The 44,206-nt window shown below is 36.6% G+C and carries 38 protein-coding genes and 2 pseudogenes; 8 read left to right on the forward strand and 32 right to left on the reverse strand.

What is annotated here, in order from left to right; all coding sequences use genetic code 11:
• A pseudogene (locus ACFXN8_RS19925) lies at window positions 1-563 on the reverse strand (hypothetical protein); the annotation flags it as partial.
• Window positions 564-811: 248 nt separating this feature from the next.
• Between ACFXN8_RS19925 and ACFXN8_RS19930 the strand changes: the two are divergent.
• Window positions 812-1,504, forward strand: coding sequence for a DUF2225 domain-containing protein (locus ACFXN8_RS19930; RefSeq protein WP_376074903.1), 693 nt, complete (start codon window positions 812-814; stop codon window positions 1,502-1,504).
• A gap of 49 nt (window positions 1,505-1,553) precedes the next feature.
• Here ACFXN8_RS19930 and ACFXN8_RS19935 read toward each other — a convergent pair whose 3' ends face one another.
• Window positions 1,554-1,790, reverse strand: a complete 237-nt coding sequence (locus tag ACFXN8_RS19935; protein ID WP_053484205.1) for a NifU family protein — start codon at window positions 1,788-1,790, stop codon at window positions 1,554-1,556.
• Between the two features lie 83 nt (window positions 1,791-1,873).
• Between ACFXN8_RS19935 and ACFXN8_RS19940 the strand changes: the two genes are divergently transcribed.
• On the forward strand, window positions 1,874-2,209 hold the full coding sequence (locus ACFXN8_RS19940; protein WP_376074904.1) for a YuzD family protein: 336 nt from the start codon (window positions 1,874-1,876) through the stop codon (window positions 2,207-2,209).
• A gap of 110 nt (window positions 2,210-2,319) precedes the next feature.
• Here ACFXN8_RS19940 and ACFXN8_RS19945 read toward each other — a convergent pair whose 3' ends face one another.
• Complete coding sequence (locus tag ACFXN8_RS19945; RefSeq protein WP_386847393.1) at window positions 2,320-3,384, reverse strand: NAD(P)/FAD-dependent oxidoreductase; 1,065 nt, start codon at window positions 3,382-3,384, stop codon at window positions 2,320-2,322.
• Between the two features lie 370 nt (window positions 3,385-3,754).
• On the opposite strand from ACFXN8_RS19945, the gene ACFXN8_RS19950 reads away from it, so the two are divergent.
• Entirely contained in the window at window positions 3,755-3,991 is a 237-nt protein-coding gene (locus tag ACFXN8_RS19950) for a YuzB family protein (protein ID WP_376074906.1), read from the forward strand.
• 365 nt (window positions 3,992-4,356) lie between these two features.
• On the opposite strand, the gene ACFXN8_RS19955 is transcribed toward ACFXN8_RS19950, so the two are convergent.
• Window positions 4,357-5,109, reverse strand: coding sequence for a TIGR01457 family HAD-type hydrolase (locus tag ACFXN8_RS19955; protein ID WP_386847394.1), 753 nt, complete (start codon window positions 5,107-5,109; stop codon window positions 4,357-4,359).
• Window positions 5,106-5,558 (reverse strand): DUF86 domain-containing protein, encoded by a 453-nt coding sequence (locus ACFXN8_RS19960; RefSeq protein WP_386847395.1) that lies wholly within the window; start codon window positions 5,556-5,558, stop codon window positions 5,106-5,108. The genes ACFXN8_RS19955 and ACFXN8_RS19960 overlap by 4 nt, the downstream gene beginning before the upstream one ends.
• Before the next feature lie 88 nt (window positions 5,559-5,646).
• On the opposite strand from ACFXN8_RS19960, the gene ACFXN8_RS19965 reads away from it, so the two are divergent.
• A complete protein-coding gene (locus tag ACFXN8_RS19965; RefSeq protein ID WP_386847396.1) occupies window positions 5,647-5,913 on the forward strand; it encodes a DUF3055 domain-containing protein in 267 nt (88 codons plus the stop codon).
• A gap of 246 nt (window positions 5,914-6,159) precedes the next feature.
• Here the strand turns inward: ACFXN8_RS19965 and ACFXN8_RS19970 are convergent, their stop codons facing one another.
• From ACFXN8_RS19970 to ACFXN8_RS20010, 9 genes are all read right to left on the reverse strand, one after another.
• Complete coding sequence (locus tag ACFXN8_RS19970; RefSeq protein ID WP_386847397.1) at window positions 6,160-6,354, reverse strand: hypothetical protein; 195 nt, start codon at window positions 6,352-6,354, stop codon at window positions 6,160-6,162.
• A gap of 64 nt (window positions 6,355-6,418) precedes the next feature.
• Complete coding sequence (locus ACFXN8_RS19975) at window positions 6,419-6,946, reverse strand: D-glycero-alpha-D-manno-heptose-1,7-bisphosphate 7-phosphatase (RefSeq protein ID WP_386847398.1); 528 nt, start codon at window positions 6,944-6,946, stop codon at window positions 6,419-6,421.
• 539 nt (window positions 6,947-7,485) lie between these two features.
• A complete protein-coding gene (locus ACFXN8_RS19980; RefSeq protein ID WP_376074916.1) occupies window positions 7,486-7,839 on the reverse strand; it encodes a YutD family protein in 354 nt (117 codons plus the stop codon).
• Window positions 7,840-7,870: 31 nt separating this feature from the next.
• Complete coding sequence (gene lipA / locus ACFXN8_RS19985) at window positions 7,871-8,794, reverse strand: lipoyl synthase (protein ID WP_386847399.1); 924 nt, start codon at window positions 8,792-8,794, stop codon at window positions 7,871-7,873.
• Between the two features lie 151 nt (window positions 8,795-8,945).
• Window positions 8,946-9,746, reverse strand: a complete 801-nt coding sequence (yunB, locus tag ACFXN8_RS19990; RefSeq protein ID WP_386847400.1) for a sporulation protein YunB — start codon at window positions 9,744-9,746, stop codon at window positions 8,946-8,948.
• A gap of 43 nt (window positions 9,747-9,789) precedes the next feature.
• Window positions 9,790-10,899, reverse strand: a complete 1,110-nt coding sequence (locus ACFXN8_RS19995; RefSeq protein ID WP_376074922.1) for an HD-GYP domain-containing protein — start codon at window positions 10,897-10,899, stop codon at window positions 9,790-9,792.
• Between the two features lie 38 nt (window positions 10,900-10,937).
• Window positions 10,938-12,305: a bifunctional metallophosphatase/5'-nucleotidase gene (locus ACFXN8_RS20000; RefSeq protein ID WP_386847401.1), complete on the reverse strand. Its 1,368-nt coding sequence runs from the start codon at window positions 12,303-12,305 to the stop codon at window positions 10,938-10,940.
• A gap of 98 nt (window positions 12,306-12,403) precedes the next feature.
• Window positions 12,404-13,225: a sulfite exporter TauE/SafE family protein gene (locus tag ACFXN8_RS20005; protein WP_386847402.1), complete on the reverse strand. Its 822-nt coding sequence runs from the start codon at window positions 13,223-13,225 to the stop codon at window positions 12,404-12,406.
• The gene (locus ACFXN8_RS20010) at window positions 13,225-14,082 is read right to left on the reverse strand and encodes a DUF72 domain-containing protein (protein ID WP_386847403.1); all 858 of its coding nucleotides are present in this window, start codon (window positions 14,080-14,082) and stop codon (window positions 13,225-13,227) included. Before ACFXN8_RS20010 ends, ACFXN8_RS20005 begins: the two co-directional genes overlap by 1 nt.
• A gap of 689 nt (window positions 14,083-14,771) precedes the next feature.
• Between ACFXN8_RS20010 and ACFXN8_RS20015 the strand changes: the two are divergent.
• A pseudogene (locus ACFXN8_RS20015) lies at window positions 14,772-15,365 on the forward strand (GNAT family N-acetyltransferase); the annotation flags it as partial.
• Window positions 15,366-15,436: 71 nt separating this feature from the next.
• Here the strand turns inward: ACFXN8_RS20015 and ACFXN8_RS20020 are convergent.
• From ACFXN8_RS20020 to ACFXN8_RS20030, 3 genes are all read right to left on the reverse strand, one after another.
• On the reverse strand, window positions 15,437-16,039 hold the full coding sequence (locus ACFXN8_RS20020; RefSeq protein WP_376074935.1) for a nitroreductase family protein: 603 nt from the start codon (window positions 16,037-16,039) through the stop codon (window positions 15,437-15,439).
• Window positions 16,040-16,139: 100 nt separating this feature from the next.
• Entirely contained in the window at window positions 16,140-16,739 is a 600-nt protein-coding gene (locus ACFXN8_RS20025; RefSeq protein WP_376074936.1) for a DsbA family oxidoreductase, read from the reverse strand.
• A gap of 284 nt (window positions 16,740-17,023) precedes the next feature.
• Window positions 17,024-17,461, reverse strand: a complete 438-nt coding sequence (locus tag ACFXN8_RS20030; RefSeq protein ID WP_386847416.1) for an Rrf2 family transcriptional regulator — start codon at window positions 17,459-17,461, stop codon at window positions 17,024-17,026.
• Between the two features lie 343 nt (window positions 17,462-17,804).
• Between ACFXN8_RS20030 and ACFXN8_RS20035 the strand changes: the two genes are divergently transcribed.
• Both ACFXN8_RS20035 and ACFXN8_RS20040 read left to right on the forward strand, forming a co-directional pair.
• Window positions 17,805-17,990: a hypothetical protein gene (locus ACFXN8_RS20035; protein WP_386847404.1), complete on the forward strand. Its 186-nt coding sequence runs from the start codon at window positions 17,805-17,807 to the stop codon at window positions 17,988-17,990.
• Window positions 17,991-18,705: 715 nt separating this feature from the next.
• Entirely contained in the window at window positions 18,706-19,578 is an 873-nt protein-coding gene (locus ACFXN8_RS20040; protein WP_386847405.1) for a ferritin family protein, read from the forward strand.
• Window positions 19,579-19,651: 73 nt separating this feature from the next.
• On the opposite strand, the gene sufB is transcribed toward ACFXN8_RS20040, so the two are convergent.
• The 5 genes from sufB to sufC form a co-directional block, all read right to left on the reverse strand.
• Entirely contained in the window at window positions 19,652-21,049 is a 1,398-nt protein-coding gene (gene sufB / locus ACFXN8_RS20045) for a Fe-S cluster assembly protein SufB (protein WP_386847406.1), read from the reverse strand.
• Between the two features lie 105 nt (window positions 21,050-21,154).
• A complete protein-coding gene (sufU, locus tag ACFXN8_RS20050; RefSeq protein ID WP_376074946.1) occupies window positions 21,155-21,583 on the reverse strand; it encodes a Fe-S cluster assembly sulfur transfer protein SufU in 429 nt (142 codons plus the stop codon).
• On the reverse strand, window positions 21,573-22,802 hold the full coding sequence (locus ACFXN8_RS20055; protein ID WP_376074948.1) for a cysteine desulfurase: 1,230 nt from the start codon (window positions 22,800-22,802) through the stop codon (window positions 21,573-21,575). The genes sufU and ACFXN8_RS20055 overlap by 11 nt, the downstream gene beginning before the upstream one ends.
• Window positions 22,802-24,109: a Fe-S cluster assembly protein SufD gene (sufD, locus tag ACFXN8_RS20060; protein WP_386847407.1), complete on the reverse strand. Its 1,308-nt coding sequence runs from the start codon at window positions 24,107-24,109 to the stop codon at window positions 22,802-22,804. Before sufD ends, ACFXN8_RS20055 begins: the two co-directional genes overlap by 1 nt.
• Before the next feature lie 18 nt (window positions 24,110-24,127).
• Window positions 24,128-24,907 carry a Fe-S cluster assembly ATPase SufC gene (gene sufC, locus ACFXN8_RS20065; RefSeq protein WP_376074951.1) on the reverse strand — a complete coding sequence of 260 codons (780 nt, stop codon included), beginning with the start codon at window positions 24,905-24,907 and terminating at the stop codon, window positions 24,128-24,130.
• A 965-nt stretch (window positions 24,908-25,872) separates the two neighbouring features.
• Between sufC and gltC the strand changes: the two genes are divergently transcribed.
• Window positions 25,873-26,775 carry a glutamate biosynthesis transcriptional regulator GltC gene (gene gltC / locus ACFXN8_RS20070; protein WP_386847408.1) on the forward strand — a complete coding sequence of 301 codons (903 nt, stop codon included), beginning with the start codon at window positions 25,873-25,875 and terminating at the stop codon, window positions 26,773-26,775.
• A 383-nt stretch (window positions 26,776-27,158) separates the two neighbouring features.
• On the opposite strand, the gene ACFXN8_RS20075 is transcribed toward gltC, so the two are convergent.
• The 10 genes from ACFXN8_RS20075 to ACFXN8_RS20120 all read right to left on the reverse strand — a co-directional run bounded on the left by ACFXN8_RS20075 (window position 27,159) and on the right by ACFXN8_RS20120 (window position 43,643).
• Window positions 27,159-28,205 carry a glycosyl hydrolase family 18 protein gene (locus tag ACFXN8_RS20075; RefSeq protein WP_376074677.1) on the reverse strand — a complete coding sequence of 349 codons (1,047 nt, stop codon included), beginning with the start codon at window positions 28,203-28,205 and terminating at the stop codon, window positions 27,159-27,161.
• Between the two features lie 20 nt (window positions 28,206-28,225).
• Complete coding sequence (locus ACFXN8_RS20080; protein WP_386847409.1) at window positions 28,226-29,977, reverse strand: polysaccharide deacetylase family protein; 1,752 nt, start codon at window positions 29,975-29,977, stop codon at window positions 28,226-28,228.
• Complete coding sequence (locus ACFXN8_RS20085) at window positions 29,974-31,836, reverse strand: glycosyltransferase family 2 protein (protein ID WP_386847410.1); 1,863 nt, start codon at window positions 31,834-31,836, stop codon at window positions 29,974-29,976. The genes ACFXN8_RS20080 and ACFXN8_RS20085 overlap by 4 nt, the downstream gene beginning before the upstream one ends.
• Window positions 31,837-31,841: 5 nt before the next feature.
• Window positions 31,842-33,278, reverse strand: a complete 1,437-nt coding sequence (locus ACFXN8_RS20090) for a polysaccharide deacetylase family protein (protein WP_386847411.1) — start codon at window positions 33,276-33,278, stop codon at window positions 31,842-31,844.
• A 10-nt stretch (window positions 33,279-33,288) separates the two neighbouring features.
• Window positions 33,289-34,614, reverse strand: a complete 1,326-nt coding sequence (locus tag ACFXN8_RS20095; RefSeq protein ID WP_376074673.1) for a nucleotide sugar dehydrogenase — start codon at window positions 34,612-34,614, stop codon at window positions 33,289-33,291.
• A 607-nt stretch (window positions 34,615-35,221) separates the two neighbouring features.
• Window positions 35,222-36,385 (reverse strand): dicarboxylate/amino acid:cation symporter, encoded by a 1,164-nt coding sequence (locus ACFXN8_RS20100; RefSeq protein ID WP_376074672.1) that lies wholly within the window; start codon window positions 36,383-36,385, stop codon window positions 35,222-35,224.
• A gap of 736 nt (window positions 36,386-37,121) precedes the next feature.
• Window positions 37,122-40,298, reverse strand: coding sequence for a hypothetical protein (locus tag ACFXN8_RS20105; RefSeq protein WP_386847412.1), 3,177 nt, complete (start codon window positions 40,296-40,298; stop codon window positions 37,122-37,124).
• Window positions 40,295-41,719, reverse strand: coding sequence for a glycosyltransferase family 2 protein (locus ACFXN8_RS20110; protein ID WP_386847413.1), 1,425 nt, complete (start codon window positions 41,717-41,719; stop codon window positions 40,295-40,297). Before ACFXN8_RS20110 ends, ACFXN8_RS20105 begins: the two co-directional genes overlap by 4 nt.
• Window positions 41,716-42,762 (reverse strand): HEAT repeat domain-containing protein, encoded by a 1,047-nt coding sequence (locus ACFXN8_RS20115; RefSeq protein ID WP_386847414.1) that lies wholly within the window; start codon window positions 42,760-42,762, stop codon window positions 41,716-41,718. The genes ACFXN8_RS20110 and ACFXN8_RS20115 overlap by 4 nt, the downstream gene beginning before the upstream one ends.
• Complete coding sequence (locus tag ACFXN8_RS20120; RefSeq protein WP_386847415.1) at window positions 42,759-43,643, reverse strand: response regulator; 885 nt, start codon at window positions 43,641-43,643, stop codon at window positions 42,759-42,761. The genes ACFXN8_RS20115 and ACFXN8_RS20120 overlap by 4 nt, the downstream gene beginning before the upstream one ends.
• Window positions 43,644-44,206: the final 563 nt, after the last annotated feature.

Below are 44,206 nucleotides of genomic sequence, written 5' to 3' on the forward strand. Positions count from 1 at the left end.
AGAGCAAGGGATTCTTTTACAAACAAATCTTGTTTGCGAATACGAACAGGAAGGGTTAATCCATTCCAAAAGACAATATTCTCTTTAAATCGAATGCCTGCTTTATTAGATTTCCCTTCTACAGAATGAAACATTCCATAACGTTTAAAGTGTGCTTTGCTCCCTTTAAATAGAACATCTTGAACCGCTTTCCAGACAGTAGAGGCGATTTTCTGAGAAGTATTGCTATCTATATGTTTTTTATAGTTATGTTGATGCTTTTTAATATACGCATGCAGTTGATATTCACTTAATCCAAAAGATTTGCGAATGATATCTAATTCTTTTGCGGTCTGCTTCAATTCTTTTGAATCATTCGATTTTTTCGCTTTTTGGTAGCAACGTAATTGTTTTCGATAGTGTTTTGATTCTTGCATTAAAGTATATTGTTTTACTGCATAAGACAAAGTTGTATTATAGAGTGTACGGGCAATTTCAAAACGATTTAATAGAATATCCTTTTGCCATGTATCTATAAGTAACTGGAGTTCTATAACAAAACAATCTTTCTTCCCTTTCGTCATTACCCGTCATTTCTTTCTTTTTTTTTTGATTATTCACAATATACAACATAAACGTATGTTCTATAAAGAAAAAAGCACTTCATTCCGCCCACCTCTGAAGAAGTGGGCTTCCTGAAGCTCAATTCTGTGACAAACCTGATTATTAGTAAAAATTCTAATATTTTTCACATTAATAGTATTTTTTATTCATGTTTATAAAATTTACATTGGTATAATAGTTGTAATTAGCGATGAAAGAGGTATCAAATATGGAGATTTCACCTTATTACGAAAAAAAAACTCAATGTCTTAATTGCAAAAAAGAATTTCCTACATTAAAAGTACGCTCTAAATTCATTAAAGTAGATCATACAGAAACAGATTTTCAACCTATTTATGCAGACGGTGTAAATGCCCTTTATTATAATGTATTTGTTTGTGAACATTGTGGCTTTTCATTTACAGAAGACTTTTCAAAATATTTTGCCCCTGGCACGCAAGATGAAATTCGCACACAAATTACTGAAAAGTGGGTGCACCATGATTTTAAGGGAGAACGTACTGTCTTCCAAGCGATACAAGCTTATAAATTAGCGTTTCTTTGCGGTACGATTAAAAAAGAAAAATTTGTCGCTATAGCTGGACTAACATTACGTCTTGCATGGCTATATCGCTCACTAAAAAACGAAGGGCAAGAGAAACGTTTTATGACAATGGCCCGAGATTACTATATGGATTCTTATTCAAATGAGGATTACAGCTCCACTCAAATGTCAGATGTACGAATTATGTATATGATTGCTGAACTGTCACGACGTATCGGTGACTTAGAGAATGCTACTCGCTTCTTTTCAAAGGTCATTGAAAAGCAAAGTATAGGTGGAGAGGCGAAAATCATTGATATGGCTAAGGAACAATGGGCTATTATCCGAGAAGAAAAAGAACACGCTCGACAAGTGTAAGAAAAAAAGTTCTAGCCTGAATGAATCAGCTAGAACTTTTTTAGTCATTTTAGAATACTTGTTCCACTTCAATAATACCTGGTACTTCTTCTAATAATGCGCGTTCGATACCAGCTTTAAGTGTAATTGTTGAACTTGGGCAACTACCACATGCACCTAATAAACGTAATTTTACAATGCCGTCTTCTACATCTACTAATTCACAGTCTCCACCGTCACGTAGTAAGAATGGGCGTAATTTATCTAATACCTCTTGAACTTGGTCGTTAATTGTTGTTTCTGACATTTGTCTCGACTCCTTTCCTTATAATGATTATAATGTTAGCAACAGAAAAAATCCAATATAGAATCACGGGGAGTGGGAATGCTATGAGTCAAGCGAAACCAAAGATTGAAATTTATGGAACAGCGGTAATCTGCGCGAGTTGTGTCAATGCACCATCTTCAAAGGATACATATGAATGGCTACAAGCAGCCATAGATCGAAAATATCCAAATCAAGGATATGATATTCGCTATATCGATATTGAAGGACCAATTGAGAATAAGCGCGATCAAGATTATGCTACACGCATTCAAGAAGATGAATTTTTTTATCCACTTGTCCTTATAAATGATGAAGTAGTGGGCGAAGGCTATGTGCAATTAAAGCCTGTATTTACTGCACTTGAAAAGCAAGGCTTTACGCCAGACGAAACTGTTTAATTCATGCACAAAGCCGATTCTGGATGCCATTATGCCGAGGCGTAATGGATAGAAAAAATAAGAGATTGTTTCGAAATAAATTTCGAAGCAATCCCTTTTTATATGACTTATTAATCATTTTGACGTTTGTAGTACCATAATAATCCTGATTTCATCAAGCGTGCGATACGTCCTGTTACTGTTGTATCTGCTAAATAAACAAAGCCTTGTTTTTTACCAAGAGCTCCCATGAAACCTTTTAATTTGATATCAGGCATTTTCTCGGGTAAGTTTTCGCCTTTCCAACGCATGCGAAGTACTTTCACGATTTGTTCTGCTTGTTCCTCTGCTAACTGCGCAGTTGGAGGTAAATCTGAAGCAGCACAGTCACCTACAATATATACATGCTCGTCATCAAGAAGATTGAAATATTGTGTTACACGCGGACGGCCTTGTTTATCTTTTTCAACTTCCAAATCACGAACAATTTTGACTGGCTGTACACCAGCAGTCCATACTACAGTATCGAGCACAATTTCTTCATCGTGATTGTAAATTTTACCTTGTTCGATTTTTGTAATATTTGAATTGGCAATAACTTCAACATTATGTTTTACGAACCAGTCTTTTACATATTTACTTAGCTTTTCTGGGAAGTCCTTCAGAATACGTGGACCACGGTCAAATAGCTTTATTTTCAAATCTGATCGACTTTCACGTAGCTCACTTGCAAGCTCAATACCACTTAAGCCAGCTCCTACAATTCCAACTGTAGAGCCTGCTGGTAAACCACAAAGTGCTTGGAATGTTGAACGTGATTTCGCCATTGTCTGAATGCTATATGTGTTCTCCTCTGCACCTGGTACACCATGATATTTATCCTCACAGCCAAGACCAACTACTAAATCATCGTATTCAATACGTTGTCCATCTTCTAAAATGACTACTTTTTCCGCACGATTAATTTCAACAACTTCTCCATATACAGCCGATAAACGTTCATGCTCCGGGAAGCATACACGAATTTCTTTATCTGTTGCAGTCCCTGCTGCTAAAGCGTAAAATTCTGTTTTTAAACTATGGAAAGGGGCTCTGTCTACTATCACAACTTCTGTATCTAATGGAAGGTTTGGTAATAATCGAAGCATGACACGCATATTGCCGTAGCCGCCACCTAAAAGTACTAATTTTCCCATAATAGTCTCCTTTTATATCTCTTATATTAATTGTTCACAAAGTATCCACAAATGAGTATAACCGATTGTGAGAAGTTTCACAATATCATAATGCAATTTTGTGAAAGATTTCACAAAATGAATGATAACTTGCCTTTTTCGAACGATTTTTGAGTCATTTGGACTTCGATAAACCGTCGTTATTGTTCGAATTTTCCTTAATTATCGTTTCCTTTTCTTCACTTTTGCAAAAATAGTTTAACACTTTAGCTTGCTATCGTATTAATGCGACCAACCTTACCACTGAAAATTTGCTTTTATCTCACGGCCAACTCAAATCATTGACGAATGTTTTAAAAGCGAGTAGCATTACTTTGGTGAGGTGACACGTATGAATCCAATGGTTGAATTTTGTATAAGTAATTTAGCAAATGGCTCTCAAAAAACTTATGAAGTACTAGAGCGCGATCCGAACATCGACGTTTTGGAATATGGCTGCCTTAGTTACTGTACAAAATGTTCAGAATCATTTTATGCAATCGTCAATGGTGACTTAGTTGAGGCTGATTCTCCTGAAGAGTTGACGAAAGCCATTTATCAATTTATCGAAGAAAATCCATTATGGTAATGAAGGTGTAATACCTCATTCATATAATGATGAAACGCTTACTACTAAATTTGAACATATAAAAAGGATGTTATGCCAAAAAAATCGACATAAGCATCCTTTTTTTATATTTTAGGCTTTGTATGAAAGAAGAATCAATTATACCTCGGCATAATTGCGTCCGGAATCGGCTTTGTGCTTAGGCCTGCAGATGTTTTTTGCGCGAAAGCGTAGCGGCAGCAGCACCGACGCAGGTCAGTTAGCCGTTATCGCATGGATGCGATGATTTTAGGCTAACATCCTATATTGAACTCCTTTCCGATTCTGTGACATCCGCCGGAGGCTTTAACTTCTTTCAGGGGTGTTTGGACATCCCCTGAAAGAAGTTAAATTAAAGCTTCTACCACATAAGTAGGTTGCTGCTCCTTCTCAAGTACAACCTTTGTTGGTGTAACACCTGTATTCACATGGATTGTATCACAGCCAAAACGAATCCCACACATAATGTCTGTGTCGTAATTATCGCCAATCATCACCATTTCAGCTTTCATAAAGCCATGCTCTGTTGCAATGGCTTCAAGCATTGCAGGGGATGGTTTACCGATATAGAGTGGCTCAACGTCTGCAACCTCACCTACTAATCGGGCAAATGACCCATTACCTGGGAGAAATCCATGTTCCGTCGGGAATTTAATATCTTGATTCGTAGCTATAAACGTTGCCCCATTTTGCACAGCAACCGTCGCCTTCGCAAGTGCCATATAATCTAGATTTCGATCAATCCCCATAACAAATACCTCTGGCGCATCCTCGGTAGGTTCAATACCTTCATTAAATAATGCTTTACGAATACCATCAGAACCTAACATGGCTACTTTTTTGCCAGGGAAATTCAAGGCTACATATTTCGCTGTAACTAATGCACTGGAGTAAATATGTTCTAACGGTGCATTCACACCTATAGCACTTAAAGCTTCCTGCAGCTGTTCTCTTGTCTTAGAAGAATTGTTTGTTACGTAAAATGGCTCGATTCCTGCTTGTTGTAGCCGATGTATAAAAGTAATCGCAGAAGGAATGCCGTCCTTCCCACGGTACACTGTACCATCTAAATCAAAGCAATATGCCTTGTAGGTTTTCATTGATGATCCTCTGGTAAAAATGCAGAAACAGGGCCAAGTTCATTTGTTACATAACTATTCACAGCTGGTGAGAATTGCTTTAATGCTGGTAAAGTCGCTGTTAATACATTAACAACTTCCTGAACATCTACATCTGTAAATTCACGAACAAGCATTTTACGTAAGCCAACTACTGCTTTTAACGGTGCTTCCATTTCAGTAGATACGACTTTTTCATCGATTAAAATATCAATAATATCCTCATAGCTTCCTGGATCACGCATAATGAAGCCGTCAATCATTAAGTTTCCAACATCCATCATTGACTCCATCACATTGTGACCAATTCGCTCGATTGCTAATTTCTTAATATCGTTTTCTAGCCAGCTATCTTCTGACTCTAAAATAGCTAATAGCCCATCTAAGTACTGTAAATTTTTTGTGATTTTATTACGATCTACAAAATACACAAGGAAAGCCCCCATTCAAATCTTTAAAAGTTGATAGTCATTTCTCTTCTATAGTACCATATCTATAGGACTGGAAGGAGATTAAAAGATGGAACGTTTTTTTTTATATGATGATGTAGAAGATACAAAAACACGCTTTGTTAGTTTTGCTGGGGACAAGTTACGTTATGATTTAGCCATTTTGCAATCGGGTCGTTTCTTTGGAAAAGTGCTTGTCATGGATATCCAATTTGGACGCTTTGCTATAATTGGTCCAGATGATGTAGAAGAGCCTGGCTATCTTGAGCACGTATACAATCGAACAGAGGAAGATACAATCGAGCTACGTGAATATTTACGTGAATTATTAAATTAACACCCTTCTATTTGGGTGTTTCAACTTGTCAATAAAAAGAAATTAATAAAGCAATTATGCCTCGGCATAATTGCTTTATTAATTTCTTTCAGCGAGTGTTTGGACACCTGCTGAAAGAAGTTAAAAATTCAACACAAAAAAATTCCGCTTTTCTGTAGACATAGGATATCCTTTACGCACTGTTCAACAGAAATATGGCGGGATTTTTTATAAGTATTTTAAATTGAGGAGCATTGTATCGTGCACCTACTTTTCATTATTTAATTTAGCAGGATTATCCTTATTGCGAGGCTTGTCTTTGTTTTCATTGTCGTGTTGTTTTTTTGCTTGTTGATTTTGCCCAATTACTGCTAAATCATCAACACTAATATCAAAGCCAAATCCATATTCTTCTCGATCTAACGATTTTTTATTTTCTTTAGTCAAATTAATCACCTCCAATAAATAAATTATCCTTTTTTACATGATTTATACGTTTCGTCTTTCCACTTCAACAATACTAGCTTTATGCTGTTGCATCCTTAATAATCCAATCAGCAGCACTAATTAAATCTGGAAAAACCGCATCTGCTAGCGGATCTTTCTCACCTAAAAATACGCCTTTCGTTCCCGCTCGTTTGCCTGCTATGATATCTGTATCTATATCTCCCACCATGTAGGATTTTGCCAAGTCTATATTATATTTTTCAGCAAGATCAACGATTAATTTACTATGAGGTTTACGGCAAGCACAGCCCGATTTAGGTTTATGGGGACAATAGACGACTTCGTGAATAGTGGCTCCTTCCTTCTTCAATTCTTTTACCATATGCTCATGTATTTTTTGAAGCTTCGTTTCTTTCATATATCCCAATCCAACGCCACCTTGATTAGTAACTACAAATATATAGTCGAAGTATTTATTCAATTTTTTTATAGCTTCTGGAACATGCGGTAGGAAATAGAGCTCATTAGGTTTGTTTACAAATTTAACGCGATCCGTTAATACTTCATTAATGACCCCATCACGGTCCAAAAATACAGCTTTTTTCATCTAAACAACACACACCTTTAATATAAATAAAACTAGAATTAATGTTAAAATCCGTTCTTTTTGATTCATCACCAAAAGTTGGAGATATTATTTGTTAAAGCGTATACCCTGTAAATAAGTTGATTGGAGTGGAAACTGGGCGGCTCCTTGGGGATCAGCAATAGAGGAACGAAGGCTAAAACCATCACATCCTGTGATAACGCCTTCGTGACCAACATCGTGCTGTTGCTGTCGCTTCGTTGCACTACGCTTTCGCGCAAAAAACATCTGTTGGCCCGAGACCCTGCAGCGAAGCGATTAGGGGAACGAAGGCTAAAAGCATCACGTCCTGTGATAACGCCTTCGTGACTAACATCGTGTTAGCCCGACGCCCCCAGGAAGCTTTGCTCTGTGCGAAAGCGTAGCGACAGCAACAACAAAGCGCCCAGTTGGAACGGAAATCAACCTCACGCTATGCCATATTTTTATTATTACCATTTTTTAAAAACCTATCACTTCAAAGTAAAAACCTGATGCAATTTGCATCAGGTTTTTAACGTTTATTCTGCTATTTGTTCATTCTCAACAATCTTTGTCACTTGACTTCCTTCACTTACTACAGCTACTGGCTGCTGAGTGGATTTTCCGGATTTGCGCAAAACGAAATAGGCACAGCCAAAATTACAATACTCGTATAGGTAATCTTGTAGTGTACTAATCTTTGTATCGAAAGTAGCTTTCTGATTTTTATCGTCAAAAAAGCCTTTTAAGCGCAATTGATTATAGCCCCAGTCACCTACAATATAATCATATTTGGCTAAAATATCCGAGTATCGTTCCTTGAACACTTCTTCTTCGAAAGCTTCTCGGTAATCTGTAATAAGCTCGTATTCATATCCTTCAATATTGATCAAAGGGACATCACATCCATTTCAACATTTGTTTTTACAGTTCTGTTTGTAATTGACGTTCTTTTGTTGCTTCGTTAACTTGTTCGTCAGCATGATAGCTACTACGTACAAGCGGACCAGCTTCACAATGCTTAAATCCTTTTTCCATTGCGATTTTACGCATTTTACCAAACTCTATCGGTGAATAATACTTTTTAACAGGTAAATGCTTCTTCGTTGGCTGTAAGTATTGACCAATTGTCATAATATCTACGTTAATTGCGCGTAAATCATCCATAACTTCTAAAATTTCTTCATCTGTTTCACCTAAGCCTATCATTAAAGATGACTTCGTAGGGATGTCTGGTTGCATTTCTTTTGCCAAACGTAGAAACTCTAATGAGCGTTCATATTTTGCACGAGCACGTACTCTTGGCGTTAAGCGACGCACTGTTTCAATATTATGATTTAAAATATCTGGCTTCGCATCCATTAAAATTTGAAGGTTCTCTTTCAAACCTCCTAAATCGGACGGTAAAACCTCAACAGATGTAGCTGGACTTTTACGACGAATCGCACGCACGGTTTCAGCTAATACTTGCGCACCGCCATCCTTTAAGTCATCACGCGCTACCATTGTAATAACAACGTGCTTCAAGTTCATAATAGCTACAGAATCTGCTACACGTTCTGGCTCATCTAAGTCTAATTCATTTGGTAAACCCGTTTTAACAGCACAAAAACGACAAGCACGCGTACAAACAGATCCAAGAATCATCATTGTTGCTGTACGTCGTTCACCCCAGCATTCATGAATATTCGGGCAGCGCGCTTCCTCACATACTGTATGCAGATTTTTTTCTCGCATGAGCTTCTTTAGCCCTTTATATTCATCATTTGTGTTTAATTTAATTTTTAACCAATCTGGTTTTCTTAAATATTCTTCTTTTTCTTTGCTTGTAGGTTTACAAGATGTCATACGGATATCGCCCCTATCAAATATGTGCATTTTATATTACTATCTTCACTGTTGTCAATGTAACATAATAAATGAACTCCAACAACTATCATAATCAATTTTGTCCTCGGCAACATTGCGTCCAGAACCGGCTTTGTGCTTGCACAAAGAACTACTTTTTAGGAGAGACAGGTACTTGAATTGAAGGTGCCTCTTCACTACCATTTGAATACACATTTGGAACTGCCCCCCTTACTAAGCCCATTGCCACCGGAATATCCTGAGTAACTGTTGTAGTTTTACTAGCAAATGGGACAATAATTTGCACATTTACTTCTATATGAATCCCTACCGACATATATGCGCTATTTATACCATATTCCTTTATTGAAGAAGTAACTTCACTATGCACATTGCCAATTACATGAAAGCGTATCGGAATTTTAGGTCCTAAGTTCCCAATTAAAGGGATATTAGCCGCCTGACTCAACGGCATATAAAAAACTACCCCATTCCCTTCATTAATCTTGTTATAATCATATTCAACATTATCAAGATTTGGTAAATGCGACAACTCCCCTTGCTCTGCCTGCTCTAAATACAATTTTACTTGATTGACCGTTTCTGTTCGAACCCGATTAATCGTTTCTGTATTAATTTTCAAATCAGAGCTGCCACCAGAGTTGCTACTAGGGGCTACTTCTACAAGAATATCATTAACATCCATAACACTTGATGTACGAGAATCAATGGCTTTACTCACAACGGAAGATGCAATCTTAGCCGTTTGTATTTCAGCATAATCTAAGTAGGTCGGCATAAGCTTCCCATTTAAATAATAAATAAATAAAAAAACACCGATAATCATGAATACAACTACTAGGGTTAATCTATTCAACCGACTGCCCTTTTTTCTATAGTTGCCGTAATTACTATATGATCGTAATTTCATCCTTTTTCGAGGGAAAAACAAAAAATCTCCTCCTGTTTCATAAAGTATGAACAGGAGGAGATTTTTATTCTATTTTCCATGGTACCACATAATCCACTTCAACACTTTCAATGCTTACGGTTGGGTAGTCCACTAAATTAATTTCATATGTAGCTGCTAATATTTGATTTTGCTCCTCAAAAATACGAATCCACGGTGATGCTGCATCCAATGTATATTGTCTTGATACAATACCTCGACGTCCGTCCGATAATTTTAAAATAACACCGTTAGGATAATGGACAACAGACCTTTTTAATGCTTTTACAATACGTGCATCGTATATAGTTCCAGAGCCTGCTTCTAGAATTGCTAGGCCCTGAGAAGGTAGCATTTTTTCACGATATACACGACTTGTGGTCACCGCATCAAAGACGTCTGCTACACCAATAATTTTTGCAAACGGATGGATTTCAAAATCAACTAAGCCCCGTGGATAGCCACTCCCATCAATCCGTTCGTGATGTTGGAAGGCACAATGTGCAACAATCAATGATATGGAATGTAAATTACGTAACAAATCAAAACCATATCGAGTATGCTGCTTCATCGTTTCAAATTCCTCACACGTTAGGCGTCCAGGCTTAGTCAGTATTTCTTTCGGCACCATAATTTTCCCTATGTCATGTAGCAAAGCGCCAATCCCAATTAAACGTAAATCCTCGACTGAGTATCCAAGCTCTTTAGCAATCGCTATCGAATAAAGAGTGACTTGAAAGGAGTGTTGATATAAATATTCATCAAATAAATACGCATCTGTTAGTATTGTTAGAATTTCATCATTGCCACTAACTACCGATAGTAACTCATCTACAATTGAGACAATTGCCTTTGATTGTTGGTCAAGCACATAAGAGGCATTTACTGGATTTAAACCATTGATTGATTGGAAAGAATTTTTAATGGTTGAAATCGTTTTATTTCGAACAACAGTTGGGACTGTTTCCTGTACCTCAATACCTTCAGAAACTTTATCGTCAATATATAAATAATGCGTATTTAATTGTTGAAGTCTTTGTATGATACGTTCATTAATGACAACATCTTTTTTTAAAAGAGGGTGTCCCGCCTCATTCCAAATGGTTCTTGCTAATACCATTCCTTCTTTTAATACATCGATTGAAATTAACCGCATGACCTTTTCCCCAATCCATTCTAAAAGCGTTTTATCTACTATTGCTTAAAGAATCTTTGCCCATAATCTATCATAATGTTTCGTAAAAATTCTGGTAGAATATATTTTTTCTTAGCATATTTAAAACTTGGATAAAAATAACCGAACGTAAACAAATCAAGTGTTACTAATTTATAAATTCGATCGTTATCTGCTAGCTTCCCATTGATCAGTAATTGGCGATCTTCATTCATTGAAAAACCGTAAGTTAACATCTTCCCGAAGATAACGCCTCTAAACCCTAATCCTTTTAGCTCAATATAGGGCCATTCTTCATTTTTAGATTGCTGAAAAATTTCTTTCATTTCAGCAACTGATAATTCAATCGTACATAAATTTATAGGATGTGGGAAAATTCTATGCAAATCTAGTGCCGTCACTGTTCCCTTAGGTAAACCATCTAAAAAAATACCCGCGTTAAATAACGCACAATCTGCTCCACTTTTCTCTAAAATAGCCCGCGCGAACAAATCGGATAATTGCGAATAATGGAACCATTCTTTGTTGTACGATTTTTTTGTAGTGAATACTGGCATATCGAGTAATCGTTTGCCCTCATTTTCTAAAAACTGAACGATTTCATGTTCATTTTTAACCGTAGGCAAATCTTTATTATGAATCAGAAAATCCTTTTTTTCAACAATTTCCCTCATTTTTTTATCATAATTTAACACAAGATGGCCAGTATATTGACCAAATTTCCCTCCACCTGTTAATAAAACGCCATTAATTAGCTTTCCATTTGGTAGAACATGATGAGTATGTGAGCCGAATATAACATCTATTTCTGGGCATTCCTCAGCTAAAAGCTCATCCTCTGTTATCCCTAAATGCGACAAGCAAACAATAATATCTACTTTTTTACGAAGCTGATAGGCTAAGTGAATGAGTGTGTTTCGTGCCTCGTCTATCTCCCAGTTTAATTCCTTATAATAAATTTCAAACATAGCAGTTGCTGCAATCACTGCAACCTTTGTGCCATAAGCAGTTGTTAATACAACATACGGCTTCATCCACGCTGGATTTGTTCCATGTGAAGCATTTACATTGGCCACTACTACGTCAAAAGCTGCCTCATCATATAAATGATAAAGCTCCTCATGGGACAATGTTATCCCTTCATTATTACCAATTGTCACTACGTCGTAGCCGGCTTCATTCAATAACTTCACATTGCCCTTACCAATTGTTGCTTCTGTATAAATATTTGAACGATCTAAATGATCGCCGACATCAAATAAATAACTTGTCTCTCCCATGATTGTAAGTTTAGTACGCATTTCTTTCACATGGCTTTGCATTCGTGGCCAATATTTAAAATGACTATGCAAATCATTCGTATGAAAAACATGAATTTTTTCCAGCAATTAAGCCACCTCTTCTTTAAAATAGCTTCCTTTTCTGTATAAGAATTGCTATTAACGTCACCTTCACTTTTCGGAACTATAGACATCTAAAATAAATATTACAATAAACCATCGATAATGGAACGAATTCCTAATAATAATAAAATAACTCGAAGTGCTACTACAAGCGTATCTGATTTAATTCTTTTATTTAATGCTGCCCCTAGCTTTGCGCCAATATAAGCTCCTGGAATAACAGGAATCGTATAAAGCCATGGCACATTACCCAAATAAATATGACTCGCTGAATTAACAATCGACGATAAAAATACCATGAACATCGATGTTGCCACTGCAACATGTGGTGGGAATAAAAATAAAATAATCATGGCAGGCACCATCATCGAGCCTCCACCGATACCAAATAATCCAGAGGCAAAGCCAATGCCAAATGTTAATGCAATGGCAAACCAAATTGGATACCCATATATAAAGGTATTTCCTTCTTTATCTTCGAACTCTCGTTGCAGACCGTTTTTTACAAACCATTCTACTGGTTTCAATTTATCACGTACAAGTAATATCGTCGCTAAAATAATAAGTAAAATACCAAAATATAAATTAAATGATGGTAAATCTAGCCCCTTATTTACCCATGCACCCAACATTGTGCCCGGAATACTCCCTATAAAAAATATCCAACCGCTTTTATAATCAACTGTTTTAGATTTCATATAGCTTAATGTAGAGGCAAGTCCAGTGAAAATCATCATGACAACAGATAAACCAACCACTTTTTGAGGAGTGATATCTGGAATCACCCCTAGATTTAACCCAACGTATAATGTCGCTGGAACTAAGATAACTCCTCCACCAAGCCCAACCAATGAGCCAATTACTCCAGATAATAATGCAATAATAACTAAAAGAAAAAACTCCATTATAGTTCCCCTTCAAACATGTTTAATTGTTTAGGTGCTAACCCTACATCATTAATCGCTAAAATTCCTTGTAACTCTTTTGCATTTTTAGCAGCATGTAGCCCTGAGTTATTATTAAATAATACATACAGGTCCTGTACTTCTGACTGGAGATGTTTTATATGCTGTCCAAGCTGTTGCAATTCTTCACTATTATAATCATATAAAAAACGAACCTTCCGCCAATTTTCGGCATTACCAGTATTGCGCCATCCATGAATGTTACGTCCATGAATACGTATAAGTGCCTTCGTTGCAGTAACAGTAGGATGAAGTGGAACAGAGCCTACGCCAGCCTGTGGTTCATCACAAATTGTATGAATGAATTGATGCTCTCGTAAAAAATCCATTGTTTGCTGCACTACATTGTCCGCATACCATGTTCGATTGCGAAACTCAATAGCTACGTCAAAGCCTTTAAGCTGCTGCCTAATATACACTAGATATTGAACATTTTTAGTCTGACAATCAAACCATGGTGGGAATTGTGCTAGTACCATCGCTAGCTTCCCATGACGTTTAAATTCATTGGCACATTCGATAAAGGCATTAAACATGTCATTCTTCGATTCAAACGGTATGTCGCCACGTAAATGACCAGTCATTCCTTGATAAGCCTTCACAACAAACCGAAAATTTTCGGGTGTATCCTCACACCATTTCCGAACATTTTCTTTAGAAGGTATGGCATAAAAAGAGGTATCTACCTCTACCGTTAAAAAATGACCTGTATAATCGAATAATTTGTCCTTTGAGGCAGTCACTCCACTATAAAGTGAAGGATGATCACCCCAACCAGTTAATCCAACTATAATCATGTGACTCCCTCCTCTATGTACATTATCATAGCACACACTTTCTAATGAAATATGAACGTATCGTAAAAAAACACACCTTATAAATATAGATAGCAAGATGGATATTACCATCATTTACCTATATGATAAAGTAAAGGATTATCATCATAGCGTGGGGTTGATTTCCATTCCGGCTGGGCGCTTTGTTGCTGTCGCTTCGCTTTCGCACAGTTAAAACATTGTTGCTGTCGCTTCGCTTTCGCACAGTTAAAACATTGTTGCTGTCGCTTCGCTTTCGCACAGTTAAAACTTTGTTGCTGTCGCTTCGCTTTCGCACAGTTAAAACTTTGTTGCTACCGCTTCGCTTTCGCACAGAGCAAAGCTTCCTGGGGGCGTTCGATGAGCCGCTTCACTCGCGATGCTCGCTCCAGGGTCTCGGGCCAACAGATGTTTTTTGCGCGAAAGCGTAGTGCTAACGTAGCGGCAGCAAAAGGGTTTCATTCTGTGCGAAAGCGTAGTCCAACGAAGCGACAGCAACAGCACGATGTTGGTCACGAAGGCGTTATCACAGGATGTGATGGTTTTAGCCTTCGTTCCTCTATCGCTGATCCCCAAGAAGTCACCCAGCCTCCACTCCAATCAACCTAAGCACATGGTATACGTTTTAATAAATGTCATTCCTAACTTTTAGTCAAAATATAGCAAAATTAATGCGAAAGGATAGTGATGTAGAACTACAGCAAAATGAATTTTACAGGTGTAAAGAGCTGCTGAATGAGCAAGGTCAATTAGAAGCAAAAGCAGTCGTAGAGGGAGTGAATCCTGGACGAATATTTGTGGATAATTTCGACACACCACGTACAGCACTTATTTGGTTAGGCAACAACGATGGATTTTTATTTATAGGGAATGAAAATAATGAACAGTTTAATAATCTAATAAATGATTTTATTGATCAGGTAATTGTACCAGAAGCGAAAAAAGTGGGATTGCATTACTTCGAAGGCATTGGTAATCATCAAAAGTGGAATCAAACGATTGAAAAAATATTTAATCATCGTGAACTTGGTAGTTGGAAGCAAAGAGTATATAAGCTTCATCAAGAAAACTATAAAGCAAATAATGAGCTAGATATTAAACAAGGCTATACTGTTTTAAAAATCGATAACACTCTGTTTGAAGATAACACCATTAAAAACCCCGCATTTTTACAGTCTAAAATATTATCGTGTTGGTCTTCAGCTGAGTGTTTCTTGAATAAAGGAATTGGGTACTGTGTCGTTTACGATCATCACATTGTTAGTCACTAATACGGTGAAACCCCGTTAAGTGAATCATGTCCACTTAACGGGGTTTCATTGTAGTTAGATGTTAATTAATAAAACTTCACTACATCTTCAAAAGGTAAAGAAGTTTTTTCTCCTGGTTGTTCATCTGGTTCACCGAATGGCATTTGAGCTACGAGGCTCCATTCTGCAGGAATATTCCAAGTTTCTTTAACTTCCTCGTCAATAATTGGATTATAGTGCTGAAGAGATGCGCCAATTCCTTCAGTAGTTAAAGACATCCATGTTGCATATTGTAACATTGCATTTCCTTGATGAGACCAGAATGGGAATTGCTCTTTATAAGAAGGAGCGTTTTCTTGCATTTGTTTGATTGTAGCTTGGTCTTCAAAGAACAAGATCGTTCCTACGCCATCTTTAAAGCCTTGTAAACGCTCTTCCGTTGCAGCAAAGTTTTCTGCTGGAACACGTGCACGCAATGTTTCTTTGACAATGTTCCAAAACTTTTCGTGTTCATTATCCATTAAAACTACTACACGTCCACTTTGCATATTAAATGAAGATGGTGCCTGTACACTGATTTTTAATAGCTCTTCAATTTTTTCTTTTGTAATCGCTGCGTTCTTTTTCACTTTACGGATTGAACGACGATTAATAATTGCTTCTTTTAAATTAGTTGTTGTTACTGACATTTGTATTTCCTCCAAATTTTAATTAGATTCATTTATCTACATAGATTTTTACAAGTAGCTTTATTTTATACATTATTGTTTAAATCCAAATTTACATTACCTATTTCTTTAATTGCTGATCGATGACTTGTGCTATTCTTTCTTTACTAGCTAATCCTTGGATCATTTCATCACCAATAATTAATGTAGGAACAGCCGTAATATTCGCTTCTTCATAAGCATGCTTTAAAGCTTCTTGATGTGCTTCACGATACTTACCTGAAAGTAAAGCTTCTTTGAATTCTTCTTTAGGCAGACCTACCTCATTCGCTAATTGAGTTAATACTTCTACATCCTCAATATTTTGTTCCTCTTGGAAAAACGCTGTGAAAACTCTATGATGAAATTCATTTCCTTTTCCATGCACCTTAGCGAATTGATATCCTTCAAAAGCTAAATTTGTATAAGGATGTGGAGATACACGCGGTAATCGCATATCAATCCCTAGCTTTTTGGCTGTAGGGAGAATATAGGAATCCCACGATCCCAATTTAGCAGGCTCTTTCCAAGGATCAATTTTTGGATATGGTTTAGGTCTTAATTCAAACGGCATCCACTCTATTTCAAGATCCTTTTCTTTTGCAATTTCATCTAATGGCCCTTTCCCTAAAAAACAGAAAGGACAAATAAAATCCGAATATGCTTTTATTTTAAGAGTCATCCAATAAAACCTTCCTTTCTCTCTCAGTTGTAACCGTTTTAGTTACAACCAAGTCAAATAAATAATGCATTCAGATCAATTATGCCTCGGCATAATTGCGTCCGAAATCGGCTTTGTGCTTAGGCCTGCACGATGCAGGTCAGTTAGCCGTTATCGCATGGATGCGATGATCTTAAGCTAACATCTCTAAGAACTCCTTTCCGATTTCCGTGACATCCGCCGGAGGCATTAACTTATTCCAGCGGGTGTCCAAACATCCGCTGGAATAAGTTAAAAGAATGCATTTATTGTGATTGTTGAATTTCATGGATTAAAGATGTAATCACGTGTTCCATAGTAATATTGGCTAATACTTGTTCCATAGCTTCTTGTGCTTGCACTAAAATTAGCTCTAACACAGCCTGTATATTGGCACCTATAGGACAATCAGGATTTGGATTTTCATGTAGATGAAATAACTGCTCTTCTTCTACAACTTCTACTGAACGAAAAACCTCTAGCAAAGTGATAGTATCTAAATCTTTGACTAAAGAAGCTCCACCTGTCCCCCGGCGCACTTGCACTATACCTGCCTTTTTAAGATAGGATAATATTTTCCTAATCACTACTGGATTTGTATTTACGCTTTCTGCCATAAATTCCGATGTGCAAATGGTCGATGGATTTTGTTTGATGATTGATAAAATATGGACAGCGATTGTAAAACGACTGCTAATTTTAATCTTCATCACCTCCAGCTGTAACCATTATAGTTACAACAAAAAAAGAAGTCAACTATTTTATAAAAAATATATTACAGCATGAAAAAATTCATCTACTGTTTGCCGGTCCACTTTTCATTAGAGGGTCCGCCATGTTTACAGGACTCTCTCTTCTCATAAAGATATAAGAGCACTAGGCAATAACCGAAACAATCAGACTACAAATACTACCTATATAACGTTATAATTACTGCATAATATAGGCCATTCTCTAGCAAAATTTCTTCTTGCTTTACTGCTTTTAAGTTGCACTATTTAGCTTAATATTCTAACATTTTAAAAAAGAAAATAAGTGGGGATGCAAATGTTCATTATTATTGGTTTGGGTATCTTCTTCCTAATCATTCTCGTCATACTTTGGCTATTACCATTGAAGTATCAAAAAATTGAATGGATTGAAACGAACGCAAAGATTATCGAAAGTGATTTTTCACACCGAACAGTCGGCCATGAGATTAATATGCAAAAGGAGAATCAAAGCGTAGAGTAAAGTTGACAGTACAATTTACGTCATTACAAAATAAATCAATCACTGTCACGAGCAAAGTATGGACATATACGAAAAATCGTGCTTTTTTTGAGGAAGGACAATGGGTGACGATTCTTTATAATAAAAAGAAGCCTCAACAGTTTAAACTCAAATATCAAATATAGAAGGCATTACTGTGTTAAATGAATGGGAGATAATTCTTTTTTCCATCGATTGAATCATCCTAAAATAAACATCAACATTTCAAAAGCATTTAAAAAGTTTTGTTCACCACAAATAAAGCCCTTTTCGGCGACTCCCCCTTTCTTTATGATGTTCATCCGTCTGTTCGATGGTTCTATCAGGTGGTGAAAAGCAACGTTTATCACTGGTGCGCGCATTTTTAAAAGATGCTCCAATTTTAGTAGTTCGATGAAAAGAAGAAATTAGGAACTACTTGAAGAATGTTTTATAAATACTAAAAAACAAATAGTTAAAACCCCAAGCGAGTAATTTGTTTCTACAGTCGCAAACGGATTACAAAAAAATCCAGTCATATACATTTTCAACGAAATTTAATTTTTTTGTTCTCTTAGTAAACGATGCTCCTTTTTATTTAGATACTAAGTCTTGTTGAATTAACACCCAACCTAGGCAACACAAGAAATGACTTTGCACAATTACCTATACACAAAGCATAAGATATGTTGATGATTAAAGGTAAAGGAGGACAATCATGTATCCAAATCCATACTATTATCATTATGCTCCACAGTATAATGGTAATTTTCAACCCATCAATGATACACAACTAATAAATGATATACAGAAGGCAATTAATGGTGAGTATAGTGCTATTGTTTGTTATGAAAAATTAGCCAAAATGGCGACTACTGAGGATGAAAAGAATAGAATACTTGAGATACAAAAGGATGAACAAAGTCATCTCGAGGAATTTAGCAAAATTTATACAAATTTAACAGGAAGAAAGCCGTCTTACCAAATAATCGAGGAATGCCCCGACAACTATAAGGCAGGAATCGAATTTGCTTTTAAAGATGAACAAGAAACCGTTGATTCTTATTTAGATATAGCAGATAAAGCAAATGATCCAATGATTAAAGATAGATTTCGACGTGCAGCAGCAGACGAGCAAACTCACGCTGTATGGTTTTTGTTTTTTTTTCAAAAAGGCCCTGATGTAACACCTATAAATAAGCAAACTCAAAATTACGATCATCAAAATACATTACATCCTTCTACATTTACATCCCCTCCAATGTTCGGTGAAAACTTAACTCAATCAATTTTTAATAATTTTCTCGGAAACTTTAACTATTTTACTAATACATTAGGGCATATAAATGCTTTATCACCACTTTTTGAACGTAATTGGGTACCGTTACCTAATGATGAGTCGCAGTTAATCGTAACAAACTTAGAAGACAATAAAATAGCATATATGGCTAGGCGTCAGAAAGAGCTAGACAATATTTCTATGTACGAAACGTTTCTAGCTTTTAATGTTCCCAATGATTTTCCAACCGTTTTTTCTCAACTTTATCCCGACCCTTCGAACGGCCAAAATAGCATTAAGTACTTACCTTAAAGATCAAAAAAGGAGACGAACTTAGAAAGTTCGTCCCCTTCACTCTAACATAGAATCAAATCGGTAGTTTTTATTATCCGATTGAACCTTCCATCTCAAACTTGATAAGGCGGTTCATTTCTACAGCGTATTCCATTGGTAATTCTTTTGTGAATGGCTCGATGAAGCCCATTACGATCATTTCTGTCGCTTCTTCTTCAGAAATACCACGAGACATTAAGTAGAATAATTGTTCCTCTGATACTTTTGAAACTTTCGCTTCATGCTCTAAAGAAACATTATCATTTAAGATTTCGTTGTATGGAATTGTATCTGAAGTAGATTGGTTGTCCATGATTAACGTATCACATTCGATGTTAGCACGTGCACCACTTGCTTTAGGGCCGAAACGAACTTGCCCCATATACGTTACCTTACCACCTTGTTTGGCAATCGATTTAGAAACGATTGTTGAAGATGTGTTTGGTGCCATATGAATCATTTTCGCACCTGCATGTTGGTGTTGACCTTTACCTGCTAATGCGATGGATAATGTCATACCACGAGCGCCTTCACCTTTAAGGATACAAGCTGGGTACTTCATTGTTAACTTAGAACCGATGTTACCGTCGATCCATTCCATCGTACCGTTTTCTTCAACAACTGTACGTTTCGTTACTAGGTTGTAAACGTTGTTTGCCCAGTTTTGAATCGTTGTATAACGGCAGTATGCATCTTTACGTACAACAATTTCTACTACTGCTGAGTGTAAAGAGTTTGTCGTATAAACAGGAGCTGTACAACCTTCAACGTAGTGTACGTGAGCGCCTTCATCTACAATAATTAACGTACGTTCGAATTGACCCATATTTTCAGAGTTAATACGGAAGTAAGCTTGTAATGGCGTTTCCACTTTTACACCTGGTGGTACATAGATGAATGATCCACCTGACCAAACAGCTGAGTTTAGTGCAGCGAATTTGTTGTCAGTGTAAGGAATCACTTTGCCCCAGTATTGTTTGAAAATATCTTCGTTTTCACGTAAAGCCGAGTCCGTATCTTTGAACACAATACCAAGGTCTTCAAGATCTTGTTTCATGTTGTGATAAACAACCTCAGATTCGTACTGAGCAGATACACCCGCAAGGTATTTTTGCTCTGCTTCTGGAATACCTAATTTATCAAAAGTAGCTTTAATTTCATCAGGTACTTCATCCCAAGATTTTCGTGTAGCTTCTGATGGTTTTACGTAATACGTAATTTCATCAAAATCTAAATCTCCTAGGTCGCCACCCCATTGCGGCATTGGTTTTGTATAGAAAGTTTCAAGTGCTTTTAAGCGGTATTCAAGCATCCACTCTGGCTCTTGTTTCATAGTAGAAATTTCACGGACGATTTCTTCAGTTAAACCACGTTTTGAACGGAAAATTGATACGTCCTTGTCATGGAATCCGTATTTGTAATCGCCAATATCAGGCATTTTTTTAGCCATCGTTTCTCCTCCGTTCATGAATCATTGTTATTTTGTTTAATGCTCGATACCCTTACTTCGAGTGAAAGCACAAAATAGTAGCTTTCACTCAAAATTAGGATTCATTTATTGTTTTACACCTTTTTCCATTGCTTTCCAAGCTAATGTCGCACATTTAATACGTGCAGGGAATTGAGAAACACCTTGTAGTGCCTCAACATCCTCAAGGTCATATTTATCGCTATAGTCTTCACCCATCATCATTTTAGAAAAAATATCAGCAAGCTCTAAAGCTTCCTCAATTTTTTTACCTTTGATAAGCTGCGTCATCATTGAAGCAGAAGACATAGAAATTGAACAGCCTTCACCGTCATACTTCGCATCTTCGACAATACCGTCAGTCACTTTAAGCGTTAAGTGAATACGGTCTCCACAAGTCGGATTGTTCATATCAATCGTTACAGCATCGTTTTCAATAGATCCTTTATTACGAGGATTTTTATAGTGATCCATAATGACTGAACGATATAGTTGATCTAAATTATTAAAAGACATCGCCAAAATACTCCTTCGCAGAACGTAACCCTGCAACTAGGCGGTCAATATCTTCCTCTGTGTTATACAGATAGAAGCTTGCACGCGCTGTCGCTACTTGTTGAAGACATTTCATTAGTGGCTGTGCGCAATGATGTCCTGCACGAACAGCAATACCGTTCATATCAAGAACCGTTGCCACATCATGTGGATGTACATCGTCTAGGTTAAACGTTACAAGGCCACAACGCTTCATCGGGTCACGTGGGCCGAAAATTTTAAGTCCGTCAATTGTTTCAAGCTGATCCATCGCGTAGCCTGCAAGCTTATGCTCGTGCTCCGCAATGTTATCTAGCCCAATTTCAGTTAAGAAATCAATAGCGGCTCCTAAACCTACTGCACCTGCAATAATAGGAGTTCCACCTTCAAATTTCCACGGTAGTTCTTTCCACGTCGACTCATGAAGTCCAACAAAGTCAATCATTTCGCCACCAAATTCAATTGGCTCCATCTTTTCAAGGTGTTCCTTTTTACCATATAGTACACCTATTCCAGTTGGTCCGCACATTTTATGACCTGAGAACCCTAAGAAATCTACATCCAAATCCTGCACATCGATTTTCATATGTGGTGCTGCTTGTGCAGCATCAGCTACCATTACCGCACCGTTAGCATGCGCGATTTGAGCGATTTCTTTAATTGGGTTAATCGTTCCAAGGACGTTTGACGCCATTGACACCGACACAATCTTTGTTTTAGGTGTAATTGTTGCACGAACCTTTTCTAGGTTAAGTGTGCCATCTGCTTCAAGCTCAATATATTTTAGTGTTGCATTTTTTTCCTTTGCTAGTTGTTGCCAAGGAATAATATTGGAGTGGTGCTCCATGTGGGTAATGACAATTTCATCACCATCAGCCACATTAGCACGACCATAACTTGCTGCTACTGTATTTAAAGCAGTTGTAGTACCGCGAGTAAAAATAATTTCTTGTGTCGAAGTAGCATTAATAAAATTACGAACCTTTTCACGTGCACCCTCATACTTGTCAGTAGCACGATTACCTAATGTATGCACACCACGGTGAACATTAGAATTATCGAATTCATAATAATGCTTCATCGCTTCAATCACTTGAATAGGTTTTTGAGAAGTTGCTGCGCTATCAAGGTAAACAAGCTTATGACCGTTTACTTCCTGATTTAAAATTGGGAAATAGCTTTTAATGTCTTTATTCATCATTAGCGAACTTTCCTTTCAATAACCTCCGTCAGTTGCTTTTGTACGCCTTCGATTGGTAATTGCGTAACAACTGGCGCAAGGAATCCATGGATAACAAGGCGCTCTGCTTCTGCTTTCGAGATACCACGACTCATTAGGTAGTAAAGTTGTAGTGGATCCACTCGACCAACAGATGCTGCGTGTCCTGCTGTTACATCGTCTTCATCGATTAATAGAATTGGGTTTGCATCGCCACGAGCTTTTTCAGAAAGCATTAACACACGTGATTCTTGTTGTGCATCCGCTTTTGTTGCACCGTGTTCGATGTAGCCAATACCGTTAAAGATTGATTGTGCCGCATCTTTCATTACACCATGCTTTAAGATATGACCATTTGAGTTCTTACCCCAGTGACGAACTTCAGTAGTGAAGTTAAGTTTTTGTTCACCGCGACCAACAACGACTGTTTTTGTATCAGCATGAGAACCGTCACCGATTAAATGTGTAATGTTTTCAGAAATCGTATCTGAGTCATTCATTAAGCCAAGCGCCCAATCTACTTTCGCATCACGAGCTAGTCTTGCACGACGATTTACATAAGTAGTATATCCTTTCGCAAGTACATCAACCGCACCGTAAGTAACTTGCGCATTGTCTTGAACGACTACTTCTGCAATAATATTTGCTTGACCTTTTGCCTCTTCAACTTTTGAAATATATGTTTCAACATACGTTACAGCTGAATTTGCTTCAGCTACAACTAACACGTGGTTATATAATGAAGCTTCTGCGTTATCGTTTAAGAATACTACTTGAAGCGGCTGTTCGATAACTACATTTTTAGGTACGTATACGAACACACCACCATTAACAAGTGCCGCATGAAGCGCTGTTAATTTATGCTCATCCACTTTTACAGCTTCAGTCATAAAGTACTTCTTAACAAGGTCACCATGTTCACGAATTGCCGTTAAAATATCTGTAAAAATAACACCTTTATCAGCTAGTTCTTGTGATGTTTTAATGAAAGCTGGTGTGTTATTGCGTTGAACATAAAGGTTTTCTTGTGCCTCAAGATCAATTAAACCTTTTGCTTCTTCTGGTAATGCATCAAGTGAAGCGAATCCTTCACTGTCAACTGTATGAGTTGGGAAATTTAAGAAATCCCATTTTGTAATATTTGTTCTGTCTGGTTTTGGCATATCTAAACCAGTTGCTTTGTCTAGTGCTGCCGCGCGAAGCTCTGTAAACCAAGCCGGTTCTCCCTTTGCTTCTGAGAACGAGCGCACGTCCTGTACTGTTACAGGCAAGTTAAGTTCCACTGTCATGCTAGTTCGTCCTCCCTCTTATGCTTCTTGTTCTTCAGTTTCTTCTTCGATACCTAATTCTTTTTTAATCCAGTCATAGCCTTCCGCTTCTAAACGTTGTGCTAATTCTTCGCCACCTGATTTAACAACACGACCTTGCATCATTACGTGTACATGGTCTGGTGTAATGTAGTTAAGTAGGCGTTGGTAGTGAGTAATCATTAAGCAGCCGAAGCCTTCTCCACGCAATGCATTGATTCCTTTTGAAACAACTTTAAGTGCGTCAATATCAAGACCAGAGTCAATTTCATCTAAAATTGCGAAAGTAGGTTTAATCATCATTAATTGAAGAATTTCGTTACGTTTTTTTTCACCGCCAGAGAAACCTTCATTTAAATAACGTTGTGCCATATCCTCATGCATTTCAAGGAATTCCATGTTTTTATCTAATTCACGGATAAATTTCATTAGAGAAATTTCATCGCCCTCTTCACGGCGTGCATTGATAGCTGAGCGTAAGAAATCAGCATTTGTTACACCAGCGATTTCAGAAGGATATTGCATAGCTAGGAATAAACCTGCTTGAGCACGCTCGTCCACTTCCATTTCAAGTACATTTTCGCCATCAAGTTCAACTGTACCAGAAGTTACTTCATATTTAGGATGACCCATGATTGCAGAAGCTAGTGTTGATTTACCAGTTCCGTTTGGTCCCATGATTGCATGAATTTCATTTGTATTGATCGTAAGGTTTACGCCTTTTAAAATCTCTTTACCGTCGATTTCAACGTGAAGATCTTTAATAACTAAAATTGACATGAAAATACCTCCATAGTGTGTTCAGTGAATGGTGAACCATTCCTTAATTATCATCATTCTAATCTTAACTGAAAATCGTTCTCTATGCAAACCATTTCAATCACTTTCATTTTTCTCTGAAACAATCCTTAAAAATAAAGAGTTTGTAAGCATTTTCAGATTATTACTAATCGTTATTGACAATGAGAATCAACTTTCCTCATTTTCAATGAAATAAATCTAATTGAGAATGGATTTCATCTAGCTACATAGTGGAAACCTCTCAGGAATCGCTAATTGTAGCGGTTTTGTGACAGAAATGCAGAAAGAACAGTATCAATACTATAACCTTTTTTATTAGAATGGAATCAAATAAGGGAAAGAAATCTAGTAGGTATTTTATTTTGCTCAATGACATTTGTTAAAACGTGCAATTTATATTGATTGACCTTCGTTCCGGCTGGCGACTCCTTGGAGATTAGCAATAGAGGAACGAAGGCTAAAACCATCACATCCTGTAATAACGCCTTCGTGACCAACATCGGTGCCGCAACGGAAATCAACCACACGTTATGGTGATGGTTGAATTTCCAATAAACTTTGCTCCATCATTAAAAGTTAAGGATGACATTTTGCTAAAACGTATGTCATGCGAATAAGTTGATTGGAGTGGAGGCTGAGCGACTCCTCGGGGATCAGCAACAGAGGAACGAAGGCTAAGAGCATCACATCCTGTGATAACGCCTTCGTGACCAACTTCGTGTTGGCCCAAGCGGCTCATCGGATGCCCCCAGGAAGCTCTGCTCTGCGCGAAAGCGAAGCGACAGCAACAAAGCGCCCAGCCGCAACGGAAATCAACCACACGTTATGGATGAGCCTTAATTGATTTAGACATCCGTTTTTAATTACAATCATTTTTCATCTTAAATAGTATATAATTGAGGTATAATCAATCGATTTTTTCGATTAATAGAGGTGAATATCTAGTGGAGTTACGTCAATTACGTTATTTTGTTGAAGTTGCTGAGCGGGAACACATTTCAGAAGCTGCCGAACATCTTCATGTTGCTCAATCTGCAATAAGCCGACAAATTGCTAATTTAGAAAATGAATTAGGCACACCACTTTTTGAACGTGTAGGACGCAATGTTAAATTGACACCGATTGGAAAAACATTTCTCGAGCACACCATTACTGCTTTAAAAGCTATTGATTTTGCCGCAAAGCAAATTGAAGAATATTTAGATCCTGCTAAAGGTACGATAAAAATCGGTTTTCCAACGAGCTTGGCTAGCTATGTATTGCCAACTGTTATCTCAGCCTTTAAGCGTGAATATCCAGATTTGCAATTCCAGCTCCGTCAAGGCTCCTATCGTTTTTTAATCGATGCAGTCAGAAACCGCGAGTTAAATTTAGCTTTTTTAGGCCCTCTTCCACCGAAGGACGAATCGATTCGTTCAACAATATTATTTACCGAAAATATCGCTGCATTACTGCCAGCAAAACATCCATTAGCCAAAAGGGAAAGTATTCAGCTTGCTGATTTACGTAATGATTTATTTGTGTTATTCCCAGATGGCTATATATTACATAAAGTAGCTATGGATGCCTGTCGCGCTGCCGGCTTCTTACCAAACATCATCTCTGAGGGTGAAGACTTAGATGCACTAAAAGGTCTTGTCGCTGCAGGCATTGGGGTTAGCTTATTACCAGAAAGTTCATTATATGATTCGGCTGCCCGCTTCACAGTAAAAGTACCGATTGTATCACCTACAATTCCAAGAACAGTCGGTATTATTTCACCTGTAAACCGCGAAATTGCTCCATCAGAAAAAATATTTTTAGACTTCGTTACCACTTTCTTTTCACGTCTTTCTCAATTCCAATAAAAAAAATCGCCGTATGTGGCGATTTTTTTTGACTTAAGGTGAGTCTATCCGTGAGATTGGCTGTTCTATCCATGATTTTGTCTGTTCTATCCATCATTTTGGCGTTCCTATCCACGACTTTGACTGTTCTATCCATCATTTTGACGTTTCTATCCACGACTTTGGCTGTTCTATCCGTCGCTTTGGCGATTCATTCCGTCACTTCGGCTCTTCTTTCCGTCGCTCTGACGTTTCTTTCCGTCACTTCGGCTCTTCTTTCCGTCGCTCTGATTTCCATCCGTCACTTTGGCTCTTCTTTCCGTCGCTCTGACGTTTCTTTCCGTCACTTCGGCTCTTCTTTCCGTCGCTCTGATTTCCATCGGTCACTTCGGCTCTTCTTTCCGTCACTCCTCTGATTGTTCATTAATCCATTGTAACGTTTTTGAGCCTAGACCTCCGGCGCGCCATAAAACAACCTCATTGTAGCGTCTCTTTTGCACGTATGCTGTCCATTTTTCAAGTGTTTCCTGATCGGCATACCAAACTTCATGCTTCACTTTTTGTTCATCTACATACGTGAAATATGCAGCACCACTTGCTTTATCGCGTTGTTTAACCGCTTTCGTTTTGTTCAGTAATTCCTCTGCCTCTATCTCTGTTAAAGCAACTGTTTTGCCTTGGTTCACCCATTCAAATCCGCCAGTTGCAAAAGCAATCGCTAGTTTTTGATTGGACTTCTTACTGTTTTTTATTAAGTCATTTAAAAATGAAAAGGTTGCCTTTGCACCTGGACCACTATGATATCCGTGCACATTATAAGCCATCACTGTATATTTAGGTCCATCTGGCAATTTCACATCAAACGGGAAGCTAGGTTCTAGTACGACATGTAATGAAATACCCTTTTTTGATAGCTGTTTATAAAGCTCCTCTAGGAAACGGACATACCCAGGGAGGTCCTCTTTAGCAATCTTTTCATAATCAATTTCGATACCTTTCACATTGTATCGTTCAACAACTTGCATAATATTATCAATATGTCGCTGCCTAAATGACGCATTTTGAAACAATCGATGCAATAACGTACTATCCTTCTGAACTGATGGGGCGTTATCTGTAACAGTATCGTTAATTAACGTAAGTATCACATTATGGGATACATCAAATTGTTGCTGTGTTTGTTTCAACATTTCTATCGCATCTTCTGTTAGTAATAATTGGTCACTCTCATTAAAATAAGCACCAAAAACGCGAATGTCTTGTAAGCCCTGTTCTGAATTTCCCACATCCTCGATGGCAGATTTGATTTGCCATTCAGGTAACCAAATAGATAATTGAAGCTTTTCTTTGTTCTTCAACGGCTCTCTCGCCTTTACAGGTTCTTCTTTACTATTACTACAGGCCGTGATAATTAGTAGTGCTAGACAGATAAACAAAAAAATTTTTTTCACTTAATTTAGTTCCCCCCGTTTTAGAAGGTTTCAATAAAGAAATCAACAACGTTATTAAATAAAGTCATTGTTTTGTGCTTTACTTTATCGAAGTTCGTGTATTGGTTAGTAAAAAGTGTATGATCGTTAACATCTGTAATCAAAATATCTTCGATGATTGTATCATAAATATCATCTGCATACTGTTCATGCGAAGTTTCTTTTTTGCTGAACATCGCACCAAATCCAATTTGTGACCCTTGAATGTCAGGATTTACTTGTATTGTTTTGGATAATACTTTATCTACATCTATCTTTATTTTATCCTTATTAACAGCAATATTAAATACTCTTGTGTTTGTTAGATTTCGTGGATACTCTTCCTTATCAATTCTAGAGCCTTTTTGCGTAGCCTGATAATCGTATACAGTAGCCTTATTAAATGCATACTCTTCTTCATTCCACTTTATTTCATTTAACGGGAAACGCTCCTTCTCAACAACGCCTGATTTTGGTAATTTTTCAGAAACAACAATCTCATTATCTATTAATGCCACCCGAATATAGCTATTATTTTTTTCATCGTAGTTTAAATAAATAGATTGTTGTCCAACGACATTCCCTTTAAAGGCAAAGTTTATATTATATTTCTCTGGAAGTGTTTCCTTCAATACTACCCGACCTTCACTAGAAGGTGCTGATGTTATAATAATCTCATTATTTTCATATTCTGCTGCACCATTCTTTACAGACCATTCTTTTGCCCGTTTAGGATCTCCGACTTCAAATTCTACATTTTGCTTACTAGCTTGTCGGATTTTCATCATCAAGTGATTGGTAGACCAATAGGGCGATACTTGTAATCTACTTAAGTTGTAGAGATTAGCATCCGCATTATTATATGCCCCTAGCTCCAAATTGAAATGCATTTTAAATTTATCTTTAATTTGTTTATTATTCGCACGTTCAACTAACGAATCCATATTATTATAAAGTGAGTTGGCATGCATAATCGCATAAGCCTTAGGAACTTCTCCTAATTCCTCCTCATAAATATCTTGCATTAGCTTGTAATCTTTTTGGATACGTTTTTCCATTTCCTGTCGCGTTTCACTTGGAATCATATATTGATTGCGAATGAAGTCCATTAAATAATGATTATAATATTCAATAGTCGTTTTATTCGGCACATTATTTTCATCTATAACACCTAACGACTGTCCTTTATTATTATAAATATTAATATATGTTAGACGGTACCCATTAGAGCCCAACTCCCAATAGCCACTTTTCTCCATGAGTAATAAGTCTTTCGGTTTTAAAAATTTGTTGTCCCGTGTATCCATTTTATTGGCGTACGTAAACATCGTAGCTTTATAGTTTAGATCCTCCATGATATTTTGAGCAAATATACTAGAATCTGTCCGTCCATCTTCAAATGATAAAAACAAAGCTTTTTCTGGCAACGGTTTGTCTTTCTGATAAAAATCTAAAATATCTTGCTGAGTAATTGTTTGATAACCCTGACTTTCAAGTAATGCTAGTTGTTTTTTTAAATTCTCTTTAGATACGTATTTGGGAGATTCACCTCTGCTCACACCAAAATAAGATAATGCGATGAAACCATCTTTATTTTCTAAAGGAACCGTTTCCTCTTCCCTTTTTTCTGTTAAAAACACTACACGTATTAAAATAATCGCTAAAAATATAACGATAATCGCTTGTACAATGGATCGTATTATTTTCCTTCGATTTTTTTTAGCTGGATTTAATACAACATTTTTTTCACTCATTTCTTCTCACCCATTTTTCTATTTAGAATCGAAAATCGGGATTTTCGTAACTTTTGTTTTTCCAATTTCTTTTCTTTGGCGATGATGTCTTGAGGTGTTTCTCTCGTACCCCACGTTGATTTCCAAAATGTAACCCATGCAACAGGCATTTGCCACAGCAAAATAAATTCATAGAAAAGTACAAAGATAAAGCCAAATGTCCATAACTTACTTTTTCTAAAGAAAAGATGGGCCAAGCTCATTAACATTGCCATCAATAACAAGCCCATTAAAAACGTTGTTGGAAAAACGCCATGCATAATTGGCACATAAAGTAGATTGTAAACAACAACAATAGGGGCTGCTATTGGTACGATTAAACCGATGATGAAGAAAAGAAACATAAAAGGTTCCTTCTTCCACATAAATAAAAATGCCCGTAAAGATTCTCGTAGCCATGATCGTTTCCATCTCATTTGTTGAGATAAAAAGACTTTTGTGTCTGATGGAACAATTGTAGAACATACAGCATTGTCCTGGTATCCCGTTCGATGTGTTTTTAAAATATAGTTTGTCATACTACGGTCATCCCCGAATGTTGCGGGTTGTCCAAGAAATTTTTGGTTTAACCATGCTGTCTCATTCTTTAAAATAAGCTCTTTTCGATAACATGCTAATGGACCAGATAAGCAAGTTACTGTATCAAACCAAGACTCAGCAGCTTTCATTATTCGAAAGGCTATATAATAGCGAACGGTTTGCAATTTTGTCAGAGCATTTGTAAATTTATTTTCAACTTCTGTTCTTCCAGCCACACCGCCCATTTTAGGATCTTGGAAAGGCTGCACTATATTTCGAATAGCATGAGGTTCTAAAAAACTATCTGAATCTACGAAAACGACTAATTCGTGTTTAGCAAGATGTACTCCTGCCACTAAAGCCTCACGCTTCCCTCCATTTTGAGGTAGCTTATGGAAACTTAAGCGATTCTTTGTTTTAAATCGCTCACCCTCGCTATGAATAAGTTCAATCATTTCTTTTGCTTTTTCCTCAGTTCTATCTGTTGAATAATCATCTACAACAATAACTTCTAATTTGTCTACAGGATAATACTGATTAATACAGCTTAAAATTGTTCTATGAATCCATTCTTCTTCGTTAAACACTGGAATAATAATAGAAACGCCCGGTTCAAATTTAGGATTTATCGGCACATTCCTATAGAAAATACCGAATAAATATCGACTTAAAAGAAATGTTGCAGCAATAATACTATATAGATATAGGAATTTATTGAATCTGAAATAAATAACACTTTCAGCCCTCATTAATATCACAATAAGAGAAACAATCAATAGAAATAAACTTGCCACAAAAATTGATAGTCCCCAACGTTTTTTAGTCATATAGTCATTTAAAGGCTGTAAAAATTCACATGCATAATAGCATCTAGTTTCACCATCTACTTCTTTCGTAAAATGACGAACAACTTTCGCTTTTACCTTTACCTTAGATTCATAGCCCTCCGGCATCGCACCACCAGGTATAGTAAATTTCATCGTAATAATTTCATCTATTAAAAAATTATCAGGACTATTTGAAAATATAAGGATACCTGTAACCGAAATATCCTCCGCATAATGTTTGTCACTAACCTTTTGCTTTGCTCTTTTAATTTGTACTTCAAAATTAGTTTCATAGCGTAAACTTAACAGCTGTAAACGATATATTTCATTGACATCTGTAGGATCGATTTCTTCCTTTTGATACGAAGCACCTCGTCGATTAACGAGATTTCGTACATTTTCTGGATCAGGAATATTCGATAAAATGCGTCGATCAGAGCGTGGTATCGTTAAAATCTCTTTTTTCTTATTCATGATTATCAATTCACTTTCTTGTTTGAATCTTCTTCAATCCAAGTCGACATTTTTGCAAAGCTATACCCATCTTTTTGCAACTTTTCAATGATTACTGGTAGTGCTTCAACTGTTTTTGTACCATCTAAAACGTGCATAACAATTACTTTTCCTGGAGCAACTCTACTCATCACGCGATTATAAATATCTGAAACGGTATATTCTAAATTCCAATCGAATGATGCAATATCGTACATAGCAATCGATTTGACACCTGTTGCGGCAATAATTTTTGCTGATTCTTCATTAATAGCACCTTTATTAGGTCTGAAATACAGCAAAGGTTCTTCCTGTATGGCGTATGTTAACGCCTTATGTGCCATCACGACATCCTCTTGTAATTCTTCCGGCGTCATGGTCGTAACATCAAGGTGATTGTAGGAGTGGCTTGCAACCTCATGGCCTCTCTCAACAATTAATCGCGCTAATTGCGGATCCTTTTCCACACCTTTGCCAATTAAAAAGAATGTAGATTGAACATGATACTTATCAAGAACATCCAAAATCTCTTTAAGTCTCTCCTCACTCGCCCAATCATCAAAGGTTAAAGCAACTTCTTTTTTGGAAGTATTTTTACGATAGTACATATTCGGTTTTACATTTTCATAATCCGGATTTACTTTAATAGCATCATAGCCTTCAATTTCCTCTAAGGATTTTACTAAATATTGTTTATCCAAAACGTCCGTTAATGTAGAAAAAACGTATCCTTTTTCTTCGCCCAAATGAGACAATAGTGGAATAACATCAATAATCGCAGGATTAATGTACGTGTTTAAATGAATGATAGATCCACTATCGATAAAGCGATGAATATAATCCATTATTTCTTCAGCACTTTGCATATTTCGATCTTTTGGATTAACGGAAGATCCTACGACTCCCTTCATATTAATGGTTTTAGTTGCTAAACGCATATTGTCCGTTGAATCACCAGAACGACTACGAACGTATTTAGGTGTATACCCTAATTTCTCTTTAAAAACTTCATTCGCTAAATAGATTTCTTTATAAGTTTCTTCATAACTCAAATCAGTCATTTCGGAAAACGTCAATGTTCCATTTTCTACCTCATGACCTTTAGCTAAAATATCCTTCACTAACTCAGGATCTTGTGCCACTCGCGTACCTTCTACGAAAAATGTTGCCTTCATGTTAGATTGATCCAAAGCCTTTAATAATTTTTGCATTGTTTCATTGTCTGCAAGTCCATTAAAGGTTAAAGCTACCTTTGGAATAAGAATTTTTGCGTGACTATAAAATTCACTCATCGTCCCATCATGTTCCTTTACCTTAACTGCTGAATCAACTGGTTGAACCTGATTAGTTTGAGCAGACGATTGACATCCAGCTAAAAATAAAAGGAATAATAGACTACATATTTTTAGTCGCCTCGCGTTCACAGAACCCCTCCTATAATTTGTAGTATTTTTTATTCTCGAACAAATAATGGGTATTGCGTGTGTCAAAAATTAAAGCAGCGTGTTGATCAATCAATGAATAATCAATAGTTGTATGATTCGTTAAAATGACTACAGCATCTGCTTTTTGAATTATTTCTTTTGTAAGCGAAACGGTGTTAAACATGTAATTACCAACTGTAAATGTATCAATAAATGGATCGATAACTTTTAGACCACACTGCTTGTCCTTTAATTTGTCAATGACATTTAATGCTGGTGATTCTCGATAATCATTAATATTTGGCTTATAGGAAACTCCAATAACTACAATTTCTGCATCATTTATCTCTTTTCCTTGCACATTTAAATAGTTTTCAAGTCTTGCAACTACAAAGTTCGGCATGGAATCATTAATTTTATCTGCGGTCTCAATTAATGTTGCCGCAATACCATGTTGCTGGCCAGCCCATAATAAATATTTAGGGTCTACTGGGATACAATGACCACCTACTCCAGGGCCAGGTGTAAATGGCATAAAACCATAAGGCTTGGTCGAAGCTGCTTCAATTACTTCCCACACATCAATATCCATCTTATAGCAAATCTGACTTAATTCATTGACAAGGGCAATATTAATTTGCCTAAATGTGTTTTCTAGTAACTTTTCCATTTCAGCAACCTTTGGACTTGTTACCGTAAACACCTTTGTACTAATCACCGTTTCATAAAAAAGTTTGGCAACTTCTAAACAAGCTACTGATACTCCGCCAACTACTTTAGGCGTATTCGAAACTGAAAAATTCAAATTTCCAGGGTCCACACGTTCAGGAGAATACGCTAAAAATATATCCTTTCCAATAATAAAGTTACCTTTTTCTAGGATTGGTTGAACTACTTCTTCTGTTGTTCCAGGGTAAGTTGTACTTTCAAGAATAATTAAAGTATTAGAGGATATGTTCTGTGCGATTGCATTAGCTGCATCAACAATATACGAGATATTAGGTGTTCCATCTGCAGTCGTAGGTGTCGGTACACAAATAATAATGATATCTACATGTTCAAGTTTAGAAAAATCATTTGTCGGGTCAAATTTCTGTTCATTAACGGCTTTCTCTATGATTGTGTTAGACATATCAGCAATATAGCTATCACCGCTTTTTAATTTAGTAATTTTTTCATTGTCTTTATCGAAGCCAATTACCGCAAAGCCTTTATTGACGATTTCCAAGGCTAATGGGAGCCCCACATAACCAAGTCCAACAACTCCAATTGTTGCACTTTTTGTTTTGATTTTATTTGATATAGCTAATTCCCTTGACTCAATTTTTATCCCCATAAACAAATCACTCCTTTGTCTAATATTTTAAAAATTTCAGAGACTACTTTCTACAATTGCTAATTCTTTTACGATTCATTTTTTGCACATGTAATCCCCCTCATCACATCCATTCCAAGTAATATTATCCCGTAATTTGAAATACGAACTTCTCCAACACATATATAGTACTAAATAAAACCAAACATTTTCTATACAATTTCTATTTAAAATGAAAAAATAACTATTTTACTGAAAACCACTCTCCTAACTACATCCACATTCCATTTCTTTAGAACTATATATTTTCGATAAATCCCTACATAACATGTAATTGTATTAAATTTAACCAAGTAAAAACTGTTATTTTTTTTCACAAAAAATATTTTTACTAGTTTTTAAAAAATAAATGTTATCTAATTAACTATTAAATCCATAAGAAACGCTTTATTATCACCATTAGCTATTTATCTTGAAAAGTAGCGCTCTCTAATTAATCATTAAGAGAACTCCAACATATGTTCTTTGAAAAATCGGTTATTATTTTGCAACTAACATCCTAAGCAAAAAAAAATCGCCGTAACAGGCGATTTTTTTTTAGTGATTCTATCGTTCACTCTGATGTTTATTAATTTGTTTTTTTGTTGAAACGATCGACAATCATGGCTAATGCACCATCTCCCGTTACATTTGTAGCTGTACCAAAGCTATCTTGTGCTAAGTACAGTGCGATCATTAGCGCAACCATTGTTTCATCGAAGCCGAGCATTGTTTGCAGTAAACCTATCGCTGCCATGACTCCTCCTCCTGGGACACCTGGTGCAGCAACCATCGTAATACCTAGCATAAAGATAAAGCCGATATATTGTGCAAAACCTATATCCATACCGTTCATCATCATAACACCTAAAGAACAAGTTACGATTGTGATCGTACTACCTGATAAATGAATGGTTGCAAACAATGGGATTGTAAAATTCGTTACTTTTTCTGAAGCTCCTGTTTTTTGTGATTGTCGCAATGTAACCGGAATAGCTGCAGCTGAAGATTGTGTGCCTAATGCTGTAAAATACGCAGGTAGCATAGTTCGAAGTAACATAAGTGGATTTTTCTTATTTAAAGTTCCCGCAGCAGTGTATTGCACTAGCAATATTACCCAATGCATCACAATTACAAGTGCGAAGACAATTGCGAAGACAGAAAATATTTTTGCTACTTGTCCTCCATATGTCATGTTCAAGAAGATCCCGAAAATATGAAATGGTAAAAGTGGAATAATCACAAATGAAATTACCTTTTCAATGATTACATTAAACTCTTCAAAACCACGTTTCATCACATCGCCTTTGATGGCAGTCATACCAATCCCTACGATAAATGCAAAAATTAATGCTGACATCACACCCATTAATGGAGGCATTTCAACTTTAAAGAATGCCTGTGCTAAAAATTCCTCTGGGTTTTTCATGCTTTCCATAGCACCATTTGATATGAAGTTGGGTAACACATTTCGCGCTACCAAAAAGGCGAACATCCCTGCAATGATTGTTGAGAAATAGGCAAAGAATGTTGCCAAGCCTAATAATTTCCCTGAGCCTTTCCCAAGCTGAGCTATGCCCGGAGCAATAAATGCAATAATAATAAGTGGTACAACAAAATTTAAAAAATTACCGAATAAGCCATTAAATGTTGCAAATATACGTACAAATGGCTCTGGCATAAAGCTTCCAAGTATTACCGCTAACAAAATAGCGACAATAATTTTTGCCAATAGACCAAATTTAAACTTCACGATATTGTCCTCCTAAAAAAAACAACTGTCTTTCTCGAATGTATTATTAGTAATTTAACATAAACAGTTGCAAGAATATACAGCTTGCGTAATAGGCGGAATTATAAAATATTTTTCTATTTTCAAACAAAACAGCTCATCACCATAACGTATGGTTAATTTCCGTTCCGACTGGGCACTTTCCTAGGGGCGTCCAGTCTTCACTCCAATCAACTTATCTAAAATTAACAAATGTCATCCATTACTTTTGGGATGAGCCAAAAAAAAAAACTTAGAATAGGTAAAAACTCACCTATCCTAAGCCTCCATTTAACTTCTTTCAGCAATTATTTTAGTAGCGAAAGCAAAGCGTCAGCTACAGAAATCTCCACCTCTATTATAGGTGATGAGATGAATGCGGATTTAAGCTATTTTTCAACGATTATCCAAACACCCGCTGAAATAGAGGAACTCAGTCTAAGAACGCCACGTCCTGTGGCAATTTATCTGTGCGAAAGCGAAGCGACAGCAACACACGACTGAGTAACCAACATCGTGTTGGCCCAAAGCCTCCGGCGGATGTCACGGAATCGGTAAGGAGTTCAATATAGGATGTTAGCCTAAAACCATCGCATTCATGCGATAACGGCTAACTGACCTGCATCGGTGCTACTGCCGCTACGCTTTCGCGCAAAAAACATCTGCAGGCCTAAGCACAAAGCCGATTCCGGACGCAATCATGCCGAGGCATAATTGATTAATCTTTAAATAATTTTTGTAAAATATAATATGATTGTTTTAAACGCTCTTCATACTTAGGCGTTTGCCATGATTCCCATGAATACGCTGAAAGAGCAGGTAAGACATGGTCTTTTGTCTCAGGTAAGGATTTTACAACTTTGCCCTCTTTATCTACAAAGACCGCACCAATATAAATATTATCGACTTTCGTCGAAGCTGTCTCTCCATCTTTATATAAATCTCCCATAAACTCACGCTGGCTTGGATCTTTTGCTTGAATCAGTAGCCAAGGAATTCGTAGCTCAATCACATTATCATCCGTCCACGTATAGTCTACTAACGAATTATAATCTTTTGCTTTCGGATTAGCATTCCCTTGAAGCAGCTTCCCTGTTTCATAAGAACTAAAATCGGTAGTCCTATTTTGCTCTGGTAAGTACAGCTGTTTATTTAACACATAATAAATCGGTGAAAACTTACCACTATTTTTTGTGGGAACTGCCATACGAGGCGGAATCATATTTAAACTATGACCGTAAAAATAATCATAAAAATCATAGTATTCATCTATGACAACTCGAGAGTCTCCACTTTTATTTAATTCCACCATAAAATCTACGCCATTTGAAAACGTCATGTCTTTTATGGATGTTGCTGAAGTATTCCCTTGATTTGGTACTACATCTAATAAAATACGGGGTGAGGCTTTTTCTAAAACATCACTTTTTAATTTGAGATACAAATATCTTTCATCATAATCGACAGCAAAATCTGTTGAGTCAGAAGGTGAGGTATTGTACATTTGTGTACCTTTCCACTCCTTTGTATCGCCGTCTACTTTTACTTTCAATCGATCAAAGCTTAGTACGCCAAATTGCTGTTCATTCGTTTGTGCATTAGACCAATACGGTCGACGATTTGGATCATCATAATCCATCGTGTTCCACGTCCGCTTAAACCACTCGTCTTGCCATGTAAAGATAAGACCTCCGAGCAAGCCTTCATGCATAATATCTTCATATAAATGTTGAAGCGTTTCACCTTGCTGCTGTTCGGACATATGGCCCTGATTCCAGCCATAAACATTTTCATGTGTCATACCACGAGCTGCAGGGATTCCAAACTCCGCAATAAGAACAGGCATACGATGAGCTTCATGTAAGTCTTTTAAATATCCTGCATAACTATTTTTATTGCCCCGGAAATCTTTATAATTTAAATATTTTTGGTCGAAGTTAAAGAAGTCAGGGTAATAAGGATAAACATGATAGGAAGCAAATTGGCCAGGTGCCTGCATCTCACCTTTCGTATAGATGACATTTGGATTTACGCCTACCAAATCTTCATCCTCAGAAGGCTCAGATGGATGGTCTAATAAGTCAGTTGTTACCCAGTTTGTGAAACTCATTGGACGGATCCAATTATATTTATCCTTCTCGTAAACAGTAATAAGATCCATTTGCTCCGCTAACCAATGCTCAAATGGTGCAGCATTTTTCGTTTCAAAGTACTTCCCATTGTAATCGCCTATATTAGCATGTTTCTCGTTCGTACCAACAACCATATGCGGATACCATTCGATTCCTAGCACCCAGCCTATTATATATTTTGAAACATCCACATCATATAATCCTGAGGCATGTCCTGTCACTGGCTTCACATAAGTATTACCGTGGATAACGTCCACCATTCGCTTCATTTCAAGTTGAAAATCCTCTAAGGTAGCTTCATCATAGGCATCTAATGAATCAACCAAGCCTTCCTCATTAATCCATACACCATGCAATACATACAGTGGTTTATCTGGATTTTCTTCATTGTATTTTGCAAGGGCCCGATAAAAACCTGGCGGGTGTAATGTATAGACACGAATCGTATTGGCATTCATCTCAGCAATTTGACGGAACCATCGATAGTACTCTTCTTCCGTAATAGCAGCCTCACCAGGGAATGCTCCTGGTTTACCCATACCGATATTAACGCCCTTAAAGACTAGTGGCTCCCATTTCCCATCACGTAAGACTTCAAATGACTCGCCCTTAGTACGTGCGTTATAATTTAATTTGTCATGATTAACGTTTTCTTGAACTTCTTTTTGCTCAAACGTTTCAAAAATTTTATGCATGACTGGTATATAGATCGACCAATAAAATGAACTATCTGCATATTTCTCAGCATATTTATAAATGGTCGGTAATCCCTTTATTTTGTAAAGGGTCGGTACCCGTGACATATCGTTGAAGTCTCCAGCAAAATAATAGCTTGTCGTGTAGCGTTTATCCTGTGAAACGATTGCCGCAAATTGCTGTGGAATATCGTTGGCCTCTAATAGTTTTTCCCCATCTTTTGTTAAGTCCCATTCATAATTAGCTAGAGCATCCTCCGCATATTTAGGTGTGATAATATCAAACCAATAGCCATACTCTGCACGAGCAGAGGTATTAAAGAATTTTTGCCCTTCTTCAGTAAATTGAACCTGGATGCCTTCTGTTTTTACATGCTTGTCCATTTCTAGCACAATGAGCTTTTCTGTTATTTCATTAAATAGAAGAAAGCCTCCGCCCTTGTATGGCCAATTATCACCATGTTCATCGATGACCCATTGTGGGATTTCTTTATTTTTATGATAATCAAGTTCATCAAAATAACGCCCAATCCATCCAGACCATGAAACCCCTAAATAATCCTGTAACTCTTTTCTAACTTCCACTGACGTTGGTGACGCAAATGTATTGTATTCAGCGATCAACATACTTTTCTTGTTGCTTGCTAATCGAGATACAATAGACTGCCATTCATCCATTTCCAAGCCGCCAACAATTTTTTCTGAGCGTTTACCTAGGCGCTTTTTTTCATTTAAATCATCCTTATAAACACCATACGTATCTGCCAAATAAATAACATCATAATTACTATAGTCACTCGGAAACTTTTTTTCTGACACTTTCTTCGTTTTATCATTCGGGATCGTACCATAGTAATTTTTTTGTACATCATACGGATGATCATCAATTGTGTATTTATAATGATTTAAAAACCAGTTCACACCTAAATGCTCTCGATAAGTTTCATTCGGAACCGTTTTATCTAGAATCGCAACGTTGAGCGGTTTTTCATCGCTTAAATACCACCATGCTATAGGTGTGATCATGAGAATTAGAACGACTATAATTCCTATATATATACGCTTCATACACTTTTCTCCTTTTCACCAATGCCGACACGCTTCATATTACCCCAATCGCTTCTTCTTAGCACAAACCGAATCAATCCCTCACAGCGCCAAAAAAGAGTGAGTGGTCGATACCAGAAAATTTCAGTAAATGCTAAAAGTATCATGCGTAGTAGTTCTCTCGGTCTCGGATAAGTATTCAAGATCCATGCTTCGAATAATATAGAGGCTATTGAAAAAATGACGCCATAAATGACGAAAAGCAGTAACAGGATTATGGCTACTTCATAATAGATTTTCCCTAAGAAAAAGGCCACTACGATATAAATATAACCACCTAGCTCAACTAGTGGTCCTAGGCATTCTACTAGCCAAAAATATGGAAATGAAAGCATGCCGATTAAGCCATATTTTGGATTCAACGTCATCGTCTTATGCTTCCAAAGACTTTCAAATAATCCTTGATGCCAACGTCTACGTTGGTTTCGTAAAACCCCTAATGTCTGAGGTGCTTCAGTCCAGCACACAGGATCTGGAACAAATTCTATACGTTTCTTTTCTTTTTTCTTTCTTATCAAACGGTGAATATTCACGACAAGCTCCATGTCTTCTCCAATAATATTCGTTGAATAACCGCCCGCTTCTACAGCCCATTCCTTCGAAAATACACTAAATGCTCCCGAAATAATAAGCACAAGATTGTATTTACTTAAAGCTATTCGCCCCATTAAAAAGGCTCGCGCATATTCTATTATTTGCATGATGACTAAGTAATTATTTGGTAAGTGTGTTTCAGTAACAGAACCAAGTTGCATTTTCGCTCCATTGGCTATTCGGATATTTCCCCCTGCCGCAATCACTTCGCCATCTGATAAAATAATCGGCTTCATCACACGAAGCAATGACTTTTCATCCAAGATTGAATCACCATCAATAGAGCAGAAGTATGGATATTGAGATACATTAATACCAACATTCAATGCATCTGCCTTACCACCATTTTCTTTATCTACTAAAATACAATTTTTATAGATCTCAGATTCATAAATTTGTTTAACTTGTTTTGTAGGGATATTTGTACGAACAATTTTATCAACGGGCTTCATTCGGAAATGCTCGATTACGGTTTGTAGTGTAGAGTCAGTTGACCCGTCGTTAATAATGATAATTTCCGTTTGTGGATATCGTAAATTCAACAATGAATAGACTGTGTCTACAACCCCAATCTCTTCATTGTAAGCAGGGACTAATAAGGATACTGGTTTTGAGTAGAAGGCATCTGTATGCGCATCATCATACTCTGAGGGATCTAATTTATAGCGTTTTCGCATAACTAGCATGGCAATAACAAACATTGCGCAATATGAAACAATAACAAATAACATATAAAACAGAATAAATCCACCAAAGAACCACATACAAAAATCTAAAAATACTTTCATTTGTTCCCCCGCTTTCTGACTACTGTTTCCTGTGCCATTTCAATTGCATATTGGTCATTTGAGGACTCCATAAATTGCTGTAATTTTGCAATTCCTTCTCTATTTTCTACAATTGTTTTAGCTGCCTGTGAGCGTACCCACCAATTTTCATCTTGAAGAAGCTGTTCTAAATAAGTGTAGGAATAGTTGAGTGGTACATGATTAAAGATTTTCGCAACCATTAATCTTACTTCCCACATATCTGATGTTACAAACGGAACATAAGGATCGATTTCATCAATTACACCAATTTCATAAAGACCCTTTAATGCTCTTATTTGAATTTCTGGAATCTCATGTGTTAATAGCTGTTTTAACTGATCAATATATTGCATATTTCTTTTGACAGCTGCCGTATCGATTGCAGCAAATTGGATATTATTTGTCCAGCTATCAAAGTCTTCAAATAATCGAATAAATACGTCATCCTCTAACAATACAAATAATCTTCTATATTCGCTTTCAGAATAATTGATACTCGATTCTTTAATTTTTTCAATAAACAATTCTGGTTGGAAGATAGAGTAATTTTTTAACAGTTGAAAATATTCTCCTTCCGAAATTTTGGTTTTCTCGAATTGTTGACAAGTATCTAATAATGCTTCTATCCGGAAATCAGCAATACGATATAAAGCATTCATCCTTATGCTCCATCGTTTACTGGATAAATCCTTTTCGTAAAACTCTTTTAAATAGAGATTAGAAAACTCTTTTATTTTATGTTCAACTTTTTCATTGATTATATTTTTCAAATAAGATGAAAAGATTATTTCTATAGCTGCTACTTGAGCTCTTCCGCGGGGAACAAGCACTATAGAAAAAATTTCATCATTGATTAAATAGTTGTACCAATGCTGTGAATATTTTTGTAAAAAAGTATCACGCACTTCGGTAAAACGAATTTCTCGATGGCGCTGAACAAGTATATAGATCGTAAATAAAAATAGAACTACTAATAAAACAACGATGACCGTTAAAAGAAAAGAAATCGATAGTTGTATCATAGCCAGAACCTCGCAAAAGTGCGCTTAATTTTTGCTTCTAACAAACGTAAATTAAATGGTTTTACGATATATTCATCGACGCCACCTTCATATGCATTAAGTGTTGCACCCTCTGAGTTTCGTTCTGACATCATATAAATGATGAACTTTTTCTCATTCGGCATTTCTCGCAAAATGTGCAAAATTTCTAAGCCATTTTTACGTGGTAAAATGTCGTTCATCACAACTAAATGCATATGGCCTGTTTTATAATTATCGGACTGTAAAAAACTATAGCCATCTTCATAGGTTGACACGTCTAAAGTATAATGAGGAATGTCTAAATTTTTGAGCGTCGTTTCTAGCACTTTTCTAAAGATTTCATTTTGTTCAATAATACTAACCTTTACTTGCTCCGTTGGTTGTACACGATAATCTGTAACCTGTTCTACTGACCAAGTCGGCTGTTCGTCATCAGCTAGTTTGCGCTTATTTTTATCTAACAATGTTTCAAAGTCAACGCTATTATTTCTTATTTCAGTAACGGAAGCTTTTAACGCTATTTGTTGAAATTCCCTTTCTTGCGTTAGAATTGCGAAAATCCGTTTTAAAAACGCCTTTACCTCTACCTCACTACTTTGCAGAAAAAATATTCCCCAATGCATGCCATCTGCTAGTTGAAAAAGTAAATCAGTTTTTCGTATTTTTGATTTTAGAAAAGCTGAAATTTGATGATTCACTTGATTACGTTCTATATCCGTTCCTTGTGAGGAATTCGCTACTTTAAAAAAGACTGCAGTCATTGTTAAACGTGAACGAATAACACTCTCACGCAAAATTTCAAAATAACCCTTCACCTCATGCTCCTGCATGATATCTTCTGCAATGATTAATTTATTCATTGATGTTCACCTCAGTTGATGGAAGAAGCATTTTAATACTCCTTCATTATTTTTCTATCATTTTTTTGATTTATAAACCCAACAACTATAGTAATAAAGATGACCAAACAATTGCTATACAAAATTTTTGGTAAATCGATCACTTTTAAAATATTATTATATTTTTGCTACAAACTACAGGATAATACCTTTTCTGATAAAAAGTTATATTTTTCTGATAAAAGACAACCTTTTATAATAAGAAGAAAGGGTATGTAAGCTTTATCACTTACATACCCTTTCAGACTACAAAAAACACTATTTTATTTCAGCTTGTCGACTGAGGAATCGTTGATTTTTCACGGAGAGTGGCGACTCCTGCAAGATCAGCTTGTGCTGAAAGCCTGATTGAAGCCAAGCCCGCGGAGTGAAAATCAGCTTTTGTTTATTGATACATGATGCCAAGATAAAAAGGGTATGTAAGCTTTATAAAATGTACCCTATAAGATAGACACTTTCAAAAAGGTCATCTTATAGGGTATTTTTGTTTATAATGAAGAAAAAACGAGCGGTGGTTAATTGTA

The organism is Lysinibacillus sp. NPDC059133, assembly GCF_042755925.1.
Lineage (GTDB): Bacteria > Bacillota > Bacilli > Bacillales_A > Planococcaceae > Lysinibacillus.

Bases quoted from the DNA above. Each gene is read 5' to 3' on its own strand.
- ACFXN8_RS19940 (WP_376074904.1), top strand. From the start codon at position 1,874: ATGAGTCAAGCGAAACCAAAGATTGAAATTTATGGAACAGCGGTAATC.
- ACFXN8_RS20095 (WP_376074673.1), bottom strand. From the start codon at position 34,614: ATGGGGATAAAAATTGAGTCAAGGGAATTAGCTATATCAAATAAAATC.
- ACFXN8_RS20020 (WP_376074935.1), bottom strand. From the start codon at position 16,039: ATGTCAGTAACAACAACTAATTTAAAAGAAGCAATTATTAATCGTCGT.
- ACFXN8_RS19975 (WP_386847398.1), bottom strand. From the start codon at position 6,946: ATGAAAAAAGCTGTATTTTTGGACCGTGATGGGGTCATTAATGAAGTA.
- ACFXN8_RS19930 (WP_376074903.1), top strand. From the start codon at position 812: ATGGAGATTTCACCTTATTACGAAAAAAAAACTCAATGTCTTAATTGC.
- ACFXN8_RS20010 (WP_386847403.1), bottom strand. From the start codon at position 14,082: ATGATTATAGTTGGATTAACTGGTTGGGGTGATCATCCTTCACTTTAT.
- ACFXN8_RS20110 (WP_386847413.1), bottom strand. From the start codon at position 41,719: ATGAAAGTATTTTTAGATTTTTGTATGTGGTTCTTTGGTGGATTTATT.
- ACFXN8_RS19950 (WP_376074906.1), top strand. From the start codon at position 3,755: ATGAATCCAATGGTTGAATTTTGTATAAGTAATTTAGCAAATGGCTCT.
- ACFXN8_RS20055 (WP_376074948.1), bottom strand. From the start codon at position 22,802: ATGATGAATAAAGACATTAAAAGCTATTTCCCAATTTTAAATCAGGAA.
- sufC (WP_376074951.1), bottom strand. From the start codon at position 24,907: ATGTCAATTTTAGTTATTAAAGATCTTCACGTTGAAATCGACGGTAAA.
- ACFXN8_RS20080 (WP_386847409.1), bottom strand. From the start codon at position 29,977: ATGAGTGAAAAAAATGTTGTATTAAATCCAGCTAAAAAAAATCGAAGG.
- ACFXN8_RS19945 (WP_386847393.1), bottom strand. From the start codon at position 3,384: ATGGGAAAATTAGTACTTTTAGGTGGCGGCTACGGCAATATGCGTGTC.
- ACFXN8_RS20040 (WP_386847405.1), top strand. From the start codon at position 18,706: ATGTATCCAAATCCATACTATTATCATTATGCTCCACAGTATAATGGT.
- ACFXN8_RS20085 (WP_386847410.1), bottom strand. From the start codon at position 31,836: ATGAATAAGAAAAAAGAGATTTTAACGATACCACGCTCTGATCGACGC.
- ACFXN8_RS19935 (WP_053484205.1), bottom strand. From the start codon at position 1,790: ATGTCAGAAACAACAATTAACGACCAAGTTCAAGAGGTATTAGATAAA.
- ACFXN8_RS19955 (WP_386847394.1), bottom strand. From the start codon at position 5,109: ATGAAAACCTACAAGGCATATTGCTTTGATTTAGATGGTACAGTGTAC.
- lipA (WP_386847399.1), bottom strand. From the start codon at position 8,794: ATGACATCTTGTAAACCTACAAGCAAAGAAAAAGAAGAATATTTAAGA.
- ACFXN8_RS20025 (WP_376074936.1), bottom strand. From the start codon at position 16,739: ATGACTCTTAAAATAAAAGCATATTCGGATTTTATTTGTCCTTTCTGT.
- sufD (WP_386847407.1), bottom strand. From the start codon at position 24,109: ATGACAGTGGAACTTAACTTGCCTGTAACAGTACAGGACGTGCGCTCG.
- ACFXN8_RS20005 (WP_386847402.1), bottom strand. From the start codon at position 13,225: ATGGAGTTTTTTCTTTTAGTTATTATTGCATTATTATCTGGAGTAATT.
- ACFXN8_RS20115 (WP_386847414.1), bottom strand. From the start codon at position 42,762: ATGATACAACTATCGATTTCTTTTCTTTTAACGGTCATCGTTGTTTTA.
- sufB (WP_386847406.1), bottom strand. From the start codon at position 21,049: ATGGCTAAAAAAATGCCTGATATTGGCGATTACAAATACGGATTCCAT.
- ACFXN8_RS19965 (WP_386847396.1), top strand. From the start codon at position 5,647: ATGGAACGTTTTTTTTTATATGATGATGTAGAAGATACAAAAACACGC.
- ACFXN8_RS20120 (WP_386847415.1), bottom strand. From the start codon at position 43,643: ATGAATAAATTAATCATTGCAGAAGATATCATGCAGGAGCATGAGGTG.
- ACFXN8_RS20035 (WP_386847404.1), top strand. From the start codon at position 17,805: ATGTTCATTATTATTGGTTTGGGTATCTTCTTCCTAATCATTCTCGTC.
- ACFXN8_RS20105 (WP_386847412.1), bottom strand. From the start codon at position 40,298: ATGAAGCGTATATATATAGGAATTATAGTCGTTCTAATTCTCATGATC.
- sufU (WP_376074946.1), bottom strand. From the start codon at position 21,583: ATGTCTTTTAATAATTTAGATCAACTATATCGTTCAGTCATTATGGAT.
- ACFXN8_RS19995 (WP_376074922.1), bottom strand. From the start codon at position 10,899: ATGCGGTTAATTTCAATCGATGTATTAAAAGAAGGAATGGTATTAGCA.